This window comes from Deltaproteobacteria bacterium, from assembly GCA_021737785.1.
Taxonomy (GTDB): domain Bacteria; phylum Desulfobacterota; class DSM-4660; order Desulfatiglandales; family Desulfatiglandaceae; genus AUK324.
In genome coordinates this window covers 1-57,671 of record JAIPDI010000012.1, presented here as the reverse complement: position 1 = coordinate 57,671, position 57,671 = coordinate 1, and the positions used below count along the sequence as shown (strand labels likewise).

Annotated in this window: 41 protein-coding genes (1 of these 41 running past the window's edge); 5 read left to right on the top strand and 36 right to left on the bottom strand. The window is 52.4% G+C overall.

Going from position 1 to position 57,671, the window contains the following annotated elements:
* From K9N21_08040 to K9N21_08005, 8 genes are all read right to left on the bottom strand, one after another.
* A protein-coding gene (locus K9N21_08040) for an NAD-dependent epimerase/dehydratase family protein (GenBank protein ID MCF8143853.1) crosses the window boundary here: on the bottom strand, positions 1–454 show its start. 473 nt of this gene lie to the left of the window's left edge; only the first 454 of its 927 coding nucleotides appear in the window; its start codon is at positions 452–454; the stop codon falls past the left edge of the window.
* On the bottom strand, positions 451–1,707 hold the full coding sequence (locus K9N21_08035; GenBank protein ID MCF8143852.1) for a glycosyltransferase family 4 protein: 1,257 nt from the start codon (positions 1,705–1,707) through the stop codon (positions 451–453). Before K9N21_08035 ends, K9N21_08040 begins: the two co-directional genes overlap by 4 nt.
* Positions 1,704–2,612, bottom strand: a complete 909-nt coding sequence (locus K9N21_08030) for a glycosyltransferase (GenBank protein ID MCF8143851.1) — start codon at positions 2,610–2,612, stop codon at positions 1,704–1,706. Before K9N21_08030 ends, K9N21_08035 begins: the two co-directional genes overlap by 4 nt.
* 181 nt (positions 2,613–2,793) lie before the next feature.
* Complete coding sequence (locus K9N21_08025) at positions 2,794–6,117, bottom strand: glycosyltransferase (protein MCF8143850.1); 3,324 nt, start codon at positions 6,115–6,117, stop codon at positions 2,794–2,796.
* 267 nt (positions 6,118–6,384) lie between these two features.
* Positions 6,385–7,593: a glycosyltransferase gene (locus K9N21_08020; protein MCF8143849.1), complete on the bottom strand. Its 1,209-nt coding sequence runs from the start codon at positions 7,591–7,593 to the stop codon at positions 6,385–6,387.
* A 4-nt stretch (positions 7,594–7,597) separates the two neighbouring features.
* Positions 7,598–8,524, bottom strand: coding sequence for a GDP-L-fucose synthase (locus K9N21_08015; GenBank protein MCF8143848.1), 927 nt, complete (start codon positions 8,522–8,524; stop codon positions 7,598–7,600).
* Between the two features lie 206 nt (positions 8,525–8,730).
* Positions 8,731–9,966, bottom strand: a complete 1,236-nt coding sequence (locus K9N21_08010; protein ID MCF8143847.1) for a C1 family peptidase — start codon at positions 9,964–9,966, stop codon at positions 8,731–8,733.
* A gap of 20 nt (positions 9,967–9,986) precedes the next feature.
* Positions 9,987–10,766 carry a tail fiber domain-containing protein gene (locus tag K9N21_08005; GenBank protein MCF8143846.1) on the bottom strand — a complete coding sequence of 260 codons (780 nt, stop codon included), beginning with the start codon at positions 10,764–10,766 and terminating at the stop codon, positions 9,987–9,989.
* Between the two features lie 312 nt (positions 10,767–11,078).
* On the opposite strand from K9N21_08005, the gene K9N21_08000 reads away from it, so the two are divergent.
* A complete protein-coding gene (locus K9N21_08000; protein MCF8143845.1) occupies positions 11,079–12,629 on the top strand; it encodes an aldo/keto reductase in 1,551 nt (516 codons plus the stop codon).
* Between the two features lie 521 nt (positions 12,630–13,150).
* Positions 13,151–14,422: an aminotransferase class III-fold pyridoxal phosphate-dependent enzyme gene (locus K9N21_07995; GenBank protein ID MCF8143844.1), complete on the top strand. Its 1,272-nt coding sequence runs from the start codon at positions 13,151–13,153 to the stop codon at positions 14,420–14,422.
* Here the strand turns inward: K9N21_07995 and K9N21_07990 are convergent.
* The 6 genes from K9N21_07990 to K9N21_07965 all read right to left on the bottom strand — a co-directional run bounded on the left by K9N21_07990 (position 14,337) and on the right by K9N21_07965 (position 25,041).
* Complete coding sequence (locus K9N21_07990; protein ID MCF8143843.1) at positions 14,337–16,076, bottom strand: radical SAM protein; 1,740 nt, start codon at positions 16,074–16,076, stop codon at positions 14,337–14,339. The two genes, K9N21_07995 and K9N21_07990, sit on opposite strands and share 86 nt — an antisense overlap.
* A gap of 561 nt (positions 16,077–16,637) precedes the next feature.
* Positions 16,638–18,116 (bottom strand): hypothetical protein, encoded by a 1,479-nt coding sequence (locus K9N21_07985; protein MCF8143842.1) that lies wholly within the window; start codon positions 18,114–18,116, stop codon positions 16,638–16,640.
* Positions 18,117–18,254: 138 nt separating this feature from the next.
* A complete protein-coding gene (locus K9N21_07980; GenBank protein ID MCF8143841.1) occupies positions 18,255–20,507 on the bottom strand; it encodes a glycosyltransferase in 2,253 nt (750 codons plus the stop codon).
* A 150-nt stretch (positions 20,508–20,657) separates the two neighbouring features.
* Complete coding sequence (locus K9N21_07975; GenBank protein ID MCF8143840.1) at positions 20,658–21,842, bottom strand: glycosyltransferase; 1,185 nt, start codon at positions 21,840–21,842, stop codon at positions 20,658–20,660.
* Positions 21,839–23,683: a glycosyltransferase gene (locus K9N21_07970; GenBank protein ID MCF8143839.1), complete on the bottom strand. Its 1,845-nt coding sequence runs from the start codon at positions 23,681–23,683 to the stop codon at positions 21,839–21,841. Before K9N21_07970 ends, K9N21_07975 begins: the two co-directional genes overlap by 4 nt.
* A gap of 170 nt (positions 23,684–23,853) precedes the next feature.
* Complete coding sequence (locus K9N21_07965; GenBank protein MCF8143838.1) at positions 23,854–25,041, bottom strand: glycosyltransferase; 1,188 nt, start codon at positions 25,039–25,041, stop codon at positions 23,854–23,856.
* A gap of 450 nt (positions 25,042–25,491) precedes the next feature.
* On the opposite strand from K9N21_07965, the gene K9N21_07960 reads away from it, so the two are divergent.
* The 3 genes from K9N21_07960 to K9N21_07950 all read left to right on the top strand — a co-directional run bounded on the left by K9N21_07960 (position 25,492) and on the right by K9N21_07950 (position 29,851).
* Positions 25,492–27,060 (top strand): hypothetical protein, encoded by a 1,569-nt coding sequence (locus K9N21_07960; protein ID MCF8143837.1) that lies wholly within the window; start codon positions 25,492–25,494, stop codon positions 27,058–27,060.
* A 450-nt stretch (positions 27,061–27,510) separates the two neighbouring features.
* Positions 27,511–28,620 carry a glycosyltransferase family 4 protein gene (locus K9N21_07955; GenBank protein MCF8143836.1) on the top strand — a complete coding sequence of 370 codons (1,110 nt, stop codon included), beginning with the start codon at positions 27,511–27,513 and terminating at the stop codon, positions 28,618–28,620.
* Positions 28,610–29,851 (top strand): class I SAM-dependent methyltransferase, encoded by a 1,242-nt coding sequence (locus K9N21_07950; GenBank protein ID MCF8143835.1) that lies wholly within the window; start codon positions 28,610–28,612, stop codon positions 29,849–29,851. The genes K9N21_07955 and K9N21_07950 overlap by 11 nt, the downstream gene beginning before the upstream one ends.
* Before the next feature lie 221 nt (positions 29,852–30,072).
* Here K9N21_07950 and K9N21_07945 read toward each other — a convergent pair whose 3' ends face one another.
* The 22 genes from K9N21_07945 to K9N21_07840 form a co-directional block, all read right to left on the bottom strand.
* Positions 30,073–30,567: a hypothetical protein gene (locus tag K9N21_07945; GenBank protein ID MCF8143834.1), complete on the bottom strand. Its 495-nt coding sequence runs from the start codon at positions 30,565–30,567 to the stop codon at positions 30,073–30,075.
* Positions 30,567–31,865 carry a VCBS repeat-containing protein gene (locus K9N21_07940; GenBank protein MCF8143833.1) on the bottom strand — a complete coding sequence of 433 codons (1,299 nt, stop codon included), beginning with the start codon at positions 31,863–31,865 and terminating at the stop codon, positions 30,567–30,569. Before K9N21_07940 ends, K9N21_07945 begins: the two co-directional genes overlap by 1 nt.
* A gap of 231 nt (positions 31,866–32,096) precedes the next feature.
* Positions 32,097–33,263 carry a hypothetical protein gene (locus K9N21_07935; GenBank protein MCF8143832.1) on the bottom strand — a complete coding sequence of 389 codons (1,167 nt, stop codon included), beginning with the start codon at positions 33,261–33,263 and terminating at the stop codon, positions 32,097–32,099.
* Positions 33,264–33,542: 279 nt separating this feature from the next.
* Entirely contained in the window at positions 33,543–35,093 is a 1,551-nt protein-coding gene (locus K9N21_07930) for a hypothetical protein (GenBank protein ID MCF8143831.1), read from the bottom strand.
* Between the two features lie 245 nt (positions 35,094–35,338).
* A complete protein-coding gene (locus K9N21_07925) occupies positions 35,339–37,390 on the bottom strand; it encodes a TonB-dependent receptor (protein ID MCF8143830.1) in 2,052 nt (683 codons plus the stop codon).
* Positions 37,380–38,729 carry a sigma-54 dependent transcriptional regulator gene (locus K9N21_07920; GenBank protein ID MCF8143829.1) on the bottom strand — a complete coding sequence of 450 codons (1,350 nt, stop codon included), beginning with the start codon at positions 38,727–38,729 and terminating at the stop codon, positions 37,380–37,382. The genes K9N21_07925 and K9N21_07920 overlap by 11 nt, the downstream gene beginning before the upstream one ends.
* 220 nt (positions 38,730–38,949) lie before the next feature.
* A complete protein-coding gene (locus K9N21_07915; GenBank protein ID MCF8143828.1) occupies positions 38,950–40,341 on the bottom strand; it encodes a HAMP domain-containing histidine kinase in 1,392 nt (463 codons plus the stop codon).
* 86 nt (positions 40,342–40,427) lie between these two features.
* Positions 40,428–41,399, bottom strand: coding sequence for a hypothetical protein (locus K9N21_07910; protein ID MCF8143827.1), 972 nt, complete (start codon positions 41,397–41,399; stop codon positions 40,428–40,430).
* A gap of 372 nt (positions 41,400–41,771) precedes the next feature.
* Complete coding sequence (locus K9N21_07905; protein ID MCF8143826.1) at positions 41,772–43,508, bottom strand: PIG-L family deacetylase; 1,737 nt, start codon at positions 43,506–43,508, stop codon at positions 41,772–41,774.
* A gap of 54 nt (positions 43,509–43,562) precedes the next feature.
* Positions 43,563–45,374, bottom strand: a complete 1,812-nt coding sequence (locus tag K9N21_07900; protein MCF8143825.1) for a GNAT family N-acetyltransferase — start codon at positions 45,372–45,374, stop codon at positions 43,563–43,565.
* Positions 45,371–46,489, bottom strand: a complete 1,119-nt coding sequence (locus K9N21_07895; GenBank protein MCF8143824.1) for a glycosyltransferase family 2 protein — start codon at positions 46,487–46,489, stop codon at positions 45,371–45,373. The genes K9N21_07900 and K9N21_07895 overlap by 4 nt, the downstream gene beginning before the upstream one ends.
* Positions 46,490–46,492: 3 nt before the next feature.
* Entirely contained in the window at positions 46,493–47,701 is a 1,209-nt protein-coding gene (locus tag K9N21_07890; GenBank protein ID MCF8143823.1) for an ABC transporter ATP-binding protein, read from the bottom strand.
* A gap of 4 nt (positions 47,702–47,705) precedes the next feature.
* Complete coding sequence (locus K9N21_07885) at positions 47,706–48,515, bottom strand: ABC transporter permease (GenBank protein MCF8143822.1); 810 nt, start codon at positions 48,513–48,515, stop codon at positions 47,706–47,708.
* A 106-nt stretch (positions 48,516–48,621) separates the two neighbouring features.
* The gene (locus tag K9N21_07880; GenBank protein MCF8143821.1) at positions 48,622–48,867 is read right to left on the bottom strand and encodes a four helix bundle protein; all 246 of its coding nucleotides are present in this window, start codon (positions 48,865–48,867) and stop codon (positions 48,622–48,624) included.
* A 30-nt stretch (positions 48,868–48,897) separates the two neighbouring features.
* A complete protein-coding gene (gene gspD, locus K9N21_07875; protein MCF8143820.1) occupies positions 48,898–50,970 on the bottom strand; it encodes a type II secretion system secretin GspD in 2,073 nt (690 codons plus the stop codon).
* Positions 50,971–51,574: 604 nt separating this feature from the next.
* Positions 51,575–52,456, bottom strand: coding sequence for a hypothetical protein (locus tag K9N21_07870; GenBank protein ID MCF8143819.1), 882 nt, complete (start codon positions 52,454–52,456; stop codon positions 51,575–51,577).
* Positions 52,457–52,475: 19 nt separating this feature from the next.
* Positions 52,476–53,033, bottom strand: coding sequence for a type II secretion system protein M (locus K9N21_07865; GenBank protein ID MCF8143818.1), 558 nt, complete (start codon positions 53,031–53,033; stop codon positions 52,476–52,478).
* 36 nt (positions 53,034–53,069) lie between these two features.
* Positions 53,070–54,461: a pilus assembly protein PilM gene (gene pilM / locus K9N21_07860; protein ID MCF8143817.1), complete on the bottom strand. Its 1,392-nt coding sequence runs from the start codon at positions 54,459–54,461 to the stop codon at positions 53,070–53,072.
* A gap of 18 nt (positions 54,462–54,479) precedes the next feature.
* Positions 54,480–55,547, bottom strand: a complete 1,068-nt coding sequence (locus tag K9N21_07855; GenBank protein ID MCF8143816.1) for a general secretion pathway protein GspK — start codon at positions 55,545–55,547, stop codon at positions 54,480–54,482.
* 24 nt (positions 55,548–55,571) lie between these two features.
* Complete coding sequence (locus K9N21_07850) at positions 55,572–56,282, bottom strand: prepilin-type N-terminal cleavage/methylation domain-containing protein (GenBank protein MCF8143815.1); 711 nt, start codon at positions 56,280–56,282, stop codon at positions 55,572–55,574.
* Positions 56,283–56,329: 47 nt separating this feature from the next.
* Complete coding sequence (locus K9N21_07845; GenBank protein ID MCF8143814.1) at positions 56,330–56,782, bottom strand: type II secretion system GspH family protein; 453 nt, start codon at positions 56,780–56,782, stop codon at positions 56,330–56,332.
* Positions 56,766–57,275 carry a GspH/FimT family pseudopilin gene (locus K9N21_07840; GenBank protein MCF8143813.1) on the bottom strand — a complete coding sequence of 170 codons (510 nt, stop codon included), beginning with the start codon at positions 57,273–57,275 and terminating at the stop codon, positions 56,766–56,768. Before K9N21_07840 ends, K9N21_07845 begins: the two co-directional genes overlap by 17 nt.
* Positions 57,276–57,671: the final 396 nt, after the last annotated feature.

Here is a 57,671-nt window from a genome sequence, read left to right as displayed (position 1 = left end):
TTTCAATCGTCAGTTTGCTGACCCCATACGCACAAATGGGGTTGGTCGGATGGTCTTCGGTAATCGGCGTCGTTCTGGGAATACCATAGACAGTTCCGCCCGAAGAAATGAAAATCACCCGAGGGGGCTTAGTTTGAGAAACAATCAAATCGAGCAACCGCAATGTGGCGGCCACATTGCTTTGCAGATCATGCATCATGTCCTCATTGGAGGTGGCCGGAAGTGTTGTACCGATAAGATGAAAGACCACCTCGACATCATCGAGCAATCCGTCCAGGCTGCCGGCTTTTGTGAAATTGCCCGGGACCCAGTCAACGCCTCCGACGACCGGCCATTTCTGGGCCGAACCCTTTGGCGGGAGATCGAATGCACGCACCCGATGCCCGGCTGCTGACAGGGTGGCGCATAAATGCCTGCCGATGAAACCGGCCCCTCCCAGAACGAGGCAGTTCATGATTGCCCCTGGTAGGTGGACAACAGATGGGCTTCGACATGATCCACCATCTTTTCGAATGTAAATTGACTCGCGCAATCTCGCGCCTGCTGGGACACCCTCTCACGCAGCACGGGGTTTTTGACCAGGCAGATCACTTGCCTCGCAAGATCCCCTGCATCTGCCGGATCAAAAAGCATGCCTGTTCTTCCATGCCGGACGATCTCGGGTGTACCACCCGCTTTTGAGGCAACCGTAGGAATGCCGCTGCGCAGGGCATGGATGAGGGTCAGGGAAAAGGGCTCGTACAAAGAGGGGAACAGATAAATATCACTCTGTTGAAAAAGTTGGGGCAGAAGCGCCTCATGGACGGGAGGAACAAAACTGACCTGCTCATCCATTTTCAGCGCCCTAATGAGTTCCAGGATTTTTTCCTTGTAGGCCTTGTCGCGGTCATCGCCGACGATCTTCAACCTGACGCGCAACTGCGGGAATGCTCGTGTAATTTGGGGCATGGCCTCAATAGCCGTGTGCACGCCTTTGATCTCAACCATCCGACCGGCAACCAGCAATCTCAACTCCTCCCCATTGATCAGTCGGTTTCGATCCCCGGTAATAGACAAGGCCGATGCAGAAGGGAGTATGCCGTGATGAACAATGGCATATCGTTCGAAACCGAGCCCTGCCTGTTGATACAGCGCCTGCATAAAGCGACTGGGAAAGAGCGCCAAACCGGCAATCTTTCTTTGTTGCTTCTGCCGCCAAAGCAACTGCCTGACTTGCGATTTCAGGAATCTCATTATCCCGCCCGCCGGTGCCTGGACCTGCCTGGCAAAATAGTCTGCAACAAAATCCGGATTATGAAACACGGCCAGCCAGTTGTCGGTCAACAGATAGACCGATGGCTCATTCGCCTGCTCAATCGCCCTTAAAAAGGAAGGCGCCAGAAAATGGAGATTCCAGATAAAGACAATGTCGGGCCTTTCAATGGAAAGCGCTTCCTTTAGGACATCGATATTTTTCCGGTTGATCGCATCACGCTCTGTTGCATCTGCCATGAAGGGGGCATAGATGTTTTCGGGTGCTGCCAGAAGCTTCAATGTCCTGATGATCTTTTGGCCGGGGTAACTGGCATGCCTGTCCCCATAATTGCTGGTCAATACCGTCACCTGGTGTCCTCGTTCCACCAGGTTTTGCATCACATGGAAACAAAGCTCTTCATAACCCCCGACAACATTGGGGGGATACAGATTGCTGAGCGCTTGAATCTTCATCGCACGACACCATTCATGAACTCCATGAACCCGGAATCCCCCAGGCAGCTCTCAGGCGAAACCGTTCCGCCCCTTTGAAATTGCAGGAAAAAGAAAAAGAGCAACCGGGTCAGATCATGTCTGTCGGCAATTTCCGCCAAACGTCTGAAAAACGTCCAGTCATATGTCTGGGCCTGATTCGAAACAAAGCAAGCAGCCACCGCGGCCCACTCGATTTTTACCTTCATCAGGTTCTCATTAATGGTGTTGGCATCGTGCATGCGATATATCAGCAATGGCTGATCAAGCCAGACGATTTGTCTGCCATTCCCGATCAGCCGCAAAAAAAAGTCCAGGTCGTGAGCATATCGCAGATTGGAAAACATTCCGATTTTAGAGAAAACCTCACGGCGGATAAACAGGTTGGAGGTCGTCATCAGAAAATTGCCGTTGATCAGGGCAAGCGCTAAATCATTGCACTTCCGATAAAAACCCACTGCCTCCTGATACCATTTATTGCGTCGTACAGCGCCTCTGCCGTCGAAAAAACTCAGTGCGGTACAGACAGCATCCGCTTCAGGGTGGGCAGCCAACCCATCGAGGCACGCACCAAACCGCTCCGGAAGGTAGCAGTCATCTGAGTTCAGAATGCTGATATACTCTCCAGTGGCACGCCTGATACCGGAATTAATCGTAAAGTGCGCGCCCTGGTTCGGCTGAGACCATGCGATGATCCGCGAATCTTCATGAGCACGCAGCCGAACTTTTTGCCAGGAATTGTCGGTAGAACCATCATCGACGACAATGACCTCCATGGGCGATACCGTCTGTGCGAAGACACTGTCAAGGGCCGCATCGATATATTTTTCGTGGTTATACAACGGAATCACGACCGAAATCGTCGGCTGCTCATTGGAATCCTTCACGGGCCGCTCCCTTTTTGCCCCCGTCTTGATTTTCGTAACACTTCAGTCATGTGCAAATTGGTAGTAAGCCAGTAGGGGTATCGCTGTAACGGTTCATGGTTATTTAAAAACAACAACATTTTTTCCTTTGCGAGGTTCTTGGTTTCGTGTGAATCCCAAAAGTGGCTCTTTTGGGAAGGGCCTATTTTACCGCTCTGAAAACGAGTTGTTCTCCGCCCAGATAGCCGAAGCGATCAGACCAATAGAGGTACGCCGATGCATCTCGGAAACCCAGATCCCGCAGTTCATCCAGCAGGTCCCAGCCGAAGTGGTAATAGCACAGGCAGCCATCTGAATTGATAGGGTCTCCATGATATTCCGGGGGCAGCAAATGCCGCACCTCCCCTTCTGCGTCTATTTCAGCCCGCACCAGATGGTGTTGGGCGCCCAGGTCAAACGGCACACTGAAAAACAACGAGCCCCCGGCTCTCAAACAACGCCGACACTCTCGCAAGGCTCTTTGATAATTCGGAATATGCTCAAGAACGTCAAAAGAGAGAATCGCATCAAAGCAATCGTCGGCAAAGGTGAGCGCCGTAAGATTTTCATTTAGAATTCCATCTTTGTTTGTTTCCCCCAGTGGGATGGAATTCCCAAGGAATTCACTTCCTGTGACATTTTTGTAGGCGTTTTCATACCATCTGAATAATTGGGTGGTCTGTTCAGTAAGGTATAAACGGATCTCCGGGGTCGGATGGCACAGCAGGTGAAAAAGATGGATTGCCGCCCGCATGCGGTTATTCAGCCGGCAGTACGGACAAACAATCCGTTCCCGCCAATTGGGAACGACACTGCCATCGGGAAAGGTAAAGCTGAAGGAAAGGTCGGTAGAAAACGTTACCTCGCGATTACAGACAAAGCAAAAGCCTTTGGTGCATACTTGACCAGTGTTCCGGACATAGGCCTGCTCAATCGCGTGCCGGCGCTCCAGTTCCTGCTCCGACCGGTGTCTCAGGTATGTATCATGGGAGACAGCTCGGATTAACTGCAGACCACGCGACCCCTCGAGACGTAGGCTGTCAAAAATACGTTTAAAAGCCTCCTCCGCAACATCCATGGAAAAACGCTTGCTTACAAATGCCAACCCTTCTGCGGACACCTTTTCCCAGAGTTGCCGGTCCGTGTAGAGACGTATAACTTCATCGGCAAATGCCCGGGGGTCGTCTGCCACCAACGCCTGCACACCCGGGACAACTTCCATCCCCTCAACCGCTACCGAAGTCCCAACACAGGGTACACCGTAGGACATGCTCGTAATCATCTTTCCCTTTACCCCTGCTCCAAAACGCAACGGGTTGACAGAGACCCGCACGCGGTTCATCAATTCAGTGATGTCGGGGACAAATCCCTGGATGATGACATGCTTGCAAGCCAGATCAAGAATCTCTTTCGGCGGATGACTCCCGACGAGGAGGAACCTTATTTTCGGAAGGCATCCGACAATCAGTGGCAGAATTTCTTCTACAAAATATATAACAGCATCCACATTGGGACGATGCTCGTAACCCCCGATAAAAACCAGATCGGCCCGCTGGTCGTAGCTTGCTTGACAGCCATATATCTCTCCAATAACCGGAATCACCTCAACGTATAAATCCGGATTCTCTTGGCAAAGGACCTGACGCTCCTGTTCACTCACAACGATCGTGCAATCGGCTGCTGCCGCAATGCGCAGCTCCTGGGCCTTGCGCCATTTGGAAAGCCTGAGTAGTTCCGAATTCCGTTCAACCTCAGCTTGCCGCGCTTCGCGCATAAAATGCAGGTCAATGGTTTCATATAGCAATCGGGCTTGTGGACAATAGGCCTTGAAGAGCGGCAAGAGCGCCTCTGTGTGATCAGGACGGCAGGCGATGATAACATCATACGTGCTTCCTGCCGCAACTAAGTGATCCGCGATTGATCTGACATCCGGAGCGTGAAGGCATTCGATCCCCAATTTCATTATGTCAGGGGTATATTCTGGATCATAAACCAGATCAAAGGGTGCGAAACTCAAGGCATGCCCCATCCGGCGCAAGATTCGCATGAAATTATAGATCATCGTTGAGCCGGCATCCTGGTTAGGTCGTGGAACCCATCTTTCAATCATCAGAATACGGATTGGCGCTGTTTCCATTGCCCGCTTTGTGTAGGGAGAGACCGTGATCGAAACTGGGGCTGTCCTCTCCCCTGCACTCCTGCTCACGGCACGCGAGCGGAAATAGTGAGAGCGAATCGCCGACCGCTGATTTAGGGTCAACGGCAACCGGGAATAGACCGCCTTGAGCGTTCTATGCAATAATAGCCGGGCGTCGCGAGCAACCTTGACGCACCACCGAATCGGCCTGGTCAACCTCCATGACCGGGAACTATAAAGGCTGTCGATGTGCCATTGCAACTGGGCAACCGCCGCATCATGCATTCTTTCAGCCGTCATCCTTTGTATCTTGTCCTCCTCAATTTTTCGAAGGGCATCCTCTAACTGAAGTCGATTCTTCTGTAGCTCACTCTCCAGGTAACTACATTGAGTCAGCATATTATGAGAGGTCCGGTCATACAAATCGACTTTTCGAAGGGCATCCTCCAACTGAAGCCGATTCTCCTGCAGCTCACTTTCCAGGTAATGACACCGTGAAAGCATGTCGTAAAGGGTCTGGTGATAAGAATCTGCAATGGCCCGCATTTCTTCGGGCGTGAGCAACCGGACCCATTTCGCAAAGACAGCGTTTCTTGCCTCTAATACGGTCTGCTCATTAGGTTGCATCGGTGAAACTCCGGAACCACCTCCCACATAATAGATTGCCGTCACCTGATTGACAAACTTCAAAGGGGCGACACGGGCCATTTGGAGCCAAAAATCCCAGTCCTCATAACAGTCGAAATTTTCGTCGAAGCAAATTCCTCTCTTGAGGAGGGATGAGGGAAAAAGAACCGAATGGATCGGGAGAACGTTGCCCAGCACCAGCTTGGAAAAAGTCACGTTCGGATCGGAAAAGTTCTTTATGTGATCGCAATCTGCATCTGTCCTGCTTGAACTTCTTGCGGCAGAATAACCAACGATCTCGTCTGCCTCATTCTGTAACGCGTCCACAAGGCCCTTGATGTGGTCCGGAGTGATCTCGTCATCGTCATCAAGTAGGCCGAGGTAATGGCCTTTGCACTCAGACAGGCCAAGATTGGCCGCCTTTGAGCGGGGCAGAGGAGGGCCATCCTGATTGACAAGGCGCAACTGGAACCGCCCGCATCGATCTCCGAGTGCACGGTGCTCCCCGCCCCTGGCATTGACCACAACCACCTCGATATTCGGATAGGCCTGCAAAGCAAGCGACTCAAGGGCTTCATCGAGTGTTAAGCGACCCATGCTGCGAACGACGATACTCACCAGAGGAAGTTCATCCGAACAGCCCTCCGATTCCGTTTTCGGGCCTTGGGCCGGTGGCTCCTGCAATGGACCGGTTAGGTCCTTGTCCGAAATTCCTTCTAACATGTCAGAAAAATCCATGATAGCTGATGATTATTCTTCCCGTTCCTCAAAAAAAATTCTCACACACAGGCAGTAGAGCGCACAGAGGGTTTCCATAACCATTTTTGTTCCCTGATCCCGATTGCATCTTTAGAAACGGCATCCAAGCAACCATTCACTATCTTCGGTTCTTGTCCTCTCTGGGCCATCCTCATGACGGTAAGACTGAGCGGCAAGATGAGGGAATGCCACCCCCATGCCTCCCCTCCTACCCCTCCACAGATGCTATCCTCAGTGTTCCTTTAAATCAATTGTAACTCCCTGCAATCTCCAGGAAGACATTCCTTCGGCCTGTTGAATAGAAATTGTTATATGAGGCCCTCCTACCTGTGGAAGCCGGACAACAAGCCGGTTGGCATCAGATGCCTCCCACAGACAGGTCTTTCCATTGACTGTCACTCGACAGTTGCTATGTAATGGCCGGATATTTAGATACAGCGTGTCCCATGCCTGCCTGCCATACCAGGGAAGATGAATAGTGCACTGCCCATACACTAGGGAGCTTTCAAAGCGATCAAATCCGTATATCGGCAGGGACATCTCGTCTTCAGAGGATCTGCGTACAAAACCACGTCGCTTCATCTTACGAAGGACATCCAGGGCGTTTAACGCCAGGTCCTCGATAAAATTTCTCTTATTTTTGAACGACAGGTCAAAGCGATAAAATCCCGGCCATGACAATGGTAGGGGTCGATGCCCGTATTTTCTCTCAATCCGCCAGATCTCCCTGTATCGCTGCCCATCGCTGCTCAGGGTCTTGGTTCCGGGATAGTATCTCACGGCGGCCAACGGTTCATGGAGATATTGAAACCGGGCATGGGACCTGGACAGCCTGCACCACAGGTCCCAGTCCATGGTGTAGCGTAACGCAGGGTTAAGCCCGCCCACCTTTTCATAGGCGGAGCGGCGCACGAAGCAGGCAGGCTGGCAGATGAAACAGCGACGCGTCAGGGTTTCCGGGTGGTACGCCTGGATGGGGGGAAAATAGGAGAGGAAAAATCCTTCAGATGTCACATGAACGGCATCGCCATACACCACATCCAGATCCGGATCCCTATCAAAACAGGAGGCCACCTTTTCGAGGGTCTCGGGGAAATAATAATCGTCTGCATTCAGCCAGGCCACGATGTCGCCTGAAAGGGTTTCTTTCCCTTTCCTGATGGCTGCGGCCTGCCCCCCGTCAGCACCGGTCTGCAGATAGTCGATCATATCGGAATACCCCCGGACAGCCGCTTCGAAGCTGTCCGTCGACCCCCCGTCCATAACCGCAAGGTTGAATGGACGCGACTGGGCTCTGAGACTCTCCAGGGCCCAGGGCAGGAAATGACTCTGGTTTAAATTAGGGATGACAATCGCAAAGGTCTGCATAAGGATCGCTGTTCTGAAATGATTGTCTTCAACCACACGGGATGGAAGATCGGATCGATCCGGAATTGGCAACAGCTCACCGCTGATCCAGATACCATCGATACGCCCGGGTTATCCCTTCCCGCAACGGCGTCCGGGCCTCCCAGCCCAATGCGGTCAATCTGGAAACGTCCAGGAGTTTGAGCGGGGTCCCGTCCGGCTGGGCAGGATCAAATCTGAGATCGCCTTCAAAGCCCACAATCTCACCCACCATCTCCGCCAATTCCCGGATCGACTGGTCCTTGCCCACGCCCACATTGATGATGTGGTCTTCCTCATAATGATTCATCAGGAAAAGACACGCATCGGCCAGGTCATCCACATAAAGGAACTCGCGTCTGGGCGCACCCGTTCCCCATATTTCCACAGATCCCTTGCCGTTCACCTTTGCCTCGTGAAATTTCCGGATCAGGGCGGGAAGGACATGGGAAGTCTTCAAATCAAAATTATCGCCCGGCCCGTAAAGATTGGTGGGCATGGCGCTGATAAATCGCGTCCCATACTGACGGTTGTATGCCTGGCACATCTTGATGCCGGCGATCTTGGCCACGGCATAAGGCTCGTTGGTGGGCTCCAGATATCCTGAAAGAAGATATTCCTCTTTCATCGGCTGAGGGCAGTGTTTTGGATAAATGCAGGAACTTCCCAGAAAAAGGAGCTTCTTTGCCTCAAAGCGGTAGGCGGTATGGATGATGTTGGTCTCGATCACCAGATTGTTGTAGATAAATTCGGCAGGGAATGTGGAATTGGCCCATATGCCCCCGACCTTTGCAGCGGCCAAAAATACATACTCGGGCCGTTCCCGTTCGAAAAATGCCTCGACCCGTTCCTGTCTCTCCAGATTCAATTCCTTGGACGACCTGAAGACCAGATTCTGAAATCCCGAACTTCTGAGAGCCCGCACGATGGCCGACCCCACCAGACCGCGATGGCCTGCGATATAAATCTTAGCGTTCTTTTCCATGGTCTCGTTGCTCGTCACTGGTTGCTCGCGTTTCGGGTTTATTGGGTTTATTGAGGTGGTTGGGTTTTGCTGACCCCTGACTTCTGAACTCCGATCACTGGTGTTTGCTGGCCACTCGTTGCTCGTTGCTGGCTGATGGGTCATGGCTGGTAAGTCATAGCTGATGGGCGCCCTTCTCAGTTCAACAGCTTATCAGCTCAATTCACTCACTGACAAACCACAAACTCCACCGCTACCGTTCCGCTATTGACTGTCAAGGAATCGATGGTGGTGTTGGATGATCGGTTGGTGAATGTGGAATCCCATCCTCCCTCCAGCCGTATATTCTTGGCGCTGTTCAGGGTCACATCTTCGAAATTCCTTCCTTCGACAATCCTTATGGTCGCTTCTGCACCGGATGTGTTGATCGCTTCCTGAATCGTTCCATAGCAGGGCCTATGGCCGCCGCAAAAGGCCGAAGGCTCAACATAGACAATTTCTTCCGTAATATCAAACGCAACATCCAATGTCTGCCAATAGAGATTATATTCTCCCGTGCTGTCGGCACAGTCATAGTCCACCTCCATAGCAACCCGAAAGAGCCCGTTCGGCCGATTGGCAGTCGTGCCCCAGCTGTTCAGCATGATCCAGTAGGCATTGTTGGGATCATCATCATTGTACCCGACGCACAAGACCGCATGCCCCGCGCCGGAGATATAGGGCTTGCCGCAGCTCGCATCAAAATCCCACGATGTCTCCTCGATCTGGGTGTTCCAGAACGTGTTGAAACTGCTCCAGTCTTCCCTCGTGCTCATAAAGAAACCGAACCAAACGGCCCGGCCCTGGTTGAGGACATTTTTGATATTGGAGATCGCCTGGGCCTGGCCCACCCCGTGTGTTGCAATCCTCTCAAGGGTAATGGAAGAGAGAGGATAATTGGGGAGGGTAGAAATGCTCTCGCATGAAACATCACAGCGTCCGTCCCGGTTCTGCCAATTTGCATTGGCATTGGACCAGGGAATGGTGTATCCTTCTATTTCATAGAATGAGACAAAATCGTTCAACCATCCTCCCTCGCAACAGCTTAACACCGTATCGCAGGAGCTGATGAGCTGCACCGAAAGGCGGTCATAGATTTCCCGTTCCATATTCAAGGCAATCTCCACGACGCCGGTCCCTGCCCATGCCCAGCAATTATTGCAGACGCCCTGGTCTCTTTCAGAAGGGATATAGTCGAGATAGCTCAGAAGGCTGAGAGATCCTCTGAAGGCGGCCCTGAACTGGAGTTCATCGTCCATCCGGGCCAACGGCGCCCGCTGGAAGTTCCTGATCCACTCGAGACGCGTGTCATCGTCCGGATGCATGAGGGTGTTGGTATATATCCCATCGTCTGCCTCCGCAACCCCAAAAACGGCCAAAGTCAGAACACCCGCCAGAATCCCCCGTAGTCCTTTTCTTGCCATACCTTTCACGAGGCCCTTCTTTACTTGATGTTCTTTTCGAGTTCAGCCACTTTTCGTGAGAGTTCGGCGATGGTCTTCTGCTGCTCCTGAACCACCCGGGTCAATACCGCAACCACATCCATCGAACTCATCCCTTTTCTGTCCCTCGATGCCACGAGATCCGGAACATCCTCTGCGACAAAGCCCACATGGGTCTCGTCCCTTTCAACTTTATAACTGAATTTGACCGGCCTCAGCCCCTGTAGCGCATCCATTGCCTCCTCATCCGTCAATTCTCTGATATTTGTTTTTAATTCCCGGCTGGAGGCATTTGTCCATACACCGCCGGACGAAACATAGGCGCCGCTTCCCATCTGCAACGGATACGAAGGGGAAGTGGTGCCTATGCCCACATGGCCGCCATTCGGGTTCAAGATGAAATTTTTGTATGCTACCCCCTCCTGGAGTGCGAAGAGCTCTGCATAGTCATGGGATGCGCCGACATTCCATCCGAAATAGATGTTTTTCTGATTACTGGTCGCCTTATCTGTGATCACCATCCCCCTGTTCCCAAGGTTTTGCCCAAGGACAAAAGGGGCTGATCCCCAGGCTCCCGCACCATTCGACAGCAAGGAAGATGCGGAAGTTATGGACCCGCTGTCACTCACCTTAAAGGTCTCTGTTCCGCTTTCATTTTTCACTATCAATTTATCTGCACCGAGGACAGATACCGGCACCATGAGATAGAGAGAGATAAACATCAGCGATAAGAAACCCCAGAACCGCCACATGGATGAATCAGGCAAGTCCTTTTTTCTCATATTATTTTCTCCTTTTTCCAGTTTGGATCAAATGACAAACCAAGAATCTTCAGAAACCACTTAAAACCCTTGCAGGTCATTTCTCTTCGTGCGTTAATACAAGAATAACATGCGGCTGTTCTGGAGTTCGGCCTTGTCTTGTGTCGCACGCACCAATGACAAGGAAGAGAAATAGACGCTTTTCTCTCCTCCCGGCATAAAGGGCATGATTGAAATAAGTTGTTTCTTGACTGATCAAATCTGCATTCCTTATACTCCAAAAAGCCGCATCCTGTCCATCCTTATCCCTCAACGGTCAACCGGAGCGTACGTATGAATTACCGGCGTTTGGGACGCACCGATCTTCACGTATCGGTAGTAGGTTTCGGTACATGCCAGTTGAGATTGGTTCCAGCCCGTCAGGCCGTCGGGACCCTTCGGCGTGGGTTCGAGTTGGGGGTTAACATCGTCCATGTCGCCCCGGATTACGAAGGTGCCGACGCCCTGGTGGCGCAAGCCCTTCGAGAAACGTCTAGGAATGTCATCATCTGTTCGCAAGGATACGGCCCCCCGGGATTGTTTGAGCATTTTTTTGAAACCACCTGCCGCACATTCCGCAAAAAACGTCTGGAGCTTTTTGGAATCGCCTGTATCGAGGATCGGGAGACATTGGGTGAAAATGTCTGGGGAACCGGCGGCATGGTGGAATTCCTGCTCAGAAAAAAGGAAAAGGGGAGGCTCGGCGGCATTTTTTGCACCACCCACGGATCACCGGAATATATCCGAAAATTGATTGCGTCCGATGTCTTTGACGCCCTGATGATACCCTATAACATCCTTGGCTTTCATCTGCTTACCGCCGATCTTCCCGGAAAAGACCCTGAAAATCTCCAGGGCAACAAAGAGATTGTATTCCCGGCAGCACGAAAGAAGGATGTGGGGCTCATGATTATGAAACCCCTTGCAGGAGGATTGCTGTGCCCCGGACGTGCGTTTCCGCAGCGGAGCGGGCGTCTCCTTCCCGAGTCCAATAGAATCTCGGCCGGAAAGGTCTTACGCCATATCCTGATGAACGAAGAGATATCCTGCGTTGTTCCAGGGACGGCATCCATTGAAGAGGCCGAGGAAAACGCCCTCAGCGGATGGGGCCGAATCCCCTTGAGAAAAGAAGATATCCGGCATGTCGAGTATCAGGCCCAATCTCTGGCAATTGCCGCATGCAGCCGTTGCGGCCGCTGCGACGCCTTATGCAGCCAAGACCTGCCCATATCCTGGCTGTTTAGGGCGGCCTATATTGCCAATTATCCTTCCGAGACATTTGAGACACCGGAAACGCATGAATATTTTAGGCTTCACCCTGACGAGGAAATAATATGCGCCAAATGCCAAAACATTACATGCGCTTGTATCAAAGGGATCGACATCCCCGTGACCCTCGGCCGCATTCATACCCTCATGAAAGGGCTTCGGTCAAAAGGAATGGTTTCACCGGCAGACCTTCCTGAAATTTCTGGACCCAAGGAGGGCTATCGCGCTAAGATCATTACAAAGGAATTCCCCGCAGAGGTACTGTGTGGAAGGACGAAAATCTGTCGGCTCTACGTGGAAAATAGCGGCCGTCTGCCATGGCATGCCGACGCGAATCGAAATCAGCCCAAGATTGTACTCTGTGTTTCCCTTGATGGGGGAGTGCTCCAAACCATTCACCTGCGTCATGATGTACATCCTTTGGAGCGTACCCACTTTATATTTGAGCTTTCAGCTCCCTTAGATCCTGGTACTGTGAAATTTTCTTTGTTCCTGGCTCAATCATCTCGCTGGAAGAAATACGCCCCTGTGTTGCCGATGGGGGAACAAGAGATCCTCGTCAGAAATCATTCCTGAAATGAAGGGGGTATGATCATGCGATCCCTTGATGCACATGGGGATTTCAAAACAACCATTCCATCACTAAGAAATGGCACACCATGCGACTGCAAAATTTTTGGAACGGCACTCAATTCCTGAAGGTCTTCAAGCGGAAAACCGCTAAAGAAGAATCCCTTTCATTGGAACATAATTGCCCCCCCTCGCTCCCATCATCCACCCTCCGAACCCTCTGGATGGGTTTGAGGAATCGAGGCCCGAGCGATATAAACCTCTGTTCAACTGACAACCGGAAGGTCTTCCTTACCCTATACCTTAACAGAAGATTCCTTCAGCAAGTGGAAGTCCCAAAGAATTGTCTTTCCCCCGGAGAAGTGCTAAACGTTCACTCCATTCTGAGGACGCCGAAGAGGGCCGGCCGTCACCGAATAAGGATTGAAATAACCAACGCCGAAAGGATCAGGCTGGAGGAGGTTAAAGAGGCATGGTTTCGGATTGTTTTTGAAACGACGAGAAAACCGCCAAGTCCAGGCGCCCTCATGTTTGATCAGGCCTGCCAACTCAACAACTGGTTTTCTCTTCCCAGCCAGGGCATCTCCTGGAGCAGTTCGGGACAGGCGTATCCCCTGTTTGCCCGTCATTCAAAGGGATGCCGTTTTACTGATATAGAGGGCCGAACATACCTTGATTACATTATGGGGTGGGGGTGCGCATTGCTCGGGCATGCAAACGAGCGAATCCAACAGGCCGTCATAGAATCAATGACCTCGGGGGCTATCTCCTCTCTACCGCACCATCTGGAAATGGACGTGAGCCGGAAACTATGTGAGGACATCCCATGCGCTGAGATGGTGCTGTTTGGCAAAAACGGGTCTGATGTGTGTACGGCTGCAGCCAGGCTGGCACGTCGTTATACCGGTCGGAAGAAAATCCTCGTGTGCGGTTATCACGGTTGGCAGGACTGGTATGTTGAAAAACAGGGTTTCACCCACACGGGGGTTCCCGAGCACGGGGAACAGCTTGTTTATCCCTTCCAATTTAACGATGAAGACCACTTGCAGGGCTTAATGGAGACACACAAAGGCCAAATAGCTGCTGTGATGCTTGAACCTGCCGGCCCGGTAGAGGGATTGAACGGTCCGTTACGTGATGCTGACCAGAATTTCTTGAGGGCCCTTGCCTCCAGAACGCGGACCGAAGGCGCCATCCTTATCTTTGATGAAATTATCACCGGATTTCGATATCCCGGCGGCAGTGTTCAGAAGGCAACGGGTGTCATTCCGGACCTGGCCTGTTTTGGGAAGGGATTGAGCGCAGGGATGCCCCTTTCCGCCCTTGTCGGACGCAGAGACATTTTCCAGAGCACCATGCCCAACATTTTTTACGGCCCGACATTCAAAGGCGAAGTCTATTCCTTTGCCGCCGCCAATGAAGCCCTCACTATTTATCGGGAACTCGATGTTCCCGGCCATATTTGGGATTATGGAAACCGTCTAAAGACATCGATTAACCGGCTCTGTAAAGAAACCGTACCGGCTGCCGAGCTGATCGGTCCTCCGTTCCGAATGTTAATGCGTTTCAAAGAGGCTGATCCTCAGACGGTTGTCTTGATGAGAACGTTGCTTCAACAGGAATTATTGAAACAGGGGCTGGTGACCTATATGGGGGTCATGTTGCCCAGTATGGCTCATGATGACCAGAGCCTGGATGAAACCGTCACGAAGTTCAAACACGCCCTTGAGGTCCTTGCAATTGCCCATCGACACAATGCCTTTGCCAAGTATCTGGAGATCCCTCCGATGACCTATTAGGCGGTGTCTCAGAAGTTTTCTCTAAAAGGGGAAGGGCGTGTTCCGGCCCGGTCACCGACTGCAGCTTCAATCCATTCAACAGCCCCTCAAGTTTCTTAAAATGCGACGGATCTCTGCTGTCTATGTTTCGGCACAAATCACAAACCCGTGAAACTCCAGGCATACTCTGTGCCTTGCGAAGTCTCCTGTAGAGAGGGCTGTTCCAGAGCTGCAGGAAACCATCATGGGGAGGAAAACGAAACGGCGTCTTCATCGAAAAATCAACCATACTTAACGGACCCAGACATGGATAGAGGTAGTGGGTTGCGGACCCATTCAAAGAATCCATATGGGTATTGGTTATGTAGGCGATTTTCCATATTTCCGGGCATGATTTGCGGTTCCGGGCCTCGTACCTGAGACCGTCCACCAGGGGATCCAGCCTTGGCGGGGGTTCCTCGATTCCGGCAAAGTCATAAAACCCGCGCACTTCTACGCCAAAACCAACACGCTTCCTGCTTTGAGGCACCGGGATTTCAATGCTCACCCTGTGTCTGCGCGCCTCTTGGAGGGTTCGGTGATATATGCGTTCGTATTCGCCATGACACTGGTGGAAGGTCTCAGCGACACCGTATTTTTCGGACTTATTGTAGTTAAAGGCAAAAAACGGGATCCCGGTAAATCGATCGACGCCCAGGGAACGACAGAGTCCCGGCATATCCGGGAGTTCACGGATATTTTTCGTGGTCAGCACCATCGATCCATACACCAGAGGGAGCAACGCGGCCGCCTTGCGTTTGGCACGCTGAAGGTCCCTCAGGTTAGAGCAGACACGGTCAAATAAATCTCTCCGGCACAATTCCTTCCAGGTATGCGGGGTTGTAGCGTTGAGAGAGACATTAATATAGGACACTTTATTTATAAGTTGATTGACCAGTCCATTATCATTCAGAGCAACCCCATTCGTGGAAAAATTGATATCAATATGAGGAAATTGTATTCCCAGATATTCAATGATTGCACCCAGGTGCGGGTTTATCGTGGGTTCTCCCAAACCGCTTGAAAGACGAACTGTTTGGAGATGGTTTAAAAAGTCAAGACATTGCATCTGCGCTATCCCCACATGCTCTGTTTTGGACATACCATGGGAGTAGCTGCAAAAACGGCATTCCAGGTTACACCTTCCGGTGACGGATAAATGGACCTCCGGGGGGAGACTATCCGTGACGACCTTACCCGTCCGATACTCAATCTGATTGGCCAGGACATTAAAAATCCAGGGAACAGCTGAACAGTCCCGGTGGGCAAGAAGGGCTTGGCGCATCCTTTCAGGAGAACCGTTGACCTGAGCAGTATCCACCGGAAAGTAAAGTACCTCCGATAGGGCCTTGTTGAGATAACATGGAGAAACAGAGGAGCGTTTACAATTCAAATGGGATGCCCCTTCGACTGCCGGTGAAAGTTCGTGTGCGCCGAGGCCACCTCCATGGACAAATTTCACATTGTCATGCTGAGGCCATATGATTTCCGGCATGAGATCCTCATCGGCAACCAGGGAGGAAAGCGCCTGTCCGAGTAAGGGATGCTTCATCATTGAACGATCTATTGCTATGCCGTACAAAGACCGGCCGAAATGCTTGGCCGTGACAGCCATGGTGTGGTTTTGGACTGCCAAGAGCATCTCCTGCAGTGGATGTTCCGGCAATAGAAGAAAAGAAGGATTCACCAGGAAGACGACCTCTTTTTTCTGAAAGAGGGCGGGGTGATCGATTTTATGATTATGCCTGAATGTCAGGATCCCACCGTTATTTGGATCGATGGTCACAATTCTGAAATCAGCGCCCCACACCGACGATGCCAGCGTTTTTATATTCCTGACGATTTGGCGGCCGCAGCCAGAGGACGGGTTTTTTCTCCCGCCGTGTAAGGGCGGAGGGGGTAACACAACATAGAAGGCCGCCCTCGCCCCTAAATGAAGCCCAACACAGAAATGGGTGAAGAATTGATTTTTTTTATCTCCCAGGATTCGCCGGATAGAAGAGCGGGCACTCAGTGTCTCCAAGAAATCCGTAAAGCGGATCAACCCTTTCATTGTCAGAACTCTGGAGACATTGTGATAAACGCTTTTGATCAGCACTCCTGCCTTAACCCCTCCCTTGAATGGATCACGATTTTTGAAGAAGTATGGGACCTGTTTCTAGTCGAGACCAATTTGGTGAATTGAAGTAAACCGAGATTAGACTGAGGGGAAAAAATGCCTCTCTTCAGACCAGTTGAAGCCCTCTTCTTCTATCATGCCGAGGAGTTCGGGATGTACCTCCCTGAAACTCTGGCCCCGGGTGGCGTCAAGGTCATTGGTGAATAACATCAGCGCCTGCAATGATTCCCTGGTGCAGTTGTCCTGAACCGACTCAATGACATCGGCTACGGATAAAACGTGAGAGCGCCTGAAGCCGGGACAATCCGAATTGGCATAAGCCCTTAACCTTCTGGCAGCACGCAACCTTACGCTGGGAGGCAACACTCCCAGGGAGATAAACCATGGCTCAGAAGCCACCTCTATTCCGTAACTTACCCCCTTTTTGTCGAGATACCTGAGAAGGTCCACGATATTAAGGACATTATAGGCCTGGAGAATCGGCACAGCCGTAACCGTGAACTTATCGGCCGGCAGACTGATGAGTCTGACGATATTCTTCCTTATAACATGCCACTTGGCCGGATATCGGATATACTCATAAAAATCGCCATATGCATCGATGCTCATGCCCATATAAATTCGTTTGAAACTATGGAATTTATCGACCAAGGCGTCTTTTACTACCGTGCAGTTCGTGTTTAGTTCCAAAGTCATTTCAGGGGATGCTTTTTGCTGAACGAGATATCCTATAATTTCTTCCGCCTCCATCTGGATCATTGGTTCTCCTCCGGTCAGATAGAGTGCCCTAAACCGTTCGGGTTCCCGCAGAAGCTCTTCAAACACCCATGATCGATCTTTAAACCAAGGCTTCCTCGGAAGCCGGGAGGGACTCCCATTGCCCACAGATTCCGGTTCAAAGATACCGTATTCCCGATGCCCTTTCCCATTTTCCGGACTCCCTTTACCGTACCCGGGATCCCCTTTGGTTGTCCTCCAATGATGCTGATTAAAGAAATTGCTATTCAACCCTGAGATTAGTCTTCTGGCGATCCGCATTCCTTGAACAACACGCCTGAAACCATCAATGCCGCTCACAACTCTTGCCTTTCCCCTTGTGCCTTCCACGGGTGACCCGGTCTTATACGCTCCAAGGGCCCAGCTTCTATGAACAGGATCGCTTTCTATTTGGGAACTGAATCGAGGGAAACAAATCCTGCACTTGAGATTACACAGATTTCCGGGAATCAGCTGAAGATAAACCGGCAATGTGGAGACCGAAAAAGCTCGAAGACGTGACTCGTTCACCAGCGCATCAAACAATGGTCCGAGTTCGGATTTCCATCTGAAATTGGAATGGATTCGGTGGCTGCTGCCCGTATCCGCCTCCTCCTGGTAGCAGTGTGCACACTCAAGTACCGCTTCCCCCTTGACCATGCTATGCCTAATGGACCGCAGGTGTGATGAGTTCCAGATATCTTTGATGCTGGAACTGTAAAGGGACATGGGTTCACCTTCTTGCATGATATTCCGGCCTGCAAAACAACAGATCTTCACACAACCTTCCGGAAGGACCATCAGATGAATCCATGGCAATATGCAAAAGGTTCTTGTCATCGGCAAGACCATTATCCATCATTTATTCGGGCACCTCTCAGAACGGGGCCTTGAGAGTCCGCGAGATCCGTTAAACAAAAGGCTTTCGTTTTCAGTGCATTAGAGATCATACGGCATAAAAAGATCTGTGTCATAAATGAGAAACGACAACTTTCTCTTGTGGGGATCCTCAAACCACTTTGAAAAGCGCAGTTCCAGCCTTGTTCCGTTTTCTCCGCCGATTTCAAACTCAAATTGTTCGTATTTATTCGATATCAATTGATACGCGTCCCCCTGTTTCCCGTTCAAAAGAACGCGCATACTCATATCCTGGTTGGGGACGCCTGCAAGATGGTATTTTCCATTTGAGTTGTTGAGCCTGAAACAGCACTTCGGGGATATCCAGTTGTCCTGATAGACCCCTTTCACTTTTGCTTTATGCCGGGACAGGTCTCTGCCGAGTCGGTAAAAGAGGTGATACAGGATCGGGGATCGCCGCTGCAGGTAAGGAGAAATCCCCAGGCTGAGGCTCATGGGGAGATTCTTGGGCCGGTAATAATCCCTATTAAACAGGATATAGTGAAAAAGTCCTATCCTCCTGTAATACCGGCGTATAGGCCTCAGCATTTTGGAGAGGAGGCTCCTTTTTTCTATGAGGCGATGATGCCACAACCCTTCAAAATAATTTATACTCACATAATTTGCATGGGTCTTGCATATCTTAAATATCTCTGTGAAGATCTCGTCTCGTTGTGAAAGTGTTTTGGTGCCTTCATACCGTCTCGAAGCCGCCAGTATATCGGGTATGTGCAGGATCCTTCCGCCAGCCCTGTCTATCCGAAGCCAGTAATCGTAATCCATGGCATACTGGAGGCCCTCATCGAACTTGCCGACGATATCGGCAATCCGCTTCCTCCAAAAGCTGGCCGGCTGGCAGATGCAACAATCAAACAGGTTCCGTTCAAATGAATACTCGTCTGTATTGTACATCCCGGTTTTTCTGTCTTTTTCATCAATATAATCGGCTTTTCCATAAAGTAAATCCACCTCCGGGTTCTCATGAAATTGCTCAACCACAGTGCTGATCGCACCAGGGTACAGGATATCATCCGAATTCAGATAGCAGCGGATCATCCCCCGGGCCCGGGCAAATCCTTTGTTTATCGCATGGGTCTGACCCCGGTCAGGCTCGGATATCCATTCAAACGCATCTTTGTACGATTTCAGGATATCCAGGGATCCATCCTCTGATCCTCCATCAACAACAATATACTCCGTATTCGGGTAATCCTGATTCAGGACGCTGTCGATGGTCCGCTTCAAAAAAATCCCCTGATTGTAGGACGGGGTCACTATCGAAACCAACGGCCTCTCGCTCCCCCATTCTACACGCGGTTTGCTTGTCTTGAGTCTGTTCTCCAAGGCTATTTTTTCATAAACAATCTCAAACGACCGGTGCATAGCTTCAGCAGCACGATGCCATGTGAAATATGACCCGCGTTTTTTTCCCTTTTCCACAAGACATTTTCGAAGGTTTTCATCTTCATGAATCCGGATCATCAAGGACGCCATGGCATGGGTGTCGGTGGGGTCACATCTCAGGGCGGCGTCTCCGCTGACTTCGGGAAGGCTTGTTGTATCGCTGCAAATAACAGGTGTTTCCGCCCTGAACGCCTCCAAAAGAGGGATACCAAAGCCTTCGAACAGAGAGAAAAAGAGCATGGCTTCAGCCCTTTGCATCAGAACCTGCACCATTTGTGGGCTGACATATCCCAAATGCCGGATCGGCAAATCCGCAACACTGGCCCTCAGATCTTCCCATCCTTCTGGAAAGCCGGTCAAGATGATTGCCATATCGGCCTTGGTGGATTCAAGGAACTCCCTGAATGCCTGGAAAGTGCGACGATGGTTCTTGTGGGGCCACAAATTGGCCGGGAAATAAAAGAACCCGCCTTTGGGCAGAAGTTGTCTCTCCTGGTCACTCAGGTCGGACTCCTGGAAATTCCTATGTTCCTCCTGCAGGGCGGGGTTTACAACAAAGATATCAGGGTCCAGGGCCCACGGAGAGTCATTGATGGTTTTTTTGGCATGTTCACTGAGGGTTATGATCCCGCCTGCCTTGCTGAGCGCCTTACCGAATGCGAGGCGCCTGGCTCGCAAGTCAGCCGTCTTAAAAAATTCAGGAAAGATCTCATGCTGTATGTCAGGCACGAAGACAATCTGTTTTGAGAGACTGACTTCCAGGTCGTCATCCAAAGGGTAAACCCTGAAAAGGATGTCAATCTCTTTAGTTTTGACAAGATGATCCACCTGCCGGTAAAAGCTCGAACCCGGCAATGTTATATTATGGACGGATTCTGGAAGAGGTTCCATCAACCTTCTGTTATTAATCGTCGTAAACAAATAATAGGTGTCATCAGGAAATTTCCTGAATAACTCCGAAAACACTCCTTTGACAAACTGCACAATTCCGCCGCTCACTCCGATATAGAGGGGACGAAAATCAATCCCTATAATCATTTCCTATAATCCTATTATCTTCTTCAAGCGTTTTGCCAAAACCAGGAGATTCTGTCGAATAGAAAGGCCTTCCAAGGCCTGCAACTGGGCTATCCTGTCCGCATCAATCATCTCCATTTGTATTTTGAGATTCTCAATGAGTTTCAGTTGCGAAGCCAATTCAGTGCCGATGCCGTCAAGAAGATTCTCCAGCTTACCCACAATATCGACCCGGTCTTTAGCCTCTGCTTCAGGCTGGCTCAAGAGATCTGACAGATCCCTTATCTGCTTCAGGGCGTTCGACCAATTCGTTTGTTTCTCTTGATATTCTTCACCATAGGGAAACCCCGTACAGTCAATATCGAAGTCGCTCATCAGATGGGCGGCCCGGCGCGAAAAGAGATCCACTTCCAAATTAAACTGTTGGGGAAACGGACTTTTTTCCTGAACGATGAACCTGCGAAGCGTATCCAGAAAATATAACAAAACGCCCGGCGTCATGGGTTGTCCGGTATGCCTTAGCGCAATTTGCCTCAGCTCTTCAGCCCGTTGAAATGAACCGGTTGAGGTCTTTGTATCCTCATATTCCCTGCTGACAGCCAGTGTTTCCGGAACAAAGGCGGGCATCTTCTCCTTGGAAAGTCTCAGCCACAGGTCCGTATCCATACCATAGTGGAGATCTTCATCCAGGAATTGAACTTTATTGAGATAGGGGGCATTGATAAAGGTAGCGGGCTGGAGAATGTAATTAAGGCAGTACAGGAGACCGTCCCGATTAAAATTAACACTGTCGCTTTCAAAAAACCTCCTCTTTTTCCTGCCCTTTGAATCCACGCGAAACCCATTGCCGAAATAGAAGGATGCCTCCGGATCCCGGGCATAGACCTCGGCAACCTTTCTGAATGCCCCGGGCAAATAGTAGTCGTCCGAATTCAACCAGGCGACCAACTCCCCTTTTGCTTTCTTAAACCCTTTGCTGATCGCACTGCTCTGGCCCTTATCAGATTCGCTCACAAAATAGGCAAGATACGGTTGATGCGCTGCAATGATATCGAGGCTGTTATCCGTCGATCCTCCATCGATAATAATATACTCAAAATCAGGGTAATCCTGTTCGAGGACCGAAGTGATGCATTCCTCAAGGAACCGTCCCTGATTAAAGGACGGGGTCACAACGGATATTTTGGGCAGCCTTGTTTTAGTATTCATATCAGTTTCAACTTCTTCATCACTCTCACAGGGAACCGCCTCCTGAGCTCAATAAATTGTTGCCGAGAATCCTTGAGCCATTCTGTCAGTTTATTAACATCTTCCGTCAATTTATAAATATCTTCCGTTAGCCTGTCTACATCTGAAAGACATTTCGAATGTTCACCATTGAGGATATTAATATATTCATGAAGGCTGTTGATATCTGCAGCACGCTGCGCCAGAACAGTCTTCAACCCCTCGATTTCTCTCTTTCCTTCGGCCCTGTCCGCCTCCGCCACCTTAAGCATTCCTGTCAGGGCATGTATCTTTACCAGTCGCGCCTCAAGGTGAACGTGAAGTTCTTTCACCTGTTGTTCTAAATCCTTGAGGTAATTATCCTCTAATATGTTCAGCGTCACGGGAATGCTCCTGAGCGCCTTCATCAACACGTGGTCGTAGATCTCCCTGAAAGAAGGCCCTATTTCCGTCGTTACCGAAGCCGATAAGGACTCTTCTTTTGGACCATTTTCCCATGCAGCGGCAGCGGTGGATACTGCCGGTTCAGTGTCAAAATCCGAGTTATTGCTTAGATGCAGTTCCTTGTACAAATCAGAATAACGCCCCGCCTGGACGCTCAAAGCGTATTCCCTTTCCGCCCTTTTTCGCCCCTCTTCCCCCATGGACTTCAGCAAATCCGGTCTTTGAATGAGATCGATAATGGTTTCTCCCATCTTTCTGGTGTCCGACAAGGGGACCAGTTGACCCGTGACCCCGCTTGTGACCATATCGGGCAGACCGCCTACGTCAAAGGCAACCACCGGTGTGCCGCAGCTCATGGACTCGAGTACGGTATTGGGCAGATTGTCTTCCAGTGACGGGAGCAAAAAAATATCCGCGGCGGAATAGGCATTTCTAATTTTTTCATCAGTGTCAAGATGCCCTAAAGCAACGAAAGGAATCCCAATTGACTCAAGTTCATGACTCGGTTTTCCAAAGCACACCAGTCTAAGCTTGTCCTCATGAAGCAGTTGCTGAAAAATGTCCTCATTCTGGCAGAATTTGACTGCATCGACCAGTTCGGAAAACCCTTTTCTTTTCTCTGATCCGTCTATAGCGCCAAAAAGCATGGCGATTGCTTGAGGAGGGATTCCGATTGCCTCTTTTGCTTCTGGTTTAGGCAAAGGCATATAGAGGTCTGTTTTTAGGGAATTTGGAATGACATCAATTCTCAGGCCTTTAAAAAGCCTGCTCTTCCTGGCACACGACGCCATCCAGCGGCTGGGTGTAACGATGGTTAGATTGGCGTCTCTGAAGATCTCCAATTTGTCTTTCAGAATTGCCGCGGGCAAATTGAAGGGATCATCCCTCAGCTGCGGACACTCAACACAATCTGATTGATACTTTTCACACCCGGCAGAATAATGACAACCGCCGGTAAAGGCCCATTGATCGTGGAGCGTCCACACGACCGGCCTCCGCAGGGCGAGCAATCGGTGAAGGGTCATCAGTGACTGGTACTGAGCCACCCAGTGCAGGTTAATAATATCGGCAGATCTTACCACGGGTGACTCGGACAGGTCATATCCCGGATAAGGAAGCGAAAAGAGGGTATTGCTCAACTCCGTCTGGTTCGAATCGATGTAGTAGGGTTGAATAATGCCGGAAAGGAAAAAATCCTCATTCGAATTTTCAAGCCTTTCGTTGGCATCCACCCTAACAACGGCATTATCTCGTGCGTCTTTGTGCCTGACCAGCATCCGGGAGTCGTGCCCCATCTCGCGAAGCCCTTTTTGCAGCCGGTAGGCGGCCCGTGCGGCCCCCCCTGAAACATCATATGTACTGACCTGAAGAATCTTCATGAACCCAGAACCCCCTTTTCTTCTGAAGGCAAAAAGGATCGAGCTTCGTTCGCTTCGCTCACAATTGGTTACACCAGGTCGTGATTGGACGGCATACGTCAAATGACAAATACGATGATTTCATTCAGCCGTGGAAATTCCGACGCGCAGGCCCAGGCCCGGCATGGCCGTCACACCCCGGAGAAAAACGGCCTGATGAACTCGTCCAACCGCCGAGACACCCGGCCCTTAAGCACACCGGCGGCATAGACCTCTCCATGGATCCTTCCCAGTATATTCGCCGCGACCTGTTCCACGGTCCGGACCCATTCGTCCCGGTCTTTCGGGGGATACCCGTTCATAATCATTCCCAACTGGCATGCCATATCCGCCTCGGCCTGTTGAGCCATCCTTTTGGCGCCTGAAGAAGCGCGTCCCGAATGCCTTGAAAAAAAAAGGTCGCCGGCCCTCATCCCTATCCTGTGCATGAGGGGATAATGTTTCAACAAGCGGTCCATAAACAGGACCTCTCCTTCAAGACCCTTCAAACCGTACCGCCCTTCTTTTATCATGCGAAGGAGAAAGGAACGCATTGACAGGGCCACGGACATCAGATCCGTGAGCGACAGATCGGAAAGGTCTTCCATGGTCCGCCTCATAATTCCGGCCACCCAGTATGAGTTGACAATCTGACGGCGGAATGCGTACTCCGGGGATCGATTGTGGGAATGGCGGATCTGGATATGGGGCAAATAGACTATCCGATGTCCCAGAAGGGCGATTTTGACCGCCCAGGCCAGATCCTCGGCAAAATCCACATCAGGAAAAGGGGTACTTTCGAGAAGTTCTTTTCGGTAAACAGCGCACACATTGTCCAGCCCCACACTCCTGTATGCCCTCTCGTACGGCATTTGTTGAAAGGATTCAAAAGATCGAACCTCCTCCGCGGCAGATGCGTCACGCCTGGCGGCCGCGATGGATTCGATTTCAAACCGTGCGTAAGGGGTGGCCTCCGCATGGGGGACGTGGGCTGCAAAGGCTGCTGCCGCCCCATCTTCCTCCAACCCGCGCACCATCCCCGAAAGCCACCTGTCGGAACAGGGAACCGCATCCTGGACCATAAAAATGACCTTGTCGAAGGCTGCGAGGGAAACCGCCAGGTTTCTTGTCCGGGCGTGATGAAACGCCCCTTTATCTATCTTCCTGACAAGGGCTCCCGCCCTTTTTGCCGCCTCAATGGTTCCATCCGTAGAGCCCGAATCCACAACAATCAATTGAATCGGGCCGTCATACACCTGCCGGCCGATCATTTCCAGGCATTCGGAAAAGATCTGACCCCCATTAAAGGTTGGGATGATTACGCTTACGCCATTTTTCATAATGACAATTCGGGAACGCCTTCAAGTCTCCCTACGACCCATCCAAAACCCGCCTATACTCCGGCCTCTATTTCAACACATGATCAAACGGTCTTGCCACATGCATGGCGGAACATGATTAATGTCCTGCAGCGCAGTTCACATGCATCTTTGAGTGGGCAGTACGCATGGGTTCCGAAACCGGCGCGTTGATCTTGACATTGCACGCTTCTTTTCCTATGCTTTCAAAACGACAGGAAATCCCTGGTGTTGAACCACGGATGGAGGCCTCTCACATCTGAGACACCCTGGTGAACCCCCTGAAGTCTGTTCGATTGGATAACCATCAGCATTCCAACACGAGTTTTCTTCACCGCAAGGCCAAAAGTCGCTTACAAAAACATGCGCTCCAAGAACTCCGATTCGTCGCGACGCAGCACCTTTGTTCAAACGCTATATCATGAATGGGCGTTGGTCGGCGCTGTGATCTTCGGCACAGGGTTGCGGCTCTATCAACTTCCGAAACAGATCCTTTTCGGGGACGAATGGCATGGGATCATCGCAGCACCCAATCTCAGTTACTTCCAAATCGCATCCAGTTTCGGGATATCCGATCACTCAATTCCAATAACTCTCTATTATAAACTCGCTTCTGACTGGATTGGGCTCGATGAGTATATCATCCGAATGCCTTTTGCCCTGGCCGGGATATTAATCATCTTAATCTTCCCTCTGCTGGTCCGCGGGTTTGCGGGTCGTTTCACGTCAAATCTGTTTGCGTGGCTGCTGGCCTTGTCGCCGCCGCTCATCTTTTACAGCCGCATCGCCAGGCCCTATTCCATTGCGGTCCTTTGCGGTTTTTCTGCAGTCATCCTCTTCTATAGATGGTGGATGCGCCCGGACTGGCGTCGGATGGTCCTGTACGTAATACTTGCCGCTGCCACTGGCTATTTGCTCTTGGTCACCCTCCCGTGGGTTCTTGCCCCCTTTCCCTTCTTTTTTGCCTTGTCTTTCCTTTCACCTCATTTTCAAATATCGCGTTCTATCAAAAGGCTACTCTTTCTGGGGTGTCTCACCCTGTCGTCCATGTTGCTATTGGTGGGTCCTCCCCTCTATTTCGATTTTGCGGCCATTTCAAGCAAGGCCGGTTATCCCATGATAAGCCCTTCCAATCTCATAGACGCATTCAGGATTTTGAGCGGCATGGAATCGCCCCTGCTTGCAATAATACTTCTCATATTCATAATTGCCGGTCTGATCAAGACGTACCGAGAAAAACGACGCTTTGCCATCTATCTGCTTACGCTTTCCCTTATCCAGCCTATCACCCTCCTTATCCTGAGGCCTCTCGGATCCACCGTTCCGATTATCTTTGCCAGGTATGTGCTGCTGATATTGCCTGCGCTATTGATTTTTGCAGCGGCCGGTGTTGAGGCCGTCCTCACGGTTCTTGGCGGTTCGCTCATGAAATGGATGCGCCCGGTTCTCGCCGCAGCCCTTTGCGCGGTTCTCTTCTTGGGAGGACCTGCGCCCTCCGCAACCTACAGCCCCAACAATGCAACCTCCCTGGTAATGCTCTTGCATGCCTTGAAGGGTAAAGGGTATCGCCAGGTCTTGAAAAAGATGCCCCGGTTCTATGTGAGCATGGCTGCGCATCCGCCGGCAAGCCTGACCATTGCCGAAGCCCCATTCCATTGGCAGGCGGATCATCTGGCGCTTTATCAGAAAATTCATCGCCAAAACGTTGTAATGGGGTTAACAGGCAATTTGTGTGGCCAGGAAGGGAAAAATGAGCTTCCGATCCTCGGACACGCGGCAAGATTCAAGACGATCGTGGATCTTAAAAATGTCAATGCGTTATCAGCACGGGGTATCGATTTCGTCGTTTTTCATAAACAGATGGAAAATGAGATTCACGGCCGCTTGCCTGACTACCTCCCCCGGGATATATCCGGTTGTATCGAACAATACCGCGCCCGGTTCGGAAGGCCATTCTTTGAAGATGACGACATCATCGTCTTTGAAGTGGGACGGGGTTGACCTGGGAAAACGCCGCAACCGTGCCCATGGCCGGGAAGGCCTCTTTCCCATAGCCGGTCTTCTTTCAATGTTCATGAATTCGCCCGCACCACTGCCAAGCCTCATCGCTGCATACGCCCTCGTCCGGGCTGTTTCCGAAAGTACACGGCTTCTATATTGTGCCTGAACGAAAACCCGGAAATCCAAAAAGGGTGGAATCGAAAACTTGGTTTTATTAATTTCGACTCTATTCCATCAATTCGGAATTCGCAATTCCTCAATTCGCAATTGTGCCTGAAAGGGGTTTTGGTTCAGGCACTATATATCTTTAAACAGTCCTTTTCGTAAAGAAAATTTCCGCTTATCAACGCTGTGACATAATGGGTGCCGGATCAGGGATGCCCGAACACCCGACACTTCCCTGCGATCACTACAGCGCGATCCCATAACCTTCTATCCTGACATTTTCTCGTGAGGTTGACAAATCGGTCCTCCTATGAAAAGAATAGTCGAGAAGAGATCATTCATGGAGATGCGGACCTGTTCAGAATTTCCAGAGAGGCATGTGTGAGAATCGCCTATCTAGTGGCATCCAGCGATATTTCCGGTGGGCAGCGTGTCATTTTCCAGCAGGCGGAAGCCTTGGCCGATTTGGGATGTGACGTCACGCTGGTCTGTCCTGAACCGCAGCCGGACTGGTTCCCCCTTCGAAAGGCAAGGTGGGAGACGGCCCCATTCCACAGGTCAAAGGCCCTGGCCCGTACGGATATCCGTGTGGCAACCTTCTGGACCACGGTTGCTGCCGCGGTGGCCGATTTCAGCGGTCCGGTTTTCCATCTCTGTCAGGGGTATGAAGCAGACTTTTCATTTTACACGCCAAAGCGAAGGGATATTGAATCAGCCTATAGCGAGGCGACGCATAAACTCGCCGTCTCCCCCCACATGGCCAGACGTCTGGCGGCCGTGGGGTACACCCCTGTTACGTACGTGGGGCAGACATTTAGTCCTGAGGAATTTCCCCCCGATCCAATGAGACGTTTTGACCGGTTCCCGCCCAGAGTGCTTTTAATAGGGATCTTTGAGGCCGATGTCAAAGGGATACGCGAAACACTGGAGGCGCTCGCCGGGCTGCGCCGCTCCGGAATCATGTTCCATCTGCACCGGATCTCTACCTGGCCCATATCGCCGGAAGAAGCCGCCATTCTCATGCCGGACGCCTACCGCCTTCGCCTGACGCCTTCCGAGATGGGAGAAATGTACCACGCTTCCGATCTTTTTATCGGCCCTTCTCATCCGGAAGAAGGATTCGGCCTGCCTGTATTGGAAGCCCTTTCTTCGGGACTTCCCGCCATCCTTTCAGACACCCCCGCCCACCGGCACATCGCCCGTGACGTAGCCGAATACTACCCTGTCGGCGACGCCGAAGCCCTTGCTTGGATGCTCTCCCGCCTGCTGGCGGACGGTCCGCGGCGCGCCCGACTCTCGGCCATGGGCCCCATCGAGGCAGTACGGTTCCGCACCGGGGACGTGGCCGACAAGCTGGTGACGGTCTTCACCAAAGCACTGCTGCATGGCCATTGACGACCATCCGCTTTTTCCGTATACTCCCCCCATGACTTCCTCTCTCACCATCCTATGGCCGAAACTGGCTGCCCCGGATATTGCAGAGACCCGGTTCTCCTATGATTTCTGCCGCCGCCTGAGCCGTCAACTCTGTACAGGGTCCGGACAGGCCCGCCTGTGGGTGGAGTGCAGCAATGATGCCGCCATTGGAGACATCCTTCCACGGATTCAAGGGGATGTGGCCCTCCTTGTGACCCAGCCGGAAATCGTGGTGTCGGCATCCACAATAGAAATCCTGGAAAGATGCCTTGAAAAGGGCTATTGCGTGTGCGGTCCGGTGTACAATCAAACCCCCTTCCCCCATCAACAAGCGTCTCTCCCGGCGGCTTACGTTGACATTCAAACCTATTTGGAGGTGGCAGACATTCTGGCCCTCGACAATGGGCACAAGGCCATTGCCGTTGAATCCCTGGACCCTGCCTGCATCCTGTTCAGAACGCGCATATTGACTGAGATTCCTTCGCGGACCGTTTACGCTCAACTCTCAAATGTCATTCTGAACACTGGAAGCGACCCGATAGCAGTGGCCCCGGGCGCCCTGGTCCATTCCGGTTTCACAAAGGGATTTGAAACCGAGCGGATCGACCTGGTCGGCCTGGTTCCCGAAGGCGTGAAATGCATCCTCGACATCGGATGCGCAAAGGGGGGGTATGGGAAGGCGCTGAGACAGGAACGACCGGAGATCATTCTGACCGGCGTGGAACTGAACCCTATCCTGGCAGAGGCTGCTGTTGGGTATTATGATGAGATCATTAACTCCCCGATAGAAGAGGCAGGCATACGCGGTCCTTTTGACCTGATCAACTGCGGGGATCTCCTGGAACACCTCCAAGACCCCTGGGGGCTCCTGAAAACCCTCAGCAATCTCCTGAAAGACAACGGATACCTCATCCTCAGCATTCCCAACGCAGGGCACTGGTCCATGGTCAAGGCGCTCCTCAGGGGGGATTTTCAGTATGTTCCCTTAGGCCTGATATGTATCGGCCACCTGAGATGGTTCACCGAAACGTCCATTCGCGATGCCCTGCAACACGCGGGGTTTACCATCGAGGTCTTCCAAAGAGAGCAGATCCCGCCCACCCCTGAAGGCGAGCGCTTTATCCGAGAGATGTGTACCGGCGGCTATGGAGATGAGAGATCCCTCAGGACCAATGAGTTTATCATCAGGGCCGTCAAACGGATTGCTTAGCAGTGCCTGAACGAAAACCTCGTTCAGGCACAATTGAATATTCAAGAATTGAAAATTGATGGTCCCGTAAAAAGTCAGGAAATGTCATTTTTCGTCATTCCGGCGAAAGCCGGAATCCAGCATATTCAATCAGTTACAAAACCTCTGGACCCCGTTTTTCAACGGGGTGACGACTTTTTACGAATGCATCAAAATTGATAAAACAAAATTTACATTAAGGCTCAAGGCACTTTCTGAAGCTCGGGCAACGACGCGGGCAACCCGGTTCGTTTCTCTGGAAGCACATGCTTCCATTGGTTCTTCTGGATGATCCATGCATCCCGCAATGGGGCCTCGAAGGTCTTTTGATACGGGGATAGTTTCCATTGTACCGTGAGATCCACCAGCCCCCTGTCCTTGTCGACCGCAACCTCTTTTACCTTGAGGGAAACATACTGGATGTTCCCTGCATTATATATACGTTCCCTATATTCCTCAAATGGGAGGGACCCATTTTCCAGCTCCATCTCATAGGTGGCCTCATAGTCCTGGTCGATCAGCCTCTTGTTCCAGTATTCGGCAGCCAGCTGCTCAAGGGTCCCCCTGGGATCGCTCATCTCTTTCTGATTGTCACACCCGACCGCGGCCGTGAGGCATGCCATCATGCCGAAAACAAATAAAACGCTTCCTATCCTCCCCCTTGCCCCTCTCCATAATTTATCTGCACAGGAAGCCATTATTCCTTACCCTCCTGTTTTTTGCCGGTGCCACTGTTATAAAAAACCGAAATCCCGCCGGAGGTCTCTTTGCCCGCATAATTGATGGCGATATCTTTCAGCCCGTCCTTATTCAGGTCCATGCAATAGATACGGTAGATCTTCTGCAGCCCATTTTTCGGAAGACCGCTGGCCTCCATCTCATGCCACGTCCCGTCTTTCCACGAAAACACTCTCAGGCCCCCGTCTGCGGTTCCCGCAACCACCTCAAGGGCCCCGTCTCCGTCCAGATCACCTGTGCCAAGGGCGGTAAAGAGCCCATCAGGCAGCCCCTCGGATACCTCCACAAAGCCATCAGGCCTGCTCAAAAAGGCCTTGAGACCCAAAAAGCCCTCCTGGCCGATCCCGGAAATGGAGGCGACAAGGTCATCCTTTCCATCGTGATCCATATCCCCGAGGGCCAGCGCAAGGTAGTATACGTGCTGGGGCAGGCCTTCGGTGAAGGGGCTGAATCCTCCCTTGCCGTCGCCCAGCCAGACGATCCGATTGTTTTGCACGGCAAGAGACGCAGCAGCGATGTCCTGATTCCCGTCGCCGTTCACATCCCCTGTAAATATCTGATCGCCAAAGAGGAACACCAGGCCTCCCTCATCCTCGCCCTCGATGGGGCCGCATTGCCACGCCTCGTCCGACCGGTAGCAGGACCAGATACCCTTCGGCCTGGGACTATCCATGGAAAACTGGGCCTCGGAAAGGGCGGCGATGTCAGGAGCGCCGTCGTTGTTGAAATCAGCAGAAACCAGGGCCCTCGATAAAAATTGGCCGGCCGGAGGCACTCCCCCGGAAAAATCGACATATTTTCCCTGCCCCACCCCTTTGAGGACCCTCAGCCCCATCATGTGCATGGCGAGGGCAATATCGGGGATCCCATCCCCATCAAAATCCGAGACAACAATGGCCCCATAATCGAACCCGACATCAGAAGGGACCTCCAGCCGCGTTTCAGCCCATTCACCCTTCCCGTTTCCGTACCATGCAATCGGTCCGCTATATTTTTCCGACGCCTTTCTGGGGGGCGGCGCCACAATGTCCATGTGGCCGTCGCCGTTCATATCAAAGAACCAGATCCCTTCCCGCCACAGCCCGGTAGAAGGGAGTCCCCTGGACGCGTCCACAAAGCGCAGCGGCGTTTGCTGCTCCGGTTCAGGAACCCGGTCGCTGCTCCCCCTGTCGCATCCGGCCATCAGAAAGACGGCAATTATCAAAACCAGTTTCAAGACGTTTACCCGTATTGTCATCTGTTCAACCCGTATATCCATTTGAAGGTTTGATGGCGCCTGAATGCCGGAAAAACCGCAAGGGCGTCCGCTGCAATCCGGGGCATCCTTGTTCGGCTGCGGATCCTCCATTCTGCAGGGAGACGGGAGCATTGAAAAACCCAATTTCAAAAAAAGCGGGTCTGTATACTGATTAGACCCGCTTTTTTGTTTTCCCTTGAAAGCGACCCTGACCCCGCACATCAATCAGGGCGCTATCCTCATAAACCTACGTTACATTGTCCCCACTTCCTTGTCAACCCACAATGCCGACCAGTTGAGTCCTGCAGCGGGTGAGCTGGCCACATTCCAGACCCAGCAGGTCCACTCGATCGGAGCCCAGTTTGGCAAGCCTCTGACCAGCGGATTTGCCGCGGTAGCAGGCCATCTCAGCTGTGCACCGAGGATGTCGGGGTTACGGATGTCGATCCAGCCCGCTGCCGGGTAGGCGGCAAAGAACGCTGCCGGCAGCTCAAGCCGCATATTGATGATATTCATCTCGTTGGGCAGGTCGATGGCCCCTGAGAGGCTGAATTCATTGTTATCCCAGAACCTGACGTTCACAACGGCCGGGGCATGGTTTACGCTCTTGTAGATCATGACATAGCTTTCACCCGTGGCGTCGTGCAGGTACCATCGGGGGGTGAAGCGAATGAATGTCGGCGGCAATATGGCCATCGCACGCTCTCTCCAGTAACTGACCACATAGGCGTTCGGCGACATGACCTCCCAGGTACCGCCGGTCACGCCATTGATGGCCGAATCATCAAAATTGACCGCGTTGGGAAAACCGCCGGCAGAAGAGACAGAGACCTGATCTATAAGATATCCGCCGCCCGTAAAACCGCCTACTACATTGGCCAGTTCGTACATGGTGGCCAGGGTCCCTGCTGCCTGCCCGTTGGCCAGGTCGATGAACTGAACATAGGCCAGAAGGTTGTTGATCCCCGGGTTGCCCACCAGCGTGCTGACCTCGGTGGCGGTCATATATCCGGCATAGTGGTCATTGACGCCGTCGCCGTCGAGGTCGATCTCGAGGGCGGCCTGGCCGCCGGCACCCACGAAATTGGTGATCATATCCCGCAGGCTCATGGCATCCACATCACCCCTGGTGAAGACCCTTGTCCCGTCTCCCACATGCACCGATTGAGGGCTCCAGATAATCCAGGACAGGATGCCCCGTTGTGGTGTGGCCGCCAGGCCTGTACCGAACAGGGCTGCATTGGTCGATGTTTCCTGGTAGATAACGGCCGTATCCACGCCGCCCACCATGCCCACGATAAAGGGGACCCGGAAGGCATTCCCCTGGACAGGGTCTTCGACGCCGATCAGGGCGTTAGATGGACCTGCAAAAAACGTCAGCGCCATCAGAACTGAGACTGCTATAAAAAACTTTTTCATGCTCTTTTCCTCCTAGACTAAAATTAGATTCTTAAACGTGAACATTGGTTCTCCACTTGAAAGACGACCTTTCCTTTCTGCCTTTGCGCTATCACCTCCCTTTAATGTAGAAAATGTTGGTACGCACCTTACTTTGATCTTCGTCCTTTGTTTTTTAACCCGGATTATCTAATTAAAGAATTCCCTTTGTCAAGAAATTTCTCATACCTCCTGCATGGTCACCGGTCCCTTTTCGGCTTCCTGCTAAGTCATACCATATTTATTTTATTTTGTTTGGGCTTAATAGCATATCCGCATTGATCTGTCAAGCTTTTTTTCATCATATTGAGGCGAACCCGCCGAATCGACGTTCCATTTCGGCGCTATCCCGATGTTTACCAGAACGTTTACCCCTGGCCTCTCAACCACAAAGGAAAAAGGCCCGAGAAGGTCTCCCTCCCTCTCCACGTAGAGCTTCATGAAACCTGCGGAGAGGCTGGAGGACATGTTGATCTGATACACACCGCCGGGACCGCTTCTCTCCGTCACCATCTCCGAGCCGGCGGCAGCATCCCAGGGGCTGAGCATTATGTTCAGGCCGGGGATCCCTTCGTCTTCATCCAAAAGGCCGTTATGGTTACGGTCCTCATAGACGGTCCCCACCACAAAAAATCTCTGAAATCTATCCTCCCAAAAGGGCTCTGCAAAATCCGCAACCACCGCATAGGTGACGGATCGGTCATCGACAGGGAACCGGGGAACCGTCTCAACGCTGATGCCCACCTCGGTCACAAACGGGTTAAAGATATTTCTCTCGACGTCGGATGCCGGGTTCACATCGTATTGAAGTATCCGCTCATAGAGGCGGCGGGCGATATCAAAGGCCCCGTCCCCCTGCTCGCCAACCACTACCGTCGATATCATGCCCAGACTTTCACCCACATAGGCCGGGTCGTAGCCCGTGAGCGCAACCCTGTCGAAAGGGGTCAAACCATCCGGCGAGACCGTGTCAAAATAGGACTGATCGACCATATCACGATAATGGGCAGCGGCTGTCCCATGGAGTTTTTCATTCCAGGCTAGTGGGGCAAGGGGCTTCATTAAGGCCCATTCCAGATTCCCATAGGCCTCTGCAGCGCCGGCCGCATCAATCCCGGCATTTTGAAGGGCCAGACCCGGATCATTCCTGGCCGTGTTGAGCATCGCGACCAAGGCGCGTTCAACAGCCTCGGTGTCGACAACGGGCTTTGCAAAGTCGAGGGTTGCCACATAGGCATTCACGGTTGAGTCCCCGATGGTGAACCGGCCGCTCCCCAAAACAATGCCTGCTTCGGTCCTCTCGGGATTGAGGATGTTACGCACCGCTGTCGTCTCAGGACCCAATTCAGCGCGGAAGAGGGATTCAAAAATGATCCCGGCGGCCTCTGCAGGGGCCATCAAGTTTTGAAAAGCAACCTTGCCCAAGGCCTCTCCGCACCCGGCCGCCACATAGCCGCGCGCTCTGATTCGATCGGCATAAGTTCGGCCGTCAAGTGAGTCGTGCGAGTAATAGACGTTGGCAATCATCTCCGCGGTATGGTCCAGGGCAGCGGCATAGAGCTTTTCGTCAAACTTTAAGGGGGCAAGGCCGTTTATCAACACATCGGTCAGCTGGGGCAGGTCGTGGAGGACCGTCTCGCGGGCCATGCCTAACGCCTCTGCCATACCGAGCGGATCCTTTCTCGCCTCGTTGATCAGCTCAAGAAGAAAGACCTCACCCTCGGAAGGTGCAAACTCCTCTGAATACCCCTTTTGATAGGCACCTAAATAAAGGGGCAGGCAAAAAAGCAATATTTTGATTATCCTAGCCATCGACGTATAAAAATGCAAATGTCATGCCATTCTTGACAGGTTTGGAATAATGGAATGATGGAATATTGGAAGGGTGGAATATCGGGTAATAGGTGGAAGGCATTTTTAGAAAATGGATACGTTCCCTATTCAGACCCAACATTCCATTCTTCCATCATTCCACTGTTCCAACTTAGGACGAGGCCTTTAATCGGCCACAGCGATTGGTCATATCGAGCCACGTGCGGCTAAATTTAGCCATCCCCCTACCACCGCTTTCTCAGCATCACCTCCGCGGTAAAAGGTTTGCCGGATATGGTGCTGTATGTGCCCGCGGTCTCGTAATGGTTGTTTGTCAGGTTTCTGATGGAAATCTGGACATCCAGTCCGGGGAAAATGATATCGCGGACCGTTGTCGCCATGTCCAAGGTCCAGGCCCCGGGAATATCTTTAAAGGTATCGGCCCTCGGATACATCAGTTGCGTTGATGAATGATAGCCGAGCCGCGCAAAAAGGGTCACCCTTTCGTGCGGTCTCCAGGTTCCCGTCAGGTTGAACAGCCGCTTTGGGCCGGTGTCGTAAGGAAAATTCAGATCCTCATAATGGGGATCAGGATCCCAGTACTTGACGTAACGATAGGTTTCATCAGGACCACTGTTGTTTAGAAGGGTCAGATTCGCGGAAAGCTCCAGATCTCTGAGGGGAGAAAAACGGCCGCTCAGCTCAATCCCATAGATCTTCTGATGGTTCGGCTTTGAAAGGCCTGCATAAGGGTCTTCCATCAGGTGGTTCTCTATCTTGCTGGCAAAACCGCTCACATTCAGTTCTCCCTTTTCAAAAGGTTTCCACCCGATCTGTAAGTTTAACGTCTCTATCTCCTCGAGTTCCGGTGTTTCATCCTTCAAGAGCTGCCTCGCAAAGGGGGTCCGATAGGCGGTCCCGTATAACGCCTTGAACATCCATTCCGACCGGGGCGTCCAGACAACCCCGGCATTATAGCTGAGTGCATCCTGATACTGGAGATGATCATCGTTTCTTAAACCCAGAGAAAAATCAAAATCTCCCATCTTGTGTGTGTACTGCCCGAATGCGGACCAGAGGCTGTCATCATAATCCTCGAGGGCGTAGAGCGGCAAAAAGGTGGTTTCCTCCTGTGCAACATAATCGGGGAAGTAGCTCTCCCAGACCGGAGCGTTTTTTACATCCGTATTCCTGTAGGCGACCCCTCCGGTGAGCACGCCCTTTCCGGCAAAAAAGGAACGGTCATAAATCAGCTCTCCGTAAAAGCGCTTCTCCTCCTGTTCCAGGGTACGGTCTATAATCTCATATTCGACATTCATCCAGTTGTAGTAACCGGCAAAGCGCAGGCCCGAAGTAGGGCCCAGACTCCTTTTTGCCTCCAATTTGATAAACCCGAACGGCCCGCTCCTGCTCTCGGGCCAGGTGAGGTCCTCCGATCCGCTGCTCTCCTCAGGGCCGCTGATGGCGTACGGCCTTTTGTAATCGGACACAAGACCCGACAGGGTAAACCAGTCCTTAAAGGAAAAATTTCCTGATGCCTCCAAATAACGGGACCGCCCGGGCTGTTCCTCTCCAAACCGGTCCGCATAGGGATAGGCGGCCTTGCCGTCTCCCCAGAATCTCACGATATTGCACAGGGTATCGTCTTCCTCTATGGACCGGCCGCTCAAAGAGAGAAATCCATCCCACTCCCCGCCGTCCCGTCCCATGTTCATATAGAGGGCCCCATGATCTCCCGGCCCTCCGTAAAGGGCGCCGGCTTCTACCCCATCCAGATCCTTTCCGGTCATCGGAACGACGTTCACGATACCTGCAAACGCGTCCGGCCCCCAGAGGACCGACCCGGGACCCCGGACGATTTCCATCCGCTTTACAGGGGCCAGTGAAAGCTCATAATCAAGGGGTTGCAGGGTCTTGGTGACATCCGACCCCATGGGGACCAGATTATCATAGAGCAGCAGAGTAGAATTGGGAATTCCTCTAAGATAAGACTGCGAGCCCCACTCCTCCCGGGCCATGTAGAAGCCCGGCGCCATCTCCAACGCCTGACTCAGCGTTTTTACCCCCTGTTGCCAAAGATCCTTTCGAGTGATCACCTGGGCCACGGCCGGCGCCTGCCATGCGCCTTCCTCCCGCCTCGAAGCGATGGAAAGCACTTCGATATCCTCGCCCACAAACATGAGAACCGTATCATTCTCCGCTGAAACCGCCTCACCCGATGCAGCCGTGAGCGGCACGCCCCACCCAAAAAGGGCAATGAGCGTCAGAACAAGGAGTGGGGCGACTTTATGCTTCACGATCCACCCTTCGCAAAAGGACCCTGAACTTGGCCCGGGTGATCCCCAACAGACCCGCCGCGGCCGTCTGGTTGTTGCCTGACGCCTTGAGGGCCTTTTTTGCAAGATCCGAAACGATCCTGTCGAGCGATACGCCCTCTGCGGGGAGGGGCAATTCAATCTCCCCATTGCCGGTTGTCTGCGCCTTGCTGAGAAACGAGAGGGTCTGAGCGGTAATCGGGTTGTCCCCCGCCAGGATGACGGCCCGCTCCACCACGTTGGCCAGCTCTCTCACATTTCCGGGCCACGGGTATTCCATCAATACCCTCATGGCCCCGCCGGTCATCTGGACGTTCGGCCTGCAACCGAGGCGCGAGAGAAAATGCCGGGCAAGAAGCGGCACATCATCCCGACGATCCCTCAAGGGAGGCGGCGTTATGGGGAACACGTTGATTCGAAAGAGGAGGTCCTGTCGAAACTCCCCGGTTTCCACAAGCCCCTCCAGGTCCCGGTTGGTGGCGCAGATGACCCTCACGTCAACCGGAATCTCCTCATTGCCGCCCACCCGCTGAATCTTCTTTTCCTGAAGCGCCCTCAAGAGCTTCGCCTGGGCCTCGAGGGAGAGGTCCCCGATCTCGTCCAAAAAGAGCGTGCCCCCCGAGGCATACTCGAATTTGCCCATCACCCGTCGATGGGCCCCTGTAAACGACCCCTTTTCATGGCCGAACAGCTCGGATTCGATCAGATTCGATGAAATGGCGGCGCAGTTGACGGGCACGAATCGGTTCTTGCTGCGGGGGCTCGCATAGTGAATGTAACTCGCCAGAAGCTCCTTTCCGGTCCCTGACTCCCCATGAATCAGGACCGCGGAGTCGCTCCTCGAGACCTTTAGCGCGAGGTCCATGACCCGGCGCATCGACGTGGACGTGTAGACAATCTCCTCGCTCCCGGCAGCCCTCTGTAGTTCCTGTCGCAGGTCTTTGTTCTCGGCCATGATCCTGGAGATGTTGAACGTCCGCTCAACCGTCAGGAAGATGCGATCCTCATCAAAGGGCTTGGTGATATAATCGGCAGCCCCCTTCCGCATGGCCTCCACCGCGGACTCGACCGTTGCAAAGGCGGTAATGAATACCACCGGACAGGGCAGATCCATTTTCATGATCTTTTCGAGCAACTCCGTGCCGTTCATCCGGGGCATCTTGATGTCGGTGATGATCATGTCAAAGGGCGTGGACTGAACCATCTCCAATGCCTCCAACCCGTCCCCGGCCTGGTCCACCCGGTGCCCCTTCCTTGCGAGCATGATCGACAACAGGTGCCGCATCCGCTCTTCATCATCTACCACAAGAATATGGGCCATACAGCAGTTCCTTTTGAAAAGTGACTAACGCGGCATAACCGCACACAAAAATTCTCACACAAAGGCACAAAGACACAAAGAAAAGCCTTTTTACTGTGGGTTGACCAATAAGCAGCTCACTTGTCCGCAAGCCTTATGCATAGAACCTCAATCCCTCAATTCGCATGATATTTGGTTTCTCTCTGTGGCTCTGTGGCTCTGTGTGAGACGTGTCTTTATATCAAGATGCAGGGAGGGGGATTTCGATGCGGAAAGAGGCCCCTCCCCCGTCCCGGTTTTGCGCGGTGACCGACCCCTTGTGAACGCTGACCACCTGGTAGGCATAGGCCAGTCCCAGACCGGTCCCCTTTGACCGTGTGGTATAAAACGGATCGAAGATCCTGTGGATATCGGCCTTGTCAATCCCGCTCCCCTGGTCTTCAATCTCGACTCGAACCGCGTTGTCTTCCCTCACAGCCGACACCCAAATCTCGCCCTTGTCGCCATTTGCCTCGAATGCGTTTTTCAGGATATTGGCAACGGCCCTTGCAAACATGTCGGGGTCCATCCTATCGTGGCCCAGGCCCGGTTCGATACGGGAATGTATCGCTACCCCGGCCCCCGTCTTCTGTATCTCGAATCTTTCTACCGTCTCCCTGAGCAGGCCGCTCACGTCCACCTGGCGAAAACAGGGCCGACCCGGCCTGGCAAAGGCCAGGAAGTCTTCAATCATCGTGTTGAGCCGTCGGATCTCGTCTTCCATATAGTAGATCACCGTGTCGTTTTTGGAGAGATCAGCATCGCTCTTGAGGACGTCCAGGGAGCTTTTGATAATGCTCAACGGATTCTTGACCTCATGGGCAATCATCAGGGAGAACTTCCCAACTTCGGCCAAGGCGTTCTGGTGAATGATCTCCTGATAGGCGCTTTCGAGCTCATCCCGGCTGGATTTGAGCGAGTCGAGCATGGAATTAAAGGCCACAGACAGGTCCCTTGTCTCGGGAAGCCCCCCGGTTTGGGCCCGCAACGCCAAGTCCCCACGGGCCACCTCCCGCGCCACCTGGGCAAGTTGCGTCACCGGCCGTACCATCGAACGGGAAATAAAATAGAAAATCAGCCCGGCCAGACAGGTCAACCCGGCGGAAAACCAGATGAACCGTTTCCCCATAACCGTCAGGATCTGCTCGATGTAGACGGTGCTATAGGTAATTTGAACCATTCCGATAACGTTCGTCCCCCGACCGGGAAGCGAAGATGAGTCGAACATCTCCTCGTACGATTCCGACCCTGAGAGCAGGACCGGCTCCTCCACGGTAAATTGCGGGCCTGGAACATCTTTTGATAAGGCAATGAGTTCCCGCTTGTCTTTGTCTGAAATGATGACCCTCGCCACGTCGTCCTCGGTCATCAGGTTGGCGGCGAGTTTTTTCAGCATCCCCTTGTTATCGATTAGCACGCCCAATTCTGCATTGAGCGCAAGATACTTTGCCAAAAAGGAGATCCGTTTTTCGAACCGCTCCTGAATAAACTGGCGGGAGATACTGATGCCTGCGTAGCCGAGGGCAAACGTGGTAGCGGTGATGAGCGCAAACACAGACAATAAGAGCCTTAGATGTATGCCTATTTTCTTCAATGAGTCAGCCTTCTTGAGAGTCCAATCTTCTCAAGGATCGGTCCTCAGCCTCTGCAATAATCCCTCAATTCCTCAATCAAAATCCTTTATGGACCCAATTCAAGCGGAGGCGGATACCCGTCAGGGGGCCTGTGTCCAAGCTTCTCGGCAACTGTCTCGTTGACCCACACGTGAAAAACGGGCGGCGTGTCCCGGCAGTCTTCTCCCGCCAGTATCCTCAGGGCGTTGTGAGCGCACTGTTGTCCAAGCTCATTATAATCGAACACAAAGGCCAAGGCGGCGCCCGCCTCATAAAAAAAACGGTTGTACCCCACCACCGGCACCTTTCTCAGGAAAGCCTTCTTTATCAAATACTTAACAATGCTCTCCGATATGATGGTGCGATCGGGGATGAGCCACAGGGCGTCCAGATGGTTCCATTGGCGCTCCAACGCCGAAGGGATATCCTTTTTTGACGAGACGCTTATGGGAACGACCGTAAGGTCCAGGACGGAAGCAGCTACCGTTGCCTTATGAAGAAACTCGGCGTTGTGTTCAGGATCATAAAGAAGTCCCACCCGTCCGGCAGACGGAAACCCCCGGCGGATCATCTCAATCTGGGTCTTAACAGGAATATTCAGGGGAATTCCGCATCTCCTCTCTCTTTCATTGATTACCTTTTCGGGGTTCAGAACCATACAGTATGTTCTTGACGCATCTGTTTTCCCGATCCCTTTCCAAAGGTATTGGGCAGCCTCTGGGCCCACGGCTACAAAAAGGGCAAATTCCTTCACGCCTTCCCCCGCGAATCGCTCGACGCGCTCCTTTTCATCCAACTTCTCAAGATTGAAGACCTGGGTTTTGACGTCAGACGTATCGGCAAGGCCAGCTTCGAGCCCTTCAACAGCCTCCAGATAGGGACTGATATGCCTGGATACGACGATGGCTACCCTGACTGACGAAGATGGGTTGGCGTAGGCGGGGGGCAACCCAAACAAAATCAGACACGAAACCGTTAGAAGCAGCCCGGATCCACACATCTTAAGCGCCAGAAAAGCAAAGCAGTTGACCCAATTCATTATCGGTTCCGGGCTGATTTCATTTCTTCACCCGCCCCCTTTCCACCCCTGAGACAGCCAGGCCGCTAAAGGTGCCTCCAGCCCTTTCAAAATATGGCAGAGAATACGGGGGCTTTTTCTCCAAAGCCACATCAAAAGAAGTAAAGCGCAACGAGCCAACGCTCTCTGAGGGCTTAACCTTTGTGGAAAGGCAGCTATACGCAACATCATAGGTTTTGCGGCATGATATTCCCCACATTTCCCGTTTTTGAATGGTGTAAGACTGACAATACTGCATCAATCAAGGTGGGTATGGAACAAATTTCAAAAATCCATTTTCGAACCGGTTGGACAGTGCCGTTTCAGAATCGGCTGCCAACGGTCTGCCTCCACTTAAACCCCGCCGGTCAGCTTGCGTTTCATTCTTCTGAACCGGTCCAGCCACAGCCATCCCCTGGAGGAAAGTATCTCCTGAAGCCGTCTCTGGTTCTCCTCATCTTTCCTTCTCAATTCCGTTATCAGGGTCTCGGCCCTTTGCAGTCTCTTTTCGTCGTCATTGAGGAGAGTTTCACCATGTTCATATCGGCTGTTTAATTTTACGCCCTTCCGGCCGCGCCTGAGTTCATCCAGAAAGTCGCTGTTCAACAGGTTTGTCCAAATTTTCCCTGTCAAGAAAGGGGTCACCCGGTCGAAAATTTCCGCCTGGGCCTGAGCAAAGGCGTATTTCTTGTGGTGTGCGGCGTCCGTGGTTTCTGAGTCATAAAACCGGTATTCGGCGGTTATTTTGTCGATGTGATGAAAGCGGAAATGCCGCGAGGCCCTGATCCAAAAATCCCAGTCCTCAAACAGGTCCAGCCGGTGATCAAAGCCTTCCACCTTCTGAAGGACATCCCGATGAAACAAAACGCTCATAATGGGGATATAGTTTTGAAAGAGCAATCGCTCCGGGTCGAAGTCGATGTCATGGTCGACGACCCTTCTGGCGCAGTTTTCAGGGTATTCCGGAGGTCCGTTAAAATAAGCGCTCAGCACGCTTGTATAGGCGATGTGTTCTCTATCGGATTGAAGTCGGCGGACAAGCGTCTCAATATGGTCCGGATAAAGCAGATCATCGTCATCCAAAAAATTGAGGTAAAGGCCCTTTGCGGCATACAGCCCCGCGTTGGCCGCAGCCGCCCTTCCCTTGCACGTTTCATGGGCGATATAATGGGCCGGGATACCCCCGGCCACCGTATTTACCACGTCCCTTACATCCTCTCCCCCGTCGTTGACCACCACGATCTCCAGATTGGCATAGGTCTGTTCGGCAATAGATTTAAGGGCGTTCGCCAGGAGGACCGGGCGATCCTTGGTTCGAACAATCACCGAAACCAGAGGCCCTCCCTCCCCCGGGCCCGGCAGGAGTCTTGCCGCCTGCTGAAGAGGGATCCCATAAGGCCCGATTTTTCGGATGATGTCCGCCCCCCATACGGAGAACCCCTCGGCATACGTCACGTCCTCCCCCAGCGTCAGGCTTCTGTATCGATCCAGGGCAAGACTGATCTCGCCGTATGGCCGTTCTCTGAGCTGGCTCACATAGGCGTCTATTGCCCGGCGCTTTTGCTGCGACACGCCGGTGATGTCCACCAGGCGGTTGACCCGGACAGGCTGGCCGATTTCACAAAAAGCCACATCAAGGTCGGGCGTATAGCTGTGAAGGGCGTCGCAGAGCAGAAAGCATGCCGCCCGATGATCCGGATGAAACTCCAGCGGAGAGGGCGCATAGACGATCCGGGGTCGGAAATCTTCAAGCAGATCGATCATCCGCCGCAACGCCCCCCGGGAACCGGCCAGGGACCTGTCGCCGTAGGGCCAGAATTCCAGGTCAATTATGCCGAGGCGGGTGCAGGCCTCCTTCGCCTCATTCTGCCGCAGGGTAATGTATTCATCCTTCTCATATTTTCCCGAACTGTCGCCTTGGTCCCCATTGGTGAGAAAAACGACCTTCACAGGATCACCGGCCGTTGCATGGAGGGCCAACGTACCTCCGCACCCGAAGGTCTCGTCATCGGGATGGGGGGCCAGGACCAGGACCTTCCTCCCCGTCGGATCGGTAGAATGAAACGGAATCAATGCATCTTCTGTGAGCATTCTCATCAACCTTTTCAGAATAGGATATTCCGGACCCTCTGTGAAATCTGCGGACTAAAAAAGATCACTGTCCCCCCGGGTATAATAGAAATGATCCGCAAGTCTCTTTGTCACTGCAGTGTCATCCAACATCGGGTTCCGGAATGTCCGGTAACAGAGGGTCAGACCGTCCGGCTCCGGTACGGCTTCGAAACCGATCGATTGAAGATGGTCGCACCACCACTTCGGATTTCGGGAAAACCAGGCCTCGACGGTCTCCATAGGCTCAGGATAGGCCGTCAGAACGTGCCGCAAGAGCAAGGAGACGGATTCGAGAAAACGGCTGGCGAATAGGGCATCGCCCCAGATAAGTCTTGCGCCCCTTGCCTCGAATACACTCCACCCCACCAGGGTCCCCCTCTTCCGTACGGCGAAGATTCGGTAGCGCTTATCAGGGCAGTCCACATATCGCCATTGAAGGTAGGCGGCATCCCTTTTGACCAGGAACTCATAGGTGGGGCTGACCCGGGCAAAGAAATCATCCCATTCAGGGCCGATCGAATGGACCTCCTCCACCCTTAATCCGGAGAAGATCGTCTTGAGAAAACCGGGCCGTTCATTTGCCTCTGAAGAAAGCCCTTTTTTCCACAAAACAACCGGAGCTCCAAACCGGTAACCGAGATAGCGGTCACCCAACTTCTTGATGGTTGCGGTGTTGAAACCAAAGGCAAAAGGAACCGCTCCCTCAAGAAATTTTGCATAATAATAGAACGTGGTCCTGGCCAGGAGCCCCGTCTTCCCCAGTCCGATCCGTCTCACCCGGGGATGGGTAAACGTATCCCCCGCATGGACCGTCAAAAAAGACCGGGGGAATCCATCCCCCTCCAGGGTGGAACAGAAGGGGAGAGGATATCCTGCATATTGAGACACAATCTCCCCTTCCGGGGAAACACCCACGCATATCCTGTGAGATCCATAGGGATTGTCTCTGAATTTCCAGTACCAGTGATCAAGAGTTCGCTCTGTCTTGAATGTCTCATTGAACAGGGGGAGAATCGTATGTTCATCCCCTTCCGCATATGGACGGATAGAAAACGGGTCCTTCTTGCCCGCAAAAATCTCGTAGCCGAATCGGCCGCTCTCATACCAGGAGGCCTGTTTTCGCCACCCCTCAAGAAAAAAATGCAGCTTGTCTTCCGCATCCGGATCGTCAAGAACAGAGACAATCTCATCGATCCGGGTTTCTAACCGGTTCACGGCGATCTCGCATGTAGGCAACACCCGCCTGCCCAGCGCATCGTTTTCCATGACCCGAAATCCGTGTTCTGAAAGGGCGGCATAGATATCCCGGGCCATGTGCACCGCGGTTTCAGACTGGATCGTTTGATCGTAACAGACCTCGTCACCGATGACGATCAGGCCCTTCTCTTTTAACAGATACCGTGCCTTTCGCATCGCCTCATGGAGCGGATGAAGATACTGCAGGCTCTCCTGAAAGAAGAGCGCATCATACATCCCTTCCTCAAATACGGCGGCATCGGTATCAAAATAATCGAGGACCCTGTAATCCGCACCCAGGGTTCCGTATCGTCGAACGGCATATTCGATGAGTTCGGGAGAAGGGGCGATAGCGGTTACATCGAACCCCCTGGAGCTCAAGAGATGGGCGGAAAGCCCCAATCCGCAGCCCACGTCCAGGATCCTGGCAGGCGGTTCGGGCAGGCAGGAGACCAGCCGATCGAACATATTCTCCAATGCCTCTTCAACAGAGATCATCTCCGGGGTCTCCTCGGGCCAAAGCCCGAAATGGAGATGGTCGCTGTCGGAGATCAACCGGTAATAGTTGAACGGGGCCGGAAGATTAAAGATGAGGGGATCGTTTTTCATGGTCTTGAGATACCGCTGTCGACGAACCAGGATACGGTAAGAAATCGTTTACCAAACCCTGCAGGACTTCCCAAACGCCCAAAATACTGCCCGGGAGCCATAAGATTCCACTGCTTCTGAGGAAACACCATCCGCGGGCCCTTTCCAAAACGACCTGCTGACGGAACAAAGTTGGGGTGGGGGCTCACCTCAAAAAGCCATTTCTTCTGCAGGGATGGCGGCACATTCAGGACAAAGGGCGCTGTGAAGTTTGGTGGCGGAACCCCCTTGCTCCGGCCCCTCAAGCCCAGGCCCAAACGACCGGCCGTCTTCCCTGCGCAACGGCTGAAACCGGAGGCATGCTTCTCCAGCAATCTCGCACGAGATCGGACCATCATCTGTTGTTTCCACGCCCGATCTTCCCCGCACTGGTCCACATAGTGCACCACCTTGGCCCTGGGTTCCACCAAAAGGAGATACCCCCTCTTTCTCAGGCGGACAAACAGGTCAGTGTCCTCAAAATAGAGAAAGAACCCGGGATCGAACAGACCTCCGGCCCGGATCACGGCCTCTCTCTTCAAGAGGACATGGCCGCCGGAAAGGTTGCTTACCCGGACGGGGTGTCGAGATTGCCAGACCCTGATACACGAATATCGCCAGGCAGCGCTCAGGAATCTGTTTATGGGCGCCTGAGGATTTAGTGAACTAAAAGCCTCCTGAAATTCAAACAGCGCTGTGGGAATAGACCGAGGGAGATAGAAATTGAGCGCATCATCCCAGAAGATCTGTGGGGAGACGGCCCCGACACGAGGGGAAGAAGAAAGGAGCTGTTGAAGATGGCGCAGACAGCCCGGCAGGAGTCTGGCATCCGGATTGAGGAGGAGAACCTGGTCTCCTTCAAACTGTTCAAAGGCCAGGTTGCAGGCACGGCCAAAACCGATATTCTCAGGACTCGCCAGCAGGACGACTCCCGGAGGAAGACATCGTTGTAATTTCTCTGCCTCCTCCCTGTCCTCGCTGTTGTCCACCACCACCACTCGAACCGGACCCATGGATTCGGCGTCCAGGACCGATTGAACCGCCTGCTGCGTCAGGTCTGAACTCTTATAATTGACGGTAATAGCGAGTGTTCTCACATCTCAGATGCTGGGGCCTGGAAACCGCCAGAGGTGTTTCATCCAAACCATGCCGACTTCCGGACGGTCGCTCTCGATCTGGAACGGTTCGCTGTTTAATTCGTGTATGACCGTCATGGCATGTTCATCCCCCACCCTCGCCCTGGCCCGGTATATCCCTCCCACCACCGGGATGGACGGGATCACCAGTTCGATAATTCTCTCCCCGGTGAACTCAACCGGCCGCAGACCGCAAAGCTTGGTGGTGGTTGCAAAAATCCGCTGACCCTCCATCGTCTCAAATCCGATGCTCACATGTCCTCTTATGGGTGGGCCGATGCAACGGGTCCGCACCTGAAATATCAGGGCTTGAAACTGCTCGATCTGTTCGAATGGCTTGCCTTCATCGTCCAGGAGCCTTATCTCTTCGATCACCACGTCCGGCCTTGAGGCGCTTTCCCGAGGGCCCCCGTTAACCGGTGGAGGGTGCATTTCCCCGGTATCCTCCATGTACGCGAGATATTCGGAAACCACATGAGATGTCTTGCCATAGCCGCGGACCCGTCCGTTATACAGCCAGATACTGTCGGCACACAATTCATTTACCAGATACATGCTGTGGCTGCAGAAAATGATGGTCTTATTGCTCTTCCTGAATGTTGCCATCCGGTCAACGCACTTCTGCTGAAATCTCTGGTCCCCCACGGCCAGGGCCTCATCAACGATCAGGATCTCAGGATCGACACTCGTTGCAATGGAAAACCCCAGCCGGAGATACATTCCCGATGAATATGTCTTCACAGGCCGGTCAATGACGTCTCCCAATTCGGAAAACTCGATAATCGCGTCTTCTTTTTCCCTGATTTCCCTCTCTTCCAGCCCTAACAGGGCGGCATTCAGGTAGATGTTTTGTCGCCCGCTGAATTCCGGATGAAAGCCGGAACCCAGCTCCAGGAGGGCCGCCAGTCTGCCCCTGCGCGTAAGTTTTCCCGAAGTGGGTCTTACCGTGCCGGCCAGTATCTTCAGCAGGGTCGACTTGCCGGCGCCGTTCTCACCGATGATCCCTAACGTACCGCCCGGGACTACCTGAAAAGAAACATCGGTTAACGCTGCAACAAGGTCATGGCAGGCCCGACGACGAAGGGCTTCTTTGAGACGGTCAAAAGGCTTCCGGTAGACCCTGTACTCCTTTGTCAGATGTTGCGCATCCACCGCCGCCGATATCTTTTCCATCTCCCTACAAGACATCCGCAAAGGCATACTTGGAACGTTCGAAAAAAAGGATGGCGCCCCCCAGCAGAATGGCGCCCAGTCCGATAGCGTATCCGAGCATCGCCCACGAAAAGGTGCCCTGCAATAACACCTGGTGGTAGAGTTCGATAAACGGATACATCGGATTGAATTTGATCAGCCATCGATATCCTTGCGGGACCATGCCGAGGGGATAGATGATCGGCGTCAAAAAGAACCACAATGAAATGACAATCCCAATGAACTGCTTGATATCCCTTAAAAAGACGGTCAGGCTCGATATCAGAATAACCAGGCCGAGGGTAAATGCCATGTGCACGGCGATCACCACCGGAAGCCAGAGCCACCCCACATGGGCGTACCCCTTCAGGACCAGATACCCCAGATACATGACAAATCCGAGACCATTTAGAAAAAAAGGCACGATGACGCCTGTCAGCGGGAGGAGTTCTAAAGGAAAGGATATCTTGGTAATCAGATTGGCCCTTCCCAGAAAAAGATCCGTGGAACCGTTAAGCGCCTCTGAAAAGGCCAGCCACGGCAGCATCCCGGCCAGAAAGAAGACCGCGAAGCTGTCGGTACCGGTTTCCATCGGTTTCAGGCGGATCTGCAGCACCACTGAAAACACAAAGATATATATTAAGAGATTGGCCAGCGGGGTCAGCAGGCTCCAGACAAAGCCGCCGATGGACCCCGCAAAACGTCCGCGGATCTCGTTGCTCACGAATCCCCAGAAAAGCGTCCGGAACCGAACCGGGACCTTCAGCCAGCGTCCGATGAGAGAAAGAAGGGTCATGAACGAAATTGGAATGACGGAATAGGCAAATATTGGAATAATGGAATGGTGGAATGGTGGAATGATGCAATAATGGGGCGACGCAGTGATGGCATCGGTGTTTGGGTCATTGGAGGAAGTTGTCCTCCCAAACGTCTTCCTTTTGCTTTTTCTGCAGCGATTGGATCAATTTAAGCAATTCATTCTCAACTTTATAGTGGAGGCTGTCTAATCGCTCGTATTCATCGTCTGTGATTTGGCCTGCTTGTTTGAAACTCTCATAGCAGGAGTTGAACTCTCCACACGAACCAAGGGCAATGTTCGGTTGATTCAAATACTCTTTCAGACTCCTCCGACAGTACCCTTCCGAGATATTCCATCATTCCATCCTTCCGTCCTTAACTCATTTTGGAAAAAACCGCTTCACGACATTTCTTGCTTTCTGCTTGAATTCCTCCGTCACCGCATCAACATCATCCAGATTGGCAACGACCCTGGGCGTCAGCAGGACGATAAGCTCAATTTTTTCCGTCGCTTTCGTGTTTAGCCCGGCCAGATACCGGACCACCGGGATGTCGATCAGACACGGCACGCCGCTGACATTGTCGGACTCCCTATCCTTGATCAGGCCTCCGATCGCTATGGTCTGACCGTGTCTTACGGTCAGCGTCGTCGTGACGATCCGCTTGAAAAAAGAGGGGTAATTCTGGCCCGCCACATTCACATCCTTGTCCAAATCGCTGACCTCCTCATTGATGTCCATGGTGACCAGGCCCCGATCGTTGATGTGGGGAGTGACGGAGAGAATCACGCCCGTGTCCCGATACTCGATGGCGGTCTCGGATATGGTTGAACCGGACGATACAAAGGTCTGTCCACTTGCCACCGGGATCTCTCTGGAGACATCGATCTTTGCCTCTTTGTTGTCGGATGCCAGAACATGGGGAGAGGAGATAACATTCACGAGGCCCTTTGAGGCGAGGGCGCTGAGTTCGGCATACCATTCGTCGGTCACACCGATGGAATACTTGAGGCCGGCCCTTCCTATTCGAGCCATGAAGCTTGCCGCACCTGCGGCAGCGCCTTTTCCAAGGGCCCACTCCATGCCCAACTCGCGGCTCGACGAATGGGTGATCTCCGCGATGGTGGCCTCGATCAGCACCTGCCTCGGCAGGACATCGATCGTTTGCAGGATATTTTCAATGATCCGATAATCAGAAGGGACGGCCTCGATGATGAGGGCATTCCGTCTCTCATCAGGGGTGATATTCACCTCTCCCATCAAGGTGCCGGCCCCGGGGGCCTCGCCTTCTACAGTTACAGGGGCCTTCTCGGCAGGCGCTTCGGCCCTGGATTTGGCAGCGGTCTCTTCTGCTTTTTTTTCTGCCACACGCTCCCGGGAAAAGGGATTCTTGGAAACGGCGCCAGACCCCGCGGTCTTGCTCTCCTTTGATTTCTTCTTAGACGATTTTTTATTGAACACTCGGTCCAGAAGATCGGCCAGGTTTTCCGCCTCTCCGTTCTTGACAAAATAGACATAGACCTTGGGCGCCACCTCCCTGTCGATCACGTCGATTTGACGGAGAATTTCCTCCACCTTGCTAAATACAATGGGGCTGGTGCTCACGACAAAGAGGGTATTCAGCTGAGTGATGGGGATAAATTTGACAAAGACGTTGCTGACCTCTCCATAAGAGGAGGTAAAATCGGTAAGGGTTTTGGACACCTCTTCAACATCGAGATATTTGACCGGGTAAACCTTGTAGGAGACCTTTTCGAGCATATTGATGTCAAAGGTCTGCACCAGTCTCAATATCTTCAGAATATTGGTCCCCTTGTCCACCACCATAAGGGTATTTGAGGCGGTGTCGGAGACGATGGTCCCCCCGTCGGATACAAAGGGGGTCAACAGCTTCACCATCTCCTGGGCAGCTATGAACTGGAGGGGAATGATCTGAATGATGACCTTGTCCATGGGCGGGGTGTCTTCGTCCTGATCCGAGAGGCGCATCTCGATCGGCATCCGCGTGCTGTCCTTCAACTGGACAATTCGGTACAGGCTCCCCTCTTTGATGGCGGTGAGACCGTTGACCTCCAATATCTGGAGGAAAACAGGAAAAAGGTCCTTTTTATAGAGACCGCCGGCCGTGCTGATGGTCACCTTCCCCGTGACATTGGGATCAACAATATAATTGATCTCCAGCAATTCGGCGATGGTGCTGATCACGGCATAAAGGTCCGCATTGTCAAAATTGAGAACGATCTTCGGGCCTTCCTTTTCCGTGGGGGCCGACGTTTTTGGCGCTTCAGCAGGTCCCGGAGCCGTATGGGCGGGTGCGCGCTTTGAAATACCCGGCGTATCCGCCTTGGCTTTTGGTTCCGGGGATGCGGACGCCGTTGTTTGCCCGGTCGCCGGACCTCTTTCCGTATCAGCACGCACCTTCTCTTCCTGCTTATGCGCTTCTTGCTTATTCATGCCGGCATTTTTTCGCCCTGATTCCGGCAAGGAAGGTGAAAGGGAGTTGTCCATCCGCTCGACCTTGAGGACATCGGTCTCCTTTGATGGTTGCGGGCCGGCGCAGCTCCACAGAAAAGCCATTAGGAGCAGAGACATCCACCCACACCCCGATTTCGTGAACCATATCCGTTTCATAAAATATCTACCTCAAGTTTCGCATCCCTGAATGGGCCTAGAACTATATAGTGTATGAACGAAAACTCGGAAATCCAAAAAGGGTGGAATCGAAAACTTGGTTTTATTAATTTCAACTCTATTCCATCAATTCGGAATCCGCAATTCCTCAATTCGTAATTGTGCCTGAACGGGGTTTTCGTTCAGGACACTATATAAAATGTTTCAATTCCAAGTTTTTCAGCAATGTCCAAGGTTCCATCATCGCTTCCGTCATCGACCGGAATCACCGTATCCACAGTACCATGAGGAATTTCCGTGCAGGTGTGTTCGGGGTCTTTTCAGCTTTAAACGCCGGAGTATCCCAACTGCTTTTTTTCGATGTAACATCCTGAAATACCCTTTTCAACCGCTATCGTTCGTTTTTTTGATGAAATATGGAGAGTGCTTACCTTTTTGCAGGCCTCGGCAAATTCGGCATGGGTGGTGGAGACCCTCTCCATATGGTGGCAGGATTAATTCTGGGGGATTCAGGCGTTGTTTGTTCTTGGTTTGCCGTTTTTTCAGGCATCGCCTGCGTGGCACCTGGAGGCACGGGCGATTGTCCATTTTTCCGCTCGCCTCCAGGTGCCTCGCCGGTCCCAGGTGCAGCCCTCCCCTTTGCTGGGATTGCAGGGGGGGCCACCGGCGCTTTTTCCTCATCGCCTCCGGATGCCTTCCCGGCCTCCGGCTTGACGTCAGCGCCAACCACAATCGGACCGGCCTCCTTTTTGACAGGAACACGTTTTTTGGGGTTATCCTTGTCGAAGATGGTAATCTGCCATTCATACCCACCCGCAGTGAGCAGCGCACTCGTGCTGCGGATCTCCTCCACCTTGAATTTTCCCACCATATCGCCCTCCCTTGCGCGTTTGACCCCATCCTTCGCGGGGGTCCCGGGCCTCTTGACAGGAGAAGCCGAAGCGATAAGGGCCTCCTTATGATCACCGACCATAATAACCCCATAGAGATTCATCTGTTTGATGGCCAGCTCCAATCCTTGGAGCTGTGCTCCCACAGCCTGCTGAACAGAGGCCGGCCCATTTGTTGATGATTTCTCAAGAATCTCGGAACGGTCGGCAAAGAAAAGGTTATTACTCACAACAACCTCGTAATCAGCTTCAGGAGGGAGCGTCTTTTTCTCCAGACTCTTTTCCGTCCACGCTAAAGTGCCCTTGGTTGAACTGATGTGGGGTGTGCGTCTTTCCGTCCAAACCTCTATTGATTTCATCCCTGCAAAAAAAACGGCTACGGCCAAGATCACATTCATCAGCCATATTTTTAGCAGCATCGGTGCAGATCTCCCAATCTCAATTTTCATTCCTCTTCATTACACCCGCCAGAGTAATGGCGCAGCGAAGCTGCCGATCCCTCTTATTATACTCTTGAACAACAAGCTTCTCCACTGTCAGATATTTGTGATAGGCCTCAAGTTGGTACAGGATCTCTTTCAATTGTCTGATGGTGGGGAGCATCTGAAATTCAACCGGCACAAGAACATACCCATATGGTTCCAGCTTCTTGTCGGACAAGACCCTCACGCTGCTGATCTGAACAGCACTCTTCGCCGCAGCCTGCTGCATAATGTTTTGTACCTCAACCGCTGCGAGGGAAGGGGTTTTCCCCTCCAAAAGTCTGGACTCCAACTCCTGGGCCTTCTTGTTTAGGGAATCAAGCCTGTCGTTCAGGTCCTTCCCGGAATCCACTATTTCCTGATATTTTTGGAGTCTCTTCTCCATCAGCGCAATCTGCTGGTTCGGCGAGAAGAAATCCTTAAGCGCGGGGGAAAACCGATAACCCATGGCCAGGGCCAGCAATACGGCTAACGCCACAAAAACATGTTTCCTTCGAAAATCGATTTTGAACATGGATACCTTGAAAAATCCTATTTTGATGCCGCAATATCAGGACGGCTGATTGAGCTTCAAGCCGATCCTGAAGACCTCTTTGTTCTCTTGGCCCCTTCTTGTGATGGATGATAGGAACGCCACCTCTGTGAAAAGAGGAGAGGCCTCGAGGGAAAGTATCAATTCCGATGCAGCGTCGGCGGCCCCAATCATTTCCACCTTCCCGTCCGAAATGATCAACCGTCTGACCCAGGCGTTCTTGGGCACGCTCAAGCTCAGTTCTTTGAGGACCTCCAAGAGGGGAATGCGTCCTGAATATAAAGAGTTCAAGTAGTCAATCCGGATTTCGATTTTTTCGGACTGTATCCGCGTCTGTTCGATATTCTTGACCTCGACCCCCAGTCGGGCAATCTCCCCATTCAACCGCCTCGAATAAAGCTGCTGAGAGATAATATTTCCACTGCCCCAGGCAAGGGCCAAAAGGATAAGGAGCCCGGACAGGGCGATCAGGGTGTATTGACCGGTCCTGTTGGGCCGTCTCCGGCGCTCCTTTGGCACAAGATTAATATCGGTCTGCGGCTTTCGGATGCCTTTCAAGGCCAAACTGTAGGCCGGGATCATGGCAGACGAAGGAAGTCCCCTTCTGGAAAGGTCTATGGGACGAATATCGAAATTGTCATCTAACTTGAAATTCTCAACTGCTTCGGGGGGTTCATCAAAGCCGCAAAAAGCGATGGACAAGCGATCCTGATCCGATTCAAGATCCTCCTTCCCCCTTTCCAGCTCCCGGGCGATAACACCATCCGGATCCGAAGCCCATTCCGTAAGATCAACCCACCTCGAATATTCCAGAAAACCGCCTTTGACGCCATCAATTTCCAGGTGATCATCTCTCAAAGAAACGATGGCAAGCGGGCCTGTCCCATCAGTACCCTCAAGGTTTGCAAAGTAATTGGCAATGGCTGTTGAGCTAATCTCACTCCCCGAAATCCCGATACCGATATGCGCGGCAAGATCGAGATGCTTATCTATGGCTTCTCTTCTGGCCGCCACAAGGAGCAGCTTCAGTTTTCCCGATTCCTTGTCCTCTGAAACGATCTGGTAGTCAAAATAGATATCATCTCCCGGAAGAGGGATATATTTTTCCATTTCATAGCCCAGGCTCTCCCTAAGATTTTCCTTGACCGCCGAAGGCAGTTCCACGTATCTGATGATGGCCTTGCTGCGCGGCATCCCAGAGAAAACAGCGCCGGCGGAAACGCGGTTTTTTGTCATGAAGTCCCTGATGAGCCCACCGATCTCATCCAGGTTCTCTTCGAAAGGGGCCTCTCCCTCGAGGGGATAGACCGCATAGGCCGCCAGCCGTATGCCCTTAAAAGACGCCTTCACATATGCCAATGATACAGAATGGTCCTGTATATCAATTCCAAGACTGGTCTGGAACAGCAAATCCACCCTCCACAGCCGTCACTCCCCGTCCGAGGTCGCCGGTTCCGATTCCTCTGCGCGATCGCGCCATTGTACGATCCGGAATCCCTTTTTTAGCTTTCTGTCGATTTCTACCCAGGCTTCTATCCCCTGCTGAATCCTTCCATCGGCCATCTTACCCACGGACCGGATGCTGAAGTATGGGCTTGATTCCAGGGTGATGTAGGGAGAGATGGCATTATACACACTCCCGCCCACCAGAGCGGTGACTTCCGCCAACGACCTGAAGTCTGATTCCTTTCTGAAATCCATAATCTGCTGAACCAGGTCCTCTGTCATGGAGGGCAGGGAAAGCAGCACATCCTTGGTTGCAGCGTTTATATTCACTTTGTTGAGATCCGCGCCAACCACTCTGAAGCCGCGTCCCGCCGTGCTCCTCTGACGTTTCACCGGCGGCTTAAATACGGTTACAATATTCTTAAGTCCTCCGTAAAAAATCTCGGGTGTCACTCCCCTCACCATCAGCAGCTCTTCCACCGAATCGAAATCGCCATCCTTGCATTCATACGGTTTCGGGAGCGACCGGTAATACTCATTCTCCGCGCCGTTCAGGCGGTGAACATCGTTCTTATCCCGCCAGTCCAAAATTGAGTCCACGATAACACTTTTTTCATTCTCATCAAGATCGAATCGGTTTAACATCATCTTGAGCATGGCCTCATTTGCGCCGTTAAGGTTTATTTTACCGCTCTCATTTTCGATCCTGACTTGGTAAACTCCCTCGCCATAGGACTCCGGAGGGATCTCCACGTTGATTCTCCAGAATTCCCTCTCTTCCTCGACTTCAGTCTCCTTCTCCTCCGGTTGCCCCGGAACCCCGATCGACGACACCCTCGTGGGAGGCATGACCTCATTTCGAATCATTTCGCCGATGGCCCTGTTTATCCCGGCCAGGGCGATATAATAGCTGATTGTCTGGTCCTTGAAATTGCGGGTAATGTTCACCTCCGTCCGCATGGCAAAACAAAACTCCCCTGCAATGACCGAAAGAAGCGTCAGGACCCACAAGACTAAAAAGAGGGCAATCCCGGCTTCGTCTTTCATCATGGCTTTCATATCATTGGTAACCCGTCACCCGCCTTTTTCATCCCCCTCGACCTGTAGACGCACGATCACATAAATGGGCGCCGCGTCAGCGTCTTCCTGAAGGGCAATCTTTATTGCCACAGGGATGTCCTTCTCCGAATCGTTGTCCCATTTATCCTGCCATTGCAACTCCTCATCCTCATCTTCGAAGCCGTACAGATAGGAGAATTCAATGCTCGCTGCGCCGGTGATCAATTCGAAAAATTGGTCATCCTCTATATCGTCCAGGTCTTCTTTCAGATTGACAAAAACACCATCTTTCTCGTAGAGGAGGAGCCGACGGGTGTCTCCGCCGTCATCTTCCCGCACCACATACTTCACATAAACCACCCCTGTTCGGGTCAGGGGAGACATCGGGACACGCGACATAAACTCCATACTCTCACTATCGCCCCTGAAAAAGACCTTCCCTTTGGTCTCGCCTTCTTCCTCTTCTCCCGCCTTGATCTCGCGCAAAAAAACAGAGGCGATCTGGCGCTTGAGATTATCGAGAACAAACCGCTGCCGCTGATGGGTCTCGACATCCCTCTCACCCTTTTCCCAAGCCCGGGCACCTATCCTGAGCGCCCCGAATACCAGCACCAGGATCAGCCCCATAATGGTGAGGGAAATCATGAGTTCCAGCAGGGTAAAACCTGAGGAAATCGTCGGATGACGACTGACAATCGGCAATTGACGAAAATGCCAGCCTGACAATCTCCAAGTACTGCATAAAATACTCTGTGCCGGTTTCATAAACGCGGTTAACTGCCCAGCCCCTCGATCGCCGGTTCACCGTCCTTCTTCTTTTCCACCAGTTTCATGGTGGTGATGCCGAAGTTTTTTTCCTTTTCCCCTTCATTCCAAAAAATTTCGACCCTTACGTGATAGGCGTCGAAAGGGAGTTTTTTCGCTTCTTCCTCTGGCTGTTCTTCCCGGACGACCTCGAATCGCCACCAATACGAATCGTCGAATTCCCCTTCGAACACCCCTTCCTCGAACTCCGTCTCAAGGAGGATCTCTTCCATCTTCTCCCTTGCATGAAAAACCCCTCTGGTGTATGCGTCGGAGAGTCTGCTCGATTTGAGGCCTCCGGAAAAGAGCTGCATGATCACGACCATAGCGATGGAAAGAACCGATATGGCAACAAGAATTTCAATGAGGGTGAACCCCCTGCAACATACCTCCATGTTTCCAGTCTCAGGATCCAGTCTCATCGCTCCTCACTTTCGCGGTGCCGGTAATGACATCGACCGTTATCCGATAGCGATGTCCCCGTTTATTGCGCAGGAGTAGTTCTCCGCCGCTGCTTCCGCCGTTAGGGACGAACAGAATCCGAAACAGGCCCGAATCGCCTTCCTCGTCTCTCCATATCGCCTTCTCGAATCGAACGTCGTCGGGAAGGAGGTAGGGTTTGAAAACACCCTTTTTAATCGCATCGTCCTCTTCCCCCGCCTCATCTTTCCGGGCCGTTTGCCCCGAACGAACGATCATTTGGTTCTTTTCCAGATCAAAGACAGCCTCATAGGACCGGCTTTCCGATATGGCCTGGCTCCGCGCGTATCTCAGCGAGGCGGCGATCCGTTTTGACGCGGTCTTCAGGCTCGTATTGCTGATCGACCCGGCCAACCGGGGCCCCACAAAGCCTACCATCACACTGATAATCACCAGCACAACCAGAAGTTCAATCAGCGTGAAACCGAGGGGCATTGACAGTTTTCGATGTCCGATTGCCGATGAGGGAAGATTGCAATCCCCTGATTTAAGATCCCTCAATCCCCTCCCTTTCGACAATCTGCCCAAGGCGGCCTAACAGCCGCAACCAAAAGGTTTCACCCAAGTCCCGGAAGCGTTCTGGACACCCGTGGGGGTCTCTGCTCAAGATCTGCAATAAAATGCGGTCGTATCGTTCGGCGGCCGCCCCCGGGCTCCGAATAATGTTTACGAAAAGGCAGCAAGGACATACCGTCCCATGAAAGCCTGTACTTGGGGCTGGAACAGACTGTATTGTAAAGCCCTGCTGCCGTCCCCAGGAGCTGTATTCGGTTTTTGTCCCGCCTTCTGGGCGGGAAGCAGAGACCCCCACGGGCAAACTTCTTCGCACGT

What these genes read in the sequence shown, in the direction of transcription:
- K9N21_07885 (MCF8143822.1), bottom strand. Translation starts at nt 48,515, where the DNA reads ATGACCCTTCTTTCTCTCATCGGACGCTGGCTGAAGGTCCCGGTTCGG.
- K9N21_07945 (MCF8143834.1), bottom strand. Translation starts at nt 30,567, where the DNA reads ATGGCTTCCTGTGCAGATAAATTATGGAGAGGGGCAAGGGGGAGGATA.
- K9N21_07865 (MCF8143818.1), bottom strand. Translation starts at nt 53,033, where the DNA reads ATGTTCAAAATCGATTTTCGAAGGAAACATGTTTTTGTGGCGTTAGCC.
- K9N21_07840 (MCF8143813.1), bottom strand. Translation starts at nt 57,275, where the DNA reads ATGCCCCTCGGTTTCACGCTGATTGAACTTCTGGTTGTGCTGGTGATT.
- K9N21_07985 (MCF8143842.1), bottom strand. Translation starts at nt 18,116, where the DNA reads ATGGTCCTTCCGGAAGGTTGTGTGAAGATCTGTTGTTTTGCAGGCCGG.
- K9N21_07905 (MCF8143826.1), bottom strand. Translation starts at nt 43,508, where the DNA reads ATGCTCACAGAAGATGCATTGATTCCGTTTCATTCTACCGATCCGACG.
- K9N21_07900 (MCF8143825.1), bottom strand. Translation starts at nt 45,374, where the DNA reads ATGAAAAACGATCCCCTCATCTTTAATCTTCCGGCCCCGTTCAACTAT.
- K9N21_07870 (MCF8143819.1), bottom strand. Translation starts at nt 52,456, where the DNA reads ATGCTGCTAAAAATATGGCTGATGAATGTGATCTTGGCCGTAGCCGTT.
- K9N21_07910 (MCF8143827.1), bottom strand. Translation starts at nt 41,399, where the DNA reads ATGAATTGGGTCAACTGCTTTGCTTTTCTGGCGCTTAAGATGTGTGGA.
- K9N21_07940 (MCF8143833.1), bottom strand. Translation starts at nt 31,865, where the DNA reads ATGGATATACGGGTTGAACAGATGACAATACGGGTAAACGTCTTGAAA.
- K9N21_07995 (MCF8143844.1), top strand. Translation starts at nt 13,151, where the DNA reads ATGTTTGATCAGGCCTGCCAACTCAACAACTGGTTTTCTCTTCCCAGC.
- K9N21_08010 (MCF8143847.1), bottom strand. Translation starts at nt 9,966, where the DNA reads ATGGCAAGAAAAGGACTACGGGGGATTCTGGCGGGTGTTCTGACTTTG.
- K9N21_07980 (MCF8143841.1), bottom strand. Translation starts at nt 20,507, where the DNA reads ATGGAACCTCTTCCAGAATCCGTCCATAATATAACATTGCCGGGTTCG.
- K9N21_08035 (MCF8143852.1), bottom strand. Translation starts at nt 1,707, where the DNA reads ATGAAGATTCAAGCGCTCAGCAATCTGTATCCCCCCAATGTTGTCGGG.
- K9N21_07920 (MCF8143829.1), bottom strand. Translation starts at nt 38,729, where the DNA reads ATGGCCCATATTCTTGTGGTAGATGATGAAGAGCGGATGCGGCACCTG.
- K9N21_07855 (MCF8143816.1), bottom strand. Translation starts at nt 55,547, where the DNA reads ATGATGAAAGACGAAGCCGGGATTGCCCTCTTTTTAGTCTTGTGGGTC.
- K9N21_08025 (MCF8143850.1), bottom strand. Translation starts at nt 6,117, where the DNA reads ATGTTAGAAGGAATTTCGGACAAGGACCTAACCGGTCCATTGCAGGAG.
- K9N21_08000 (MCF8143845.1), top strand. Translation starts at nt 11,079, where the DNA reads ATGAATTACCGGCGTTTGGGACGCACCGATCTTCACGTATCGGTAGTA.
- K9N21_07975 (MCF8143840.1), bottom strand. Translation starts at nt 21,842, where the DNA reads ATGAATACTAAAACAAGGCTGCCCAAAATATCCGTTGTGACCCCGTCC.
- K9N21_07970 (MCF8143839.1), bottom strand. Translation starts at nt 23,683, where the DNA reads ATGAAGATTCTTCAGGTCAGTACATATGATGTTTCAGGGGGGGCCGCA.
- K9N21_08005 (MCF8143846.1), bottom strand. Translation starts at nt 10,766, where the DNA reads ATGAGAAAAAAGGACTTGCCTGATTCATCCATGTGGCGGTTCTGGGGT.
- K9N21_07935 (MCF8143832.1), bottom strand. Translation starts at nt 33,263, where the DNA reads ATGAAAAAGTTTTTTATAGCAGTCTCAGTTCTGATGGCGCTGACGTTT.
- K9N21_07965 (MCF8143838.1), bottom strand. Translation starts at nt 25,041, where the DNA reads ATGAAAAATGGCGTAAGCGTAATCATCCCAACCTTTAATGGGGGTCAG.
- K9N21_07845 (MCF8143814.1), bottom strand. Translation starts at nt 56,782, where the DNA reads ATGAGACTGGATCCTGAGACTGGAAACATGGAGGTATGTTGCAGGGGG.
- K9N21_07890 (MCF8143823.1), bottom strand. Translation starts at nt 47,701, where the DNA reads ATGGAAAAGATATCGGCGGCGGTGGATGCGCAACATCTGACAAAGGAG.
- K9N21_07950 (MCF8143835.1), top strand. Translation starts at nt 28,610, where the DNA reads ATGGCCATTGACGACCATCCGCTTTTTCCGTATACTCCCCCCATGACT.
- gspD (MCF8143820.1), bottom strand. Translation starts at nt 50,970, where the DNA reads ATGAATAAGCAAGAAGCGCATAAGCAGGAAGAGAAGGTGCGTGCTGAT.
- K9N21_08015 (MCF8143848.1), bottom strand. Translation starts at nt 8,524, where the DNA reads ATGGAAAAGAACGCTAAGATTTATATCGCAGGCCATCGCGGTCTGGTG.
- K9N21_07930 (MCF8143831.1), bottom strand. Translation starts at nt 35,093, where the DNA reads ATGGCTAGGATAATCAAAATATTGCTTTTTTGCCTGCCCCTTTATTTA.